Raw genomic sequence first — 45,686 nt, forward strand, 5'->3', positions numbered from 1 at the left:
ACCGCGATCTTGAGACGCTTCGGGAGTTCGCCAAGGGCTGCGATGTGGTCACTTTCGACCACGAACACGTCCCGACCGAGCATCTGCGGGCGCTGGAGGCCGAGGGCGTCGTCATCCGGCCGGGGCCCGAGGCACTGTTGCGCGCCCAGGACAAGGGGGCGATGCGGGACGCGCTGACCGCGATCGGGGTGCCGTGCCCGCGGCACCGGATCGTCGCCGACCCGGCGGACGTGGCGGCCTTCGCCGCCGAGACCGGTGCCGCGGCGCGTAGCGCCTCGGATGAGGATGGTGGCGGGCGACGGGCGGGCGGCTTCCCCGTCGTGTTGAAGACCGTGCGCGGTGGATATGACGGCAAGGGGGTTTGGGTCGTCCACGACACCGAAGAGGCGGGTGAGCCCTTCAAGGCCGGTGTGCCGGTGCTCGCCGAGGAGAAGGTCGACTTCGTGCGGGAGCTCGCCGCCAACGTCGTCCGCTCCCCGCACGGCCAGGCCGTCGCCTACCCGGTGGTGGAGTCGATCCAGGTCGACGGCGTCTGCGACACCGTGATCGCGCCCGCGCCGGAACTGTCCGCCGAACTGTCCGCGCGGGCCCAGCAGCTCGCGCTGACCATCGCCAGGGAACTGGGCGTCGTCGGCCATCTCGCGGTCGAACTGTTCGAGACCCGGGACGGCCGGATCCTGGTCAACGAGTTGGCGATGCGTCCGCACAACAGCGGCCACTGGACCCAGGACGGCGCCGTCACCTCGCAGTTCGCCAACCATCTGCGGGCCGTGCTCGACCTGCCGCTGGGCGACCCGCGCCCGCGCGCCCGGTGGACCGTGATGGCCAACGTGCTCGGCGGCGACTACCCCGACATGTACCACGCGTACCTGCACTGCATGGCCCGGGACCCCGGCCTCAAGATCCACATGTATGGCAAGGACGTGAAGCCGGGCCGTAAGGTCGGCCACGTCAACACCTACGGCGACGACCTGGCCGACGTGCGCGAGCGCGCCCGCCACGCCGCCGACTACCTGCGAGGAACGATCACCGAATGAACTCCCCCCTCGTCGGCATCGTCATGGGGTCCGACTCCGACTGGCCCGTAATGGAAGCCGCCGCCAAGGCGCTCGAAGAGTTCGAGATCTCCTACGAGGTCGACGTGGTCTCGGCGCACCGCATGCCGCGCGAGATGGTCGGGTACGGGGAGCGGGCGGCCGGACGCGGCCTGAAGGCGATCATCGCGGGAGCGGGCGGCGCCGCCCATCTGCCCGGCATGCTCGCCTCGGTCACCCCGCTCCCGGTGATCGGCGTGCCCGTGCCGCTTAAGTACCTGGACGGCATGGACTCGCTGCTGTCCATCGTGCAGATGCCCGCCGGGGTGCCGGTGGCCACCGTCTCCGTCGGCGGGGCGCGCAACGCGGGGCTGCTCGCGGTGCGGATGCTGGCCGCGCACGACGAGGAACTCCTGGAGCGGATGCGGCACTTCCAGGAGGACCTCAACCACCAGGCCACCGAGAAGGGCAAGCGGCTGCGCGCCAAGGTCGGCACCCAGGGCTCCTTCGGGTTCGGGAAGTGAGCGGCGCGATGGACGACCTCGCCCGCGCACGTGAACTCCTCGCCGCGCACCCGGTGGTTGACGGCCACAACGACCTGCCGTGGGCGCTGCGCGAACAGGTCCGCTACGACCTCGACCGGCTCGACATCGCCACCGACCAGCGCGCCTCGCTGCACACGGACATACCCCGGCTGCGCGCCGGCGGCGTCGGCGCCCAGTTCTGGTCGGTCTACGTACGCGCCGACCTCACCGGCGACGACGCGGTCAGCGCGACCCTCGAACAGATCGACGTCGTACGGCAGTTGACCGAGCGCTACCCGGCGGACCTGCGGCTGGCCACCACCGCGGACGACATGGAGGCGGCGCGGGCCGAAGGGCGGATCGCCTCGTTGATGGGCGCCGAGGGCGGCCACTCCATCAACAACTCCCTTGCCACGCTGCGGGCGTTCCACGCGCTCGGGGTGCGCTACATGACGCTGACCCACAACAGCAACGTGCCGTGGGCGGACTCCGCCACCGATGAGCCGCGGGCGAACGGGCTCACCCGCTTCGGCGAGGAGGTGGTACGGGAGATGAACCGCTGCGGCATGCTGGTCGACCTCAGCCATGTCTCGGCCGACACCATGCGCGACGCGCTGCGGGCGACCTCGGCGCCGGTGGTCTTCTCGCACTCCTCGTCCCGTGCGGTCTGCGACCACCCCCGCAACATCCCGGACGACGTACTGGAGTTGCTGCCCGGCAACGGCGGGGTGGCGATGGCCACGTTCGTGCCGAAGTTCATCCTCACCGAGGCCATCGAGTGGACCCTGGGCGCCGACGAGAACATGCGCGCCAACGGTCTGCACCCGCTGGACTCCACGCCCAGGGGCATGGAGGTGCAGCGGGCCTACGAGGAGCGCAACCCGCGCCCGATCGCCACCGCGGCCACCGTCGCCGACCACCTTGACCACATGCGGGAGGTCGCGGGCGTCGACCACATCGGCGTCGGCGGTGACTTCGACGGCACCGCCTTCGTGCCGAAGGGCCTGGACGACGTCGCGGGCTACCCCAACCTGGTCGCCGAACTGCTGCGCCGCGGCTGGTCGGACGCCGACCTGGCCAAGCTGACCTGGCACAACGCGGTACGGGTGCTGCGCGACGCGGAGGCGGTCGGCCGCGACGAGCGGGCCAGGCGCGGCCCGTCCAACGCGACCATCGAACAGCTGGACGGAATGCGCTAGTTGTCGGGTGTGGCCGCGTAAGGGGCGTGTCAATCCGCGCGGCCACACCGCCAAGGGCGCATCAAGAGCATCCGGGCGCGCTGCCCGGAACCGATTGGCTGGATGGCACCGGTGCCCACCGGTGCCCGCGCCGGGGCGGTCAGCCGCGGGGCGGAGTTTCCCCTCGTCACCGTAGCGATGGATTCCGCCATGTCCTTTCTGGCGCCTGAGAAGGTCGTTGTCTCCGATGCCCACCAGCCCACCAGGCACTCCGCGGCCGGCTCGCTGCGGGTCTCCGCGGGGCTGATCGATTCCAGACAGCTGGTCGCCGCGCTGCCCGAGGCGCTGCGCAAGCTGCATCCACGGCGCATGATCAGGACGCCGGTGCTGTTCGTGGTCGAGGTGGGGGCCACGCTCACCGCGCTGTCCGCGGTGCTGTCGCCCACCGTGTTCGCCTGTGTGATCACCGTCTGGCTGTGGTTGACGGTGGTCTTCGCCAACCTCGCGGAGGCGGTGGCCGAGGGCCGCGGCAAGGCGCAGGCCGAGTCGCTGCGCAGGACGCGCATGCAGACCACGGCGCGCCGGCTGCACCGCTGGCGGGTGGGTCTGGACGACTGCCCCGAAGAGGTCGTCGCGTCAACGGAGTTGAAGCCGCAGGACTTCGTGGTGGTGGAGGCCGGGGAGGTCATCCCCGGTGACGGCGAGGTGATCCACGGCATCGCCTCGGTCGACGAGTCCGCCATCACCGGTGAGTCCGCGCCGGTCATCCGGGAGGCGGGCGGGGACCGCTCGTCGGTCACCGGCGGCACCAAGGTGCTCTCCGACCGCATCATCATGCGCATCACCTCCAAGCCCGGCGGAACGTTCATCGACCGGATGATCGCGCTGGTCGAGGGCGCGGAGCGGCAGAAGACACCGAACGAGATAGCCCTGAACATCCTGTTGGCGTCGCTGACCATCGTCTTCATCCTGGTCGTCGTCACCCTGCAGCCGATGGGGCGGTACGCCGGCTCCGAGCAGTCCACGGTCGTGCTGGTCGCGCTGCTGGTGACGCTGATCCCCACCACCATCGGCGCGCTGCTGTCGGCGATCGGCATCGCGGGCATGGACCGGCTGGTGCAGCGCAACGTCCTGGCCATGTCCGGCAGGGCGGTCGAGGCCGCGGGTGATGTGTCCACGTTGCTGCTGGACAAGACCGGCACCATCACGCTGGGCAACCGGCACGCGGCGGAGTTCCTGCCGCTGGACGGCATCGAGGACTGGCAGCTCGCGGACATCGCCCAACTGTCCTCACTGGCCGACGAGACGCCTGAGGGCCGTTCGGTGGTGGTGCTGGCCAAGGAGCGGTACGGGCTGCGGGAGCGGCAGCAGGGGGAGCTGCCGGGGGCGCTGTTCGTGCCCTTCACGGCGCAGACCCGGATGAGCGGGGTGGACCTCGCCGACGGGCGGATGATCCGCAAGGGGGCGGCGGCGGCCGTCGCCGGCTGGGTCGTGCAGCGCGGCGGTCGGGTGCCGGACGGACTCGGCCGGATGGTGGAGGACGTCTCCTCCTCCGGCGGCACCCCGCTGCTGGTCGCGGTCGAGGACGCCTACGGGGCAAGGGCGTTGGGCGTCATCCACCTCAAGGACGTGGTCAAGGACGGCATCCGGGAGCGGTTCGCGCAACTGCGCAGGATGGGCATCAAGACCGTCATGGTCACCGGCGACAACCCGCTGACCGCCCGCGCCATCGCGCAGGAGGCGGGCGTGGACGAGTTCCTGGCCGAGGCGACACCCGAGCAGAAGCTGGCGCTGATCAAGCGGGAGCAGGCGGGCGGCAACCTGGTCGCGATGACCGGCGACGGCACCAACGACGCGCCCGCGCTGGCCCAGGCGGACGTCGGTGTGGCGATGAACACCGGCACCTCGGCCGCCAAGGAGGCCGGGAACATGGTGGACCTGGACTCCAACCCGACCAAACTGATCGACATCGTCCAGGTCGGCAAGCAACTCCTCATCACCCGCGGTGCGTTGACGACCTTCTCGATCACCAATGATGTGGCGAAGTACTTCGCGATCATCCCCGCGATGTTCGCCGGCGTCTATCCGGGCCTGGACAAGCTCAACATCATGGGTCTGCACAGCCCGCAGTCCGCGATCACCTCGGCGATCATCTTCAACGCCCTGATCATCGTCGCCCTGATCCCGCTGGCCCTGCGCGGCGTCCGCTACACCCCCACCTCGGCCCACGACCTCCTCCGCCGCAACCTGGCCGTCTACGGCCTCGGCGGCCTGATCCTCCCGTTCCTCGGCATCAAGGCGATCGACATGGCCATCCGGTTCGTGCCGGGTCTGGGGTGAGTCAGCGGGGACTGCGTGTCCGCCGGGAGCTTCGGGGGGCGAACGCGAAGGGCGCGCCCCAGGGGGCCTCCGCCCTCTCGGCGTACGGGGTGATGCGGCGGCATCCGTACTGGCTGGCGATCGGCTGACGGTGCACGACGATGGCCGCGCGGGGGGCGATGACGTGGAGGGGATGTCGGCGCGGGCTCGCCGAATCGGCCAGCCAGAAGCCAACCCTCACGCCAGCGGGCGCCCCATCGCGCGGAAGACCCACCCGGCGCCGCGCCACAGCGCCGGGTCCAGCGCGTTGCGGCCGTCCAGGATGCGGCGTTCGGCGGCGGCCTCGCCGAGGGCGGCCGGGTCCAGGTCGCGGAACTCGCGCCACTCGGTGAGGTGCAGCACGACGTGGGCGCCGCGGACCGCGTCCAGGGCGGTGGGGGCGTAGCCCAGGGTGGGGAACAGCTTGGCGGCGTTGTCCATGCCCTTGGGGTCGTAGACGGTGACCTGGCCGCCCTGCAGGTGTATCTGGCCCGCCACATTGAGCGCGGGCGAGTCGCGCACGTCGTCGGAGTCGGGCTTGAACGAGGCGCCCAGCACCGCGATCCGCTTGCCCAGGAAGCCGCCGCCGCACGCCTCGCGGGCCAGCTCCACCATGTGGCCGCGGCGCCGCATGTTGATCGAGTCGACCTCGCGCAGGAAGGTCAGCGCCTGGTCGGCGCCGAGTTCTCCGGCCCTGGCCATGAAGGCGCGGATGTCCTTGGGCAGGCAGCCGCCGCCGAAGCCGATTCCGGCGCGCAGGAACTTGTGGCCGATCCGCTCGTCATGGCCGATCGCCTCGGCGAGCTTGACCACGTCGCCGCCCGCCGCCTCGCAGACCTCGGCCATCGCGTTGATGAACGAGATCTTGGTGGACAGGAACGAGTTCGCCGCGTTCTTCACCAGCTCCGCGGTCGCGTAGTCGGCGACGACGAACGGCGTGCCTGCTGTGACGGGCGTCGCGTAAACCTCGCGCAGCAGCTTCTCCGCCCGCTCGGAGCGCACGCCGACCACGATCCGGTCCGGGTGCAGGGTGTCCTCGACCGCGAACCCCTCGCGCAGGAACTCCGGGTTCCAGGCCAGCTCAGCGGCCTGCCCGGCCGGGGCCAGCTCGGCGATCCGGTCCGCCAGCCGGGCCGCGCTGCCCACCGGCACGGTGGACTTGCCGACCACCAGGGCGGGCCGCGTCAGATGGGGGGCGAGGGACTCGATCGCGGCGTCCACATAGGACATGTCGCAGGCGTACTCGCCGTGCTTCTGCGGGGTGTTGACACACACGAAGTGCACATCGCCGAACTCGGCCACCTCCTGCCAGGAGGTGGTGAACCGCAGCCGCCCGGTGGCGCCCTCGATCCCCGCGACGTGCCGGGCCAGCAACTCGTCAAGACCCGGCTCGTACATCGGCACCCGGCCCGCCGACAGCGCCTCGATCTTCGCCGGATCGATGTCCAGCCCCAGCACCTCGAAGCCCAGCTCCGCCATGGCGGCGGCGTGGGTGGCGCCCAGGTAGCCGGTGCCGATCACGGTGAGCTTCAGCGTCACGGGGTCTGCCTTTCGGGGTCCGCCTGGGTGCCGCGCCTGGGGCGCCGCTGGGTGCGTCAGCCGAGCATAGTCGGGCATTGCGCTGGGCATATCCGCCGCTGTCGGCAACCTCACGTATCCGTGGTACGCCCTACCGCTCTAGAATTAGGTTACTTAACGGTAGTTAGCAGGCGCTCAGCGGATCTTGGGAGTGAGACACCTTGGCGGGTTCGACCGATTTCGATCTCTACCAGCTGTCCGAGGAGCACCAGATGCTCCGGGACACGGTGCGCTCGCTCGCCGAGGCGAAGATCGCCCCGTTCGCGGCCGAGGTGGACGAGCAGGCGCGCTTCCCGCAGGAGGCGCTCGACGCGTTGGCCGGCGCCGACCTGCACGCGGTCCACGTGCCCGAGGAGTACGGCGGCGCCGGGGCCGACGCACTGGCCACCGTCCTGGTCATCGAGGAGGTCGCCCGGGTCTGCGCCTCCTCCTCGCTGATCCCCGCCGTCAACAAGCTCGGCTCGCTGCCGGTCATACTCTCCGGCTCCGAGGACCTGAAGAAGAAGTACCTGGGCCCGCTCGCCAAGGGCGACGCGATGTTCTCGTACTGCCTGTCCGAGCCGGACGCCGGTTCCGACGCCGCGGGCATGAAGACCAAGGCGGTGCGCGACGGCGACCACTACGTACTCAACGGTGTCAAGCGCTGGATCACCAACGCGGGCGTGTCCGAGTACTACACGGTGATGGCCGTCACCGACCCGGAGCAGCGCTCCAAGGGCATCAGCGCCTTCGTGGTCGAGAAGTCCGACGAGGGCGTCTCCTTCGGCGCCCCCGAGAAGAAGCTCGGCATCAAGGGCTCGCCGACCCGCGAGGTCTACCTCGACAACGTGCGCATCCCCGCCGACCGCATGATCGGCGCGGAGGGCACCGGCTTCGCCACGGCGATGAAGACCCTCGACCACACCCGCATCACCATCGCCGCCCAGGCCCTCGGCATCGCCCAGGGCGCCCTGGACTACGCCAAGGGCTACGTCAAGGAGCGCAAGCAGTTCGGCAAGGCGATCGCCGACTTCCAGGGGATCCAGTTCATGCTCGCCGACATGGCGATGAAGCTGGAGGCCGCCCGTCAGCTCACCTACGCGGCCGCGGCCAAGTCCGAGCGGGTCGACGCCGACCTGACGTTCTTCGGCGCCGCCGCCAAGTGCTACGCCTCCGACGTCGCGATGGAGATCACCACCGACGCTGTCCAACTCCTCGGCGGCTACGGCTACACCCGTGACTACCCGGTCGAGCGCATGATGCGCGACGCCAAGATCACCCAGATCTACGAAGGCACGAACCAGGTCCAGCGGATCGTGATGGCGCGCAATCTGCCGTAAGGCGGCACGCTATGTCACGGTGCCCCCGCCTCGGCGGGGGCACCGCCGTCTTCACCGGATGGTGTTCCGTGGCTCGTCCAGCCACACCTGCTGCCCCTGTGCGCCCACCGTCAGTCCGAACCGGGAGCGCTCCGGGCGGCCCAGCGCCTTCCAACGCCGGTGGGCCGCCGACAGCTCGTCCCATAGGTTTCGGGGGCCGAACTGTTCCGTGCCGTAGGCCGGTTGGCCCGGTGCGTACTCGATCGTGGCCCATGACCGCTTGTCGTTCGCCAGCAGCCACAAGGTGGCCTCATCGCTACCGTCGTCGGCGTTGCACCACACGAGCGAGGCATGGGGGAGATGCAGGCTGGCGAAGAACAGGGCGTCGTCCTGAACAAGTTCGCGCGGATCCGCGTCCGAGCTGTCCGTCCGCCCCTTCTCACCGTGGTACACGTCCTCGATGGCGTGGCGCACGTCCCGGTGCTGGCGGGCGAACATGAACGCCGGATTCCCCGAGAACGCCCCCTGCGCCGTGCCCTTCGCGACGTCCAGGGTCGCGAAGGAGCCGGAGAAGAAGCTGTTGCCCCACGGCGCGACGATCTTGGCCCCCGGTTCGGCCTGCTCGACCCAGGCGTACGGGATCTCGCGCACGGTGCAGGCGGCCAGGATGCCGCCGCTGTATGGCGCTTGGTCCCGGCAGCCGTTGAGCCCGTCTCCGATCACCACGTGCGGGGTGAAGCCCGCCGCGGCCAGGTTCTTGATCGCCTGCCTGGCCACGGCCTCGTCGTACTCGACGGTCGTCACCCGCTCGTCACCGAGCCGGTGGCACAGCCACGCCGCGTTGTAGCCGGTGCCCGTGCCGATCTCCAGCACGCTGCGGTTCGCATCGACCTTCAGCAGGTCGAGCATCTCCAGCATGATCGACGGCTTCGAACTGGACGAGGTGGGGAGCGCGTTCCCTTCCCAGTCCTGTGTTCCGTCGTTGACCTGCGTGACGATCGGCAGGTCACCGTAGACGATGCGGCGCCACCGCTGCGGGTCCGTGGACTTGTCCACGTTCCCGAAGACCTCGGGAATGAACAGCCCCCGGTCCACGGAGGCCACGGCGTCCCGCCACTCCGGGGGCAGCGCACCTTTGTTGTGCAGCATCTCCACGAGCCGCTGAGGCGTGCTCACCGTCACCTCACTTCTGGTCGGGCTTGGGAAGATTCGTCGGGGGCCGCTCACGGTGCCCGTCCTGCGGCGCGGTGTCGGGCTTGCCGGAGTGCTTGCCGCCTTTGTCGTCGCCCATGTCTCAATGCCCCTTTGCGGTGTGTCGTTTGGTGGGGATCGGCTGAGGGTCTGGTCCGGGCCGGGGGCCGGTGGGGGTGGCCATGGCGATTGCCCCCTTGTAGGTCGGCATCTCAACCATTGCGGGACACCTCCAGCCGGTGGGCGTCATCGCGGTGCCTGCGGGTCAGGACGCGGACATCGGTCTCCTGGCTCTTGTCCTTCGCCGCCTTGGCCGCCATCAGCCGCATCGCCAGTGTTCGGCGCTCCGGGCAAGTTGGGTTTTCCATGCGGCCATGCTGTGGTTTTCGCGTGGCGAAGGGCTAGCCCGTTTCCTGTTCCCGCAACAATTCATCGCGGATGCCTGCGACCATCGCCCGCACGTCCTGGCCCGCAACGGCCATTTGTTCGAAGCCTTCGAACTTCTTCACATACAGGGCTATGTCGCGTGGGTCGGTGACGACGACCTCTGCGTGCACGGTCTCCACCGTTACCAAACGGTTGTCCCTGATGACGAAGGAATGCGCCGGGAAGTCATTTTGTGGCGTAGACAACGGCACGACACGGATGTCGATGTTGGAGAGGCGGGAGACCGCGATGAGCCGGTCAAGTTGCAGTGCCAGCACGGCTGGAGGGACGATGCGCCATCGCAGAACGGGTTCAGTGATGATGAACCGGAACGTCTTGGACGTGTCATAGAGGACGCTCTGGCGTGCAAGGCGTGCGCCAATGACGCGAGATAGTTGGTCCTTTTCGAGGCCTTTGCGGTTCCAGACCGCCCGAACGTACTCAGGCGTCTGGAGAAGTCCCGGGACCAGGGAAGGCTGAAACAGCCTCAGCAGGCTTGTCCTTGATTCGAGTGCCTGGATCTGCTGCTGCTTGCGGTGGAACCCCAGACGACGGTAGAGACGCCATGCCACCGCCTCGGTGGCTGCCGCCCGGGCCGCGGCCATGTACTCGGACCTGACGGATTCCGACACTCCCAGGGCCGTGAGGATCTGCTCGACGTCAACCACGCTGGGCGCCATGTTGCCGGTCTCGATCTTGCTGAGCTTGGACCTGGACATGGCCGCGCTGCGGGCGACGGTCTTGGCCTCCAGGCCGGAGGCCTCCCGCAACGTCCGCAGCGCGGTGCCCAGTTCGGATCGGTTCACTCGCCGTGCTTCGACCACCACTGCGGGAATGGTTCGGCGTGCGCCAGCGCCGTGTCCCGGTACGTCTTGAAATCGGTGAGCCTGTCGGCTCCCAGGAATTCGGCGCCCAGGAACTTACCGTTTCCGTCGTAGTTCATGGCACTGATCACTTGGTTGTCGAACAGCCAGAAGTCGGGAGCTTCGGGGATGGGATTCTCCTGTTCGGTGATGTCGAGGATGAAGAACTCCTCGCCCACCGCCATGTTGCGTTGGTAACCCCAACCGAATTCAAACCGCAGGTAGTCCGTGAGCGGCCGGGACACGATGTGTACCCGGTACACCCGCCTTCCGGCCCGCGTGGCGTTGCGTACCGTCGTCACCCAGTCCGACGACTTGAACTCCTCCGGTTGCTCCTGGCCAGCGAGGAAGGCGTGGTAGGCGTCGACGCTGCCTGACCGGCTGTAGTCGTCGAGGGTTTCCAGTCGGAACGCCTCCTGCTCGAACTCCGAGAACGACTTGCTCAGAGTCCTAGATGAGGTCATCGCGGGCGGCCTTTCGGATGAGGTCGACAGGAATTTCGACCAGCGTCTCGTGCGGCGAAACAATCAGACCGTGGTCGGCTATCCGTTCTCCCTGGATGGCGAGCGTTCCCCGGTCGGTGCGGTAAATGGTGGGGCAGTCGCCCTCTTCGCACTCACCTACGAGTCGTGTCAGCTTCACGGCCACTTCGTTGCCCTCCGGGCGTCAGTCAGTCGTGTCCCATGCATCGTCCCGAGCTGTTAGGGCGCAGGGCAAGGGGGTCCGGTTTCTGGAACTGGAAACCGGCGACGGCCCCCGGCGCAGTGCCGGGGGCCGTCGCATTGAGTGGGCGCGTCGAGTGGCGTCAGCTGCCTACGCGTTCGTCGTTCTGGAGCTTGTCGAAGAGGATCTTGGCCTCGGTCTTGTTCCACAGCAGCGCGTCGCCGTCCGCCGTCGGGTAGTTGGGGTTGGCGACGGGAACCACCGTCGACGTGCCCTGGCCACCCGAGACGTCCTTCATGGCCAGCGCCATCTGCGCCAGGTCGTACAGGCTCATGCCCTTGTCCACGGTCAGCGTCTCAAGGCCCGCGCCCAGCACCGGGTACAGCTTGAACGGGTTCAGCAACGTCCCCGGCGTGGCCGTCTGCTGGGCGACCGCGTGCAGGAACTGCTGCTGGTGCTGCTCACGGCCGAGGTCCTGATTGGCCTCCTGGTGACGCTCCCGTACGTACGCCAGCGACTGCGCGCCGTTGAACGTCTGGCAGCCCGCCTTGAAGTCCGCGCCCGAGTCCTTGTCCTTCAGCGGCTTGTCGAGGCACATGTTCACGCCGCCCAGCGCGTTGACCAGGTTCACGAAGCCGCCGAAGCCGATCTCCGCGTAGTGGTCGATGTGCAGGCCCGTGTTGTACTCGACCGTCTGCGCCAGCAACTGGCCGCCGCCCCACGAGAACGCCACGTTCAGCTTGTGCTTCGACGCCGGATACTGCTTGCCCGACGTCCCGGTGAACGCAGGGATCGTCACATAGCTGTCCCGCGGCAGGCTGATCAGCGTGTCCCCGTTCGAGCCCACGTGCAGGACCATCATCGTGTCGCTGTTGCCGAACTGCCCCTCGTTGTCGCTGCCGACGTGCAGGTCCTGCTGTTGCTGAGCCGAGAGGTTGCTGCGGTTGTCGGACCCCGCGATCAGGTAGTTCGTGCCCTTGTCCTGCGGCGGACGGTTCTGCAGCGCGCTGAGGTCGATCTTCCGGGACAGCTTGCCGTCCGCCCAGAAGTACGTGCCCACCGATGTGACCAGCAACACCACGACCAGCGTCAGCACGCCGTACGTGATCCGCTTGCGCCAGTTCTTCGGGCGGCCCGCCCGCGCCCGGCCCGAACGGTACGTACCGTTGCCGTTACCGCCCGCTTGCTGCGGCACCCCGCCGCGTGCCGCCGCCCTGCGCGGCGACAGCTCCGGCGGCAACGGCGGCTCGGCGCCCGACCCCTGCGGCTGGGGCGGGGGAGAGTACGACGGCGGTCCGTAGCCGCCCTGCCGCCTGTGCACATGCGGCATCACGCGAGCGCCTTCCGGCTCGCCGTCCTCGGTCCAACCCTCGGGCCATCCGTTCATGCTTTGCAGTGTGCCTGCTGGACCCACGAGACGCTGTGTCCGGAACCATTCTGTAGCCGGACTGATGGATTGGTCACAGGACTGCCATGATCGCGGACTTTCCGTGATCATGGAACCGCCCGACTACGCGCCGTGAGTGTCTTCCGGGAACGCGTTCAGCACGAACCACACCTCCTTACCGCCCTCCTTCACCTCGAACCCCCACGCGGTCGCGGTCTCGCTCAACAGGAACAGCCCGCGCCCCCGCTCCGACATGTGGTCCGGCTCCCGCATCACCGGTGGGGACGGCTCGGTGTCGCGCACCGAAACCCGAATGCCCTGCGCTATACGGCGCAGCTCCAGCGCGCATTCCGGGTTCGCCGTGTGCTTGTGGACGTTGCTCAGCAACTCCGTCACGCACATCGCCGCCGCGGGCCGCAGGTCCTCCAGGCCCCACTCGCGCAGCCGCGCACCGACGAAACGCCGCACAGCGGCCAACACGTGCGGCTCCGCACGCAGCATCAACTGGCATCCCGCACCGCTTACTTGAGCGGGGACCGCGATCGGGGGAACTTCCGGCTTCATGACCTCAACGATTCTCGCCTGGGACTACCGTGACCAGCCCGACAGACGGTACGGCTAGTTAGTGCGGTTACCCGCTGGGGCGGGGCGGAGGAGGGGCGGTGCGGGATGGACGAACATGACGGCACGCCGATGGGGTTGCTGATCTTCGGCTGCCAGCAGCGGGCGCTGCGGGAGCGGGCGGGGCTCACCCAGGCGGAGTTGGCCAGCAGGGTCAACTACTCGGAATCGCATGTGCGGTCGGTTGAGAGTGGGCGACGGCGCCCAAAGCCCGAGTATGTTCGGGCCGTTGACGAGGCGCTGGGCGCCCAGGGCCTGTTGAAGGCTGCGGCTGAGCCGATTGTGCAGTTGAAGTATCCGGCCTGGTTCATCCGGTACGTGGAGGCCGAGGCCGAGGCGGTCAAGCTGTATACGTACGACAACAACTTGGTGAACGGGCTGCTCCAGACGGACGACTACGCCTACGCGGTCTTCCGTGCGCAAGTCCCGGCTCTGGACGACGACGAGATTGAAGCGGGCGTTCAGGCCCGACTGGAGCGTCAGGTGCTACTCACCCGGAAGCCCGCCCCCACGTTGGGCTTCGTGATCGAGGAATGGGTGCTGCGCCGGAAGATCGGTGGACGGGAGGTCCTCAAGGCACAGCTGGACAGGCTGCTGGAAGTTGGAGAGATGCGGAACGTCTCGATCCAGGTGATGCCGATGGGCTGCGAGACGCATGCTGCTCTGGAGGGCCCGTTGACCTTGCTGGAAACGCTGGAGGGGCGCAATCTGGCGTATGTCGAAGGGCAGTTCGGGAGCGCGTTCGTCACTGAACCGAAGGACTACAGCGTGCTGGAGCAGCGGTACGGCGTTCTGCGAGCCCAGGCCCTTAGCCCAGAAGACTCCGCGACTTTCATCGAGCGCCTAGCAGGGGAGCTATGAGCACCGCCAACCTCGTGTGGTTCAAATCCAGTTACAGCGCTGGCAACGGCGGCCAGTGCATTGAGGTCGCCACCTGCCCCACCGCCGTCCACGTCCGGGATTCCAAGGACCCCGAGGGTCCGGCCCTCGCCTTCACCCTCACCGAGTGGTCCGCCTTCCTCCGGCTTGCCGTCTCCGGGGGGAACTCGTAACGAAACCCGCCACGGCGCCCCCGCTCGGGGGCGCCGTATGGTGGCGGCATGGCAAATCTCGTCACCAATAGCCCGGAGGGTGATCTTCCGGGTAAGCCGACCTCTGTGTCCCGCACCACGCTGTCGCACATCATGACGGCGTCCGACACGAACCTGCTGGGTACCGTGCACGGTGGCGTGATCATGAAACTGGTCGATGACGCGGCGGGCGCGGTGGCCGGTCGGCACTCCGGCGGCCCCGCCGTCACCGCGTCGATGGACGAGATGGCGTTCCTGGAGCCTGTTCATGTGGGCGACCTGGTCCATGTTCAGGCCCAGTGCAACTGGACCGGTCGCAGCTCGATGGAGATCGGTGTGCGGGTGCTCGCGGAGCGGTGGAACGAGTCCACGCCCGCGACGCACGTCGGCAGCGCCTACCTGGTATTCGCCGCGGTGGACGGGGAGGGCAAGCCGCGTGCGGTGCCGCCCGTACTGCCGGAGACGGAGAAGGACCGCCGCCGCTTCGAGGAGGCCCAGATCCGCCGCACCCACCGACTGGCCCGCCGTCGCGCGATCAAGGACCTACGCGAGCGCCGCGTCGCCGAGGGGATCGACGACTAGGCGGTCTCGTTCGGAACACCTTGCGGGCCAGAGGAAGACGCCGCGGCGGCAACGGCTCGATCCGCGCCCGCCGCGCATGGTCACCACGGCGCACAGACCTCAAGAAGCGGCCTACCCCGCAACGACCGCCCGCAGGTCGGCGAGCGACTCGTCCATGAGCCGCCGCAGGGCCTCTGGGTCGTCCTGCCGCACCCAGCGCCCGAACGCGCTGTGGAAGATGGTGACGCCGGTCTGCGCGGCCAGCTCGGCGGCCGGGTCGGCGACCCCGCGCGCCCGCAGCGCCGCCGCCAGCGCGTCCGCCAGCTTCGCCAGCTTGATCAGCTCGCGCTCGTGCAGCTCCGGGTTGGCGGCGATGATCCTGGCCCGGATGCGGGCGAGGGGGTGACGCTCGCGGAACAGCTCCGCCACGGCGTCCAGCCCGACCTTGACCGCGTCGATCGCGCCGACGTCCGGCGGCGCGTTCCTCACCGCGGTGGCCCAGTGGTCCTGCAACTGGGCGGAGCCCATGAACAGCACCTCGCGCTTGTCCGCGAAGTAGCGGAAGAAGGTGCGCTTGGTCAGGCCCGCCGACTCGGCGATCTCCGCGACGGTCGTCGCCTCGTAGCCACGCTCGTCAAACAGCGTCATTGCCGCCTTGACCAGGCGGCCGGCGGCATCCGGTTTCCAGCGGGACATGGGCTTGAGCGTAACTGATGTCATCAGGTGACATGGCAGTGCTATGGTGATGTCACCAAGTGACATGCCGCGCGGTGCGGCCGTCACATGCACCGGAGGGTTTCCGCATGCGTGTCTTCGTCACCGGCGCCTCAGGCCACATCGCCTCCGCCGTCATCCCGGAACTTCTGTCCAACGGCCACCAGGTCGTCGGCCTGGCCCGCTCCGACGCCTCGGCCGCTGCCGTCGAGGCGCTCGGCGCCGAGGTGCGCCGCGGTGACATGGCCGATCAGGGCGGGCTGGCCGCGGCCGCCCGCGAGGCGGACGGCGTCATCCACCTGGCCTTCGACCACGGCATGATGCGCTCCGGCCAACTGGCGGAGGCCGCCCAGGGCGAGCTGGCCGCGGTCAAGGTCTTCGGCCAGGTGCTGGCTGGGACCGGCAAGCCACTGGTCACCACCTCGGGCACGCTGATGCTGGCGATGTCCGGTATCAAGGACCGCGCCGGTACCGAGGAGGACGTCGTCCCCGGCGGTCCGCGCGTGGACAGTGAGAACCACGTGATCGGTCTGGCGGAGCAGGGTGTGCGCTCCTCCGTGGTCCGCCTGGCGCCGATGGTCCACTCGGACCTCGACAAGCACGGCTTCACCACCGCGCTGATCGGTTTCGCCCGTGAGCACGGCACCGCCGCCTACGTGGGCGATGGTGCCAACCGCTGGCCGGCCGCCGACACGCGTGACATCGGTGTGCTCTACCGCCTGGCGCTGGAGAAGGCCCCGGCCGGAACCCGCCTGCACGGCGTGGGGGACGAGGGCATCCCGTTCAAGACGGTGGCGGAGACGATCGCCTCGCAGCTGGGCGTGGAGGCCAGGAGCGTGACGCCGGAGGAGGCCCCGCAGTACCTGGGGTTCCTGGCGGCCTTCGCGCAGATGGACGGGTTGGTGTCCAACACCCGCACGCGCGAGCTGCTGGGCTGGGAGCCCACCCGGCCGGGCTGGGTGGAGGACGTGAAGTCAGGCCACTACTTCGCCTGAGGCCACGCTCCGGGCGGACGTGCTCTGGCTGACAAGGCGTGGTCGTCCCGCGCCGTCCGCGGGTACCCACGCGGACGCCGCAGCCCAGGTGCGTGATCGCGGGCAGGTGTTCGGGATGCGGCCGGGTGCGACGGGCGGACGCGACCGTCCGTACCTTCCGGGACCCTGCCCGCCCTTCATCCGTTGCCCTGCCGTTCGCCGATCTTCGCCGGGATCGGGCGGTCCTGGCGGATCGCGCGAAAGAGGACGGAGGCCTTGGTGTCGTCCCACTTCACCGTCGAACCGACGCCGGGAACCTGGTAGTTGACGTCGGCGGCCGGGACCGGGGCGAACTCGGTCCTGGTGGGGCGGAGGTCACGTACCGCGTCGGCGGGGGTCAGTGGGGTGTCGGTGCGGACCGAGTGCCGGATGGCGTCGATGGCGCGCTTCAGGGCGGTGGGGTCGCTGGAGCGCGCGCGGTCCAGCACGCCCGCCGCGAACTCGCGCTGCCGCCGCATTCGGCCGATGTCCGCGCTGGGATCGGCGTAGCGCACGTACCGCAGGGCCCGGTCGCCGTTGAGCAGGCTCTCGCCCGCGGGCAGGTCGAGGCCGGAGGCGGGGTCGTGCAGCGGATGCCGGACGTGGACGGGGACGCCACCGAGCGCGTCCACGGTGCTGACCAGGGCGGCATGGTCCAGCTGCGCGTAGTGGTCGATGTGGACGCGGGTCATCCGCTCGACCGTGCGGATGGTCAGCGGCAGGCCGCCGAGCGCGTACGCCGCGTTGATCCGCCCTGGCCGAATCGTTTCGCCGAACCGGTCCCTGCGCGGCGGTAGTTCGGAGAACGGCACGTAGGAGTCGCGGGGGATGCTGACCACCGAGATCCGCGACCGGTCCTGGGACAGATGCACCAGCATGATCGTTTCCGCGCACTGGCACGCCCGGTCCGTGCCGACCAGCAGGGTGTTCACTCCCGGGCCGGGCTTCGGCGGACGGCTGCCGAAGCCGCCGAAGGCGTGGACGCCGTACCCGAGGCCGCTGGTGGCCAGCACCGCCAGCGAGACGGCCGAGGCGATGCGCAGCAGCCGGCGGTCGCGGAGCCAGGGGCGGTACGGATGAGGGCGCGGCGGGCGCCATGGGACTGAGGCGGGCATGGGTGGCGGGACCTCCCCGGGTACGGCCTGCGGAACCCTTCACGCTAGGTGCGGGGCGGCCGTGGCCGGGCCGCCCACGCCGCCGTACCGGCGGGGGCCACCCGGGCGGCGCGCGCCGGGTTCCGCCGTTAGCGGTAACGTGTCGGCCGATGAACGCCGTGAACACCTCCCCGCCCGCCGTCTCCGTGATCATGCCGGTGCTCAACGAGGAGCGCCATCTGCGCGAGTCCGTGCGGCACATCCTGGCCCAGGACTATCCGGGCGAACTGGAGGTGGTGATCGCGCTCGGGCCGTCCACCGACCGTACCGACGAGATCGCGGCGGAGCTGGTCGCGGAGGACCCGCGGGTGCACACGGTGCCGAACCCGACGGGTCGTACGCCCGCCGCGCTCAACGCGGCGATCAAGGCGTCGCGGCATCCGATCGTGGTCCGGGTGGACGGGCACGGGATGCTCTCGGCGAACTACATCGCCACCGCCGTGCGGCTGCTGGAGGAGACCGGGGCCGACAACGTCGGCGGGATCATGCACGCCGAGGGCGAGAACGCCTGGGAGCGGGCGGTCGCCGCGGCGATGACCTCCAAGATCGGCGTGGGGAACGCCGCGTTCCACACCGGTGGGCAGGCGGGTCCGGCCGAGACCGTCTATCTGGGCGTCTTCCGGCGTGAGGTGCTGGAGCGGCAGGGCGGCTACAACGAGGAGTTCGTCCGCGCGCAGGACTGGGAGCTGAACTTCCGGATCCGTGAGGCGGGCGGGCTGATCTGGTTCTCGCCGGAGCTGAGGGTCTCCTACCGGCCCCGGCCGAACGTGCGGGAGCTGGCCAAGCAGTACCGAAACTACGGGCGGTGGCGGCATGTGGTCGCCCGGTACCACTCGGGGTCGATCAACCTGCGGTACCTCGCGCCGCCCGCGGCGGTGCTGGGGATCGCGGCGGGGGCGGTCGTCGGTGCGCTGGTGCATCCCGTGGGCTGGGTGGTGCCCGGTGCCTATGTGGCGGGGATCGCCCTGGGGTCGGTTCCCGCGGGGAAGGGGCTCGACGCCGCGGCCCGGGTTCGGATTCCCGTCGCGCTGGCGACCATGCACATGTCGTGGGGCTGGGGGTTCCTGACCAGCCCGAAGTCGCTCGCGCGACGCGTCATCGCCAGCCGCCGCTAGGCCGCTCCCGCCCGGGTGGGGCGCTGGGTTGTGCCCTGTTTCCTGCGGGCCGTGCCCCGGCGCCCCCAACCCGGCCGCGCGCAATGTCCTCAAGCGCCGGACGGGCTCAACTCACTTGGCGCAGATGTCCTCGTCGGCCTGGACGTGTTGGACGTCCGTGGGGGCCGTCGTCGGGGCGGGCGGGGGGCTCAGCGGCTTGCCGGGGGTGGTGAAGTCCTTGCCGAGGGTGAGGGTCATGGGGGCGCGCGGTGCGGCGTTCGTCGTCCCCTGCTTCAGGGCCGCGGCGGACAGGCCCATCATCGCTGCCAGGCGGCGGGCCTGGTCGGCCTGGTTGGGGGCGTAGACCAGCGTCGTCTTGTCGATGGTGCCGGGCGCGTTGCCGCCGTTGCTGGACCGGGTGACGCCCTCGGTGTTCTGCAGCCAGTCGAGGGTCGCCTGGGCGGCGCCGAACGTACCGCTGCCGTTGAGGACGTTGACCCGTACGTTGATCGGCGCGGCCTTCGGGCCGTCCAACGGGCTGGGCGCGTGGGACGCGGACGCCTTGGTCCTGACCGACGTCAGCGAGTTGTCCGCCTGCACCATCTCGAACAGCTCCTTCGCGGAAGGGTTGTTGAGCACCACGCTCGTGTGCACCTTCTCCGCGGGGTTGTCCACCACCGGCACCGTCGCGAAGGTGATGTTCTTCGGCGGCACCGAACTCAGGTCCTGCGCCAGCTCGCTGAGCTTCTTCACCGAACCGATCCCGGTGTCGACGGTGAGCGCCTTGGTCGCCACGTCCGCCAGCGACCACAGCTTCTGCGGATCGGTGAGGGTGCCGCTGGACTTCATCTTGCGGATCAGCGAACTCAGGAACTGCTGCTGGAGCTTGATGCGGTCGAGGTCGCCGCCGAATCCCACCGAGTGCCTCGTGCGGACGAACGCCAGCGCCTGCTCACCCTCCACGACATGGTGGCCCTTGCTCAGCCTGAGACCGGAACCGCCCTTGTCGTCGATGTCCTTGGCCAGGCAGACGTCAACCCCGCCGACCGCCGTCGAAAGGTCCTTGACCGCGTTGAAGTTGGCCATCATGAAGTGGTCGATCTTCAGTCCGGTGAGCGCCTCCGCGGTGCGCATGGTGCAGCCGGGGTCGCGGCCCTCCTGGCCGAGGCTGGTGTTGAAGCGCACGTTGTGCTCGCCGGGGATGACCTTGGTCGAGCCGTCCTTCTGCCTGGTCGGGCAGTCCGGGATGTCGGTGATCAGGTCGCGCGGAATGCTCAACGCGGTGGCGTTGCTGCGGTCCTTGGAGACGTGGAACAGGATCGTGGTGTCGGCATGGCCGACGCTGCCCGCGTCCCCGTACTGGTGGCCGAGGCCCACCCGGCTGTCGGTGCCGATCACCAGGATGTTCATCGGGCCGTCGGTCGTGGCGTTCCGGCTGCCCGCGTCGCCCACGTCCACGGTGTTGATGTTGTTGTTGAAGTGCTGGTAGACGAGGTAGCCGCCGATGCTCACCGCGACGAGCGCGAACCCGACGCCGCCCGCGGTCCACACCAGCGCCCTGCGCTTCCTCGACGCTTTGGGCTTGGCCTTGCGGCGGCCGTTCGCCCTACGGGAAGCGCGCGGGGCGTTCCCGGTGGGCGCGGCGGTGTCCTGAACAGGCGCCGGTTCGCCGGGAGTCGGCGTGCTGACGTCCGGCTGCCCGGGGGCGTCCAGCCGCAGTTGGTACGTTCCGGTCTGCGGATCGAGCACCCACTGGTCGGCGGGGTCGGTCTCCCCACGGCGTTGCGCGTCCACGGTCGCCGAGCCCTCCGTCGCTGCGAGGCGTTCACACTTAGCGGCCAAGTTCAGCGTCTTAACCGCTCTCGTGACAAATCAGCGATCGGATTGTTGTCTTATTTGGCGCTTTTTGGCTAATGGTGCTTTTGGTCGCACCCGTCATGGGCCGCGGTGGTACCGAGGTACGTGGGCATCGTGCTGGGCGACGGTGGCGGCGCCTTGCCGTCGTCCGCTCCGGGCGGCGCCTGATCGCCGCCGGCCCGGTCCTGCGGGGGCTGGTCCGCGGTGCTGGTCGGGGCGGGCGGCCGTACCGCCACCAGCTGGTCCGCGCGCAGCGCGGCGAACAGCTGGTCGGCCTGCGGGTGCATCAACTGGTCCCGGTTGTAGTCGTCGACGTACGGCTCGCGCGGCACGGTGAGGAAGCGGATCTGGTCGGTCGGCGTCTTCTGCAGGCCGCGGATCACGTCGTACAGCTTGGTCAGCGAGTTCAGCCCGGGGTCGGCGGTGATGGACGAGGTCGCGGCGTCCAGCACCGGGTACAGCTTGGCGGGGTTGTAGAGCACGCCGTTGCTCTGCATCTTGCGCACCAGCGAGGCCAGGAAGCCCTGTTGCCGGTCCATCCGCTCGGTGTCGCTGCCGTCGCCGAAGCCGTGCCGGGAGCGTACGTAGCCCAACGCTTGCTCGCCGTGCAGCAGTTGGCGGCCCGCGGCGAGGTCCAGCTTGGCGTCGCGGTCGTGCACCCGGTAGGGGACGCAGACCTCGACGCCGTTGACGGCGTCCACCATCCGCTTGAAGCCGGTGAAGTCCAGCTGCACGTGGTGGTCGACGCGGATGCCGGTCAGCTGCTCCACGGTACGGATCGTGCAGGCCGCGCCGCCCCAGGCGAAGGACCAGTTGAACTGGGCGAACTGCGCGGTCGTCTGGTGCCCGTCCGGCTTGCGGCAGCTCGGCACGTTCACCATCAGGTCGCGCGGGATGCTGACCGCGGTCGCGCTGCCCCGCCCGGCCGCCAGGTGCAGCAGGATCACGGTGTCGGAGCGGGCGGTGCCGCTGTCCGCGCCGTACGCGCCGTTGGCGCCGCCGCGGCTGTCGGTACCGATGATCAGCACGTTGTCGGTGCCGTTGGCGCCGGGCGGCGGGCGCTCGGCCATGTGGCGGCGCAGCTCGGCCTCCGCGCCGGTGTCGGTGCGGATGTTGTCCTCAAGGTGCTCGTAGAGCAGCCAGATCACCCCGGCGCCGACCACCAGCAGCAGCGCCGAGGCCAGCGCGACGCAGCGCAGCCAGCGCTGGCGGCGAAGGGGCCGTCTGCGGGGATCGCCCGGCGGGCGCGCGGGTAGGTACCGGCGTGCCCACCGGGCGGGCGGCCCTTCCCTGTCGGACACGGCGGCCCCCAACGCTCGGCGGTACGGATCCGTCGATCGTCCCCCGGATCGGCCGGTGCGGCCCGCGGGTGGGGGCCGAACGGGTGACGCCGCGGCCGTCAGAGCGCCGCGTGGGTGACGCCGCGGCGGTCAGAGCGCCGCGTGGGTGACGCGCTCGGCCTCCCGGCGGCGCTGGAGGGCGTCCTCGTCGAGCCGGTCCAGATGGCGGCAGAGCACCACCGAGCCACCCGCCGCCAGCGGCGCCAGCAGCCCGGCGGCCAGCCCCTGCCAGTCGTCGTAGTCGGCCGCCGACAGCAGCCGGGAGCCGGGGGTCAGCCCCAGTTCCTCGGCGCCGCGCCGGGCCCGCTCCACGACCTGCGCCCCGGTCAGCTCCTCGCCGCCGGGCAGCACCAGGGCGGGCGCGTCGGGGTCGACGGGGGAGTACGGGGCGAAGCGGTCGCCCTGGCTGGGTACCTCGACGGCGTAGTCCAGGAAGCCCTCCGGCGGCTGGGGGAAGCGGGCACCCAGCGGCCGCAGCGACAGCGCCACCCGCTCGCCGCGGCAGGCCCGGGCGGCCTCCAGGGTGTCCGGGCCGCTGACCACCAGGTCGGCGGCGGCCGGATCGCCGCCCGGTTCCGCGACCACGCCGGTGGAGAAGCAGGCGAGCAGCCAGGCGGCGGTCTGCCAGTGGGCGGGCAGCAGCAGCGCGACCCGGTCGCCGGGCTCGGCGGCCAGGTCGTCCTGGAGCAGGTTGGCGGTCTTGGCCACCCAGTTCGCGAAGGTGGCCACCGACAGCTCCACACGCTCGCCGGTGGCGTCGTCGTAGAAGGTCAGCAGCGGACGGGCGGGGTCCGCGGCGAGCGCGGAGCGCAGGAGGTCGGCCGGGGTGCGGGCGGTGTCGTTCACGCGGTCAGCGTACGTGGCCCCGGCCGGAGGCGGGGCGGGGTTTCGCACGGCTCGGCCGCTGGTCAGACGCCGGTGTTCGAGTGGCTGGGCGGTGGCCTGACGGCTCCTCGGCTGACGGCGTGACATATAACGAGTCGCCATATTTGCCCGTTATGTCACTATTTAGGTCATGCGTGCATTCCTTGCTTCCGCGATCGGTGCCACCTGTGCGTGCACGGCCGCGCTCCTCGTACCCGCGTCCGTGCCCAGCGCGGCCTCCGCCTCCGTCCTGGGCAAGGCCCCCGCCACCAGCAAGGCCGCCGCCAGGGCGGCGTTGGGTGGCACCCACACCCTGCCCCTGACCCGTCTTCCGGCCGAACGCGGCCTCGCCCCGGGTGCAATGGGGCTGACCGCACGGGACGTCAAACCGTTCTCGATGCTCGGCATCACCTGGAACAGCGCGACCACCGGGCTCCAGGCCACCGTCCAGGTGCGCAGCCGGTCGGTGCGCACCGGCGCGTGGTCGCCCTGGCGGTCGGTGGAGGCCGAGAACGACGACGTGCCCGACCTCGACTCGCCCGACCGCGCCACCGGCCGGGCGCGCGGCGGCACCGCGCCGCTGTGGGTCGGCGACTCCAACGGCATCCAGGTCCGGGTCGTACCGCGGCCCAGCGGCCGTAGCGGGGGCAGTCCCGAACTGCCCGACGGGCTGCGGCTCGACATGGTCGACCCGGGCGCGCCCGACTCCGAGTCCGACGAGTCCGCGGAGTCGTCCGAGTCCGACGAGTCCGGTGACTCGGACGTCCTCGCCGCCGAGCCCACGGAGCGGCAGGAGCCCAACAGGCACCTCGCGCCACGCCCGCGCATCGTGGTCCGGGCGGGCTGGCACGCCAACGAGCACCTGCGGTCCGGCGGGTTCCTCTACACCCGCACCGTGCGGGCGATCTTCGTCCACCACACCGCGACCGGCAACGGCTACCGGTGCTCCGACGTGCCCAGGATCATCCGCGGCATCTACCGCTACCACATCAGGAGCCGGGGCTGGCGGGACATCGGCTACAACTTCCTGGTCGACAAGTGCGGCACCATCTACGAGGGCCGCGCCGGTGGGGTGGGACGGGCGGTGATGGGCGCGCACACCCTCGGCTTCAACAAGAACACCGCCGGGGTCGCCGTGATCGGCACCTTCAACCACCACCGTCCCAGCGCGGCGGCGCTGCGGGGGCTCGCCCAGATCTCCGCGTGGAAGCTGGGGCTCTACGGACGGAACCCGGTCGGCCACATCCGGTTGCTGTCCGGCGGCAGCAACCGCTACCGGCGCGGTGTGACGGCTCGGTTCAACGTCATCTCCGGGCACCGGGACGGGTTCACCACGGACTGCCCGGGCAAGAAGCTGTACGCGCGGCTGGCGGCGGTACGGGAGAGGGCGGCACGCCTACAGGGCCGCTAGCCGCTTCGGCGTCCGACCCCTTCCCGCCCACCCGTCCACCGTCGGTCTTCCGCCTGCCGACGCGCACCGCCCCGACCCGAAGGCGGCGGAGCGCCACGGCGGGCGAAGGCCGACGGCAAGCGGGTGGGCGGGTCGGCTAGATCAGGCTGATGTCGTTGGGCGAGAAGCGCGGCGCGCGCCGCGGCGGCCGCTGACCTGCCAGCAGGATCAGACGCGCGGCGCGATGCCGCTGGCCCGCGTACGGCGCCAGCAACTCCAACATCGCCGCGTCGTCCGTGCGTTGCGCGCCGGTCAGCGCGTAGCCGATCACGTTCGGCAGATGCAGGTCGCCCACGGTGATCGCGTCCGGCGCGCCGTGCGTGCGTTGCAGGGTCTCCGCCGCGGTCCACGGGCCGATGCCCGGTATCGCCTGTAGCCGCTCGGCCGCCTGCGCCGGAGTCATCAACACCGTCTCCTCCACCCTGCGGGCCGCCCGGGCGGCCCGCAGGATCGCGGCGGAGCGCTTGCCGTCGACGCCGGCGCGGTGCCACTCCCAGGACGGGATCAGCGCCCACGTCCTGGGTTCCGGCATGATGCGCAGGCCGGGCATGGGGCCGGGGGCCGGTTCGCCGTACCGGCGCAGCAGCAGGCGCCAGGCGCGGTACGCCTCGTCGGAGGTGACCCGCTGCTCCAGGATCGACGGGATCAACGATTCCAGCACCAGGCCGGTGCGGGCCAGGCGCAACCCGGGGTTGCGCCGGTTCATCTCGTGGACCAGGCGGTGCCGGGGAGTCAACAGGGCTGGGTCGTCCCGCGACCCGAGCAGTTCCGGGAGCCGGTCGAGCAGCCATTCGCCGCCTGGCCCCCAGGCGGCGGCATCGACCTCGCCGTGGCACATCGTGACGCGGAGCGTGCCCGGACCCTCGGGTGTGCGGGAGGTACGCCACACCGACCCGTCATCGGCCACCCGGAAGGCGGGGTCGCCGGGGCCCCGGCCCAGCGGGCCGAGGGTGAGGCCGAGGTCGAGTGGACCGTCAGGCAGCCATCGTCGCGTCCGTGCGTCCTGAAACATCACCCTGAGCCTAAGCCCACCCATCCGCCCACCCGACCGCCCTCGGCCTTCGCTCGCCGTCGCGCACGGTTCGTTGTGGGTCGGTGGCGCGGGCGGACGGGCGAGGGCCTGCGTCGTGCCGCTGACCGGACCCGCGCGGCGGTGCGCTCCGCCAAGCGCCGGCCGAACGGCAACCCGGGCGGGCGAGGAAGGACCCGAACCCCGGCGGGAGCGAACCGCTACAGGACGACGGTGAAGTCTTCCACCTCACGCTCGCCCCGGGCGCCCGGCGCCACAGCGGGGCGGCCGATCGCGACCGCGCCCATCGGGTCCCACTCGGCCGGGAGGCCGAGAACCTCCCGGACCACGTCCCGGCAGAACATCGTCGACGACACCCACGCGGAGCCGAGCTGCTCGCCCGCCAGGGCGACCAGAAGGTTCTGCACGGCCGCCCCCGCCGCCACCACGAACATCTCCCGCTCGGCTGCGGCCCGCCGGGCGTCGGGGTAGTCGTGCGAACCGTCCATCACCAGGCACGGCACCACCAGGTACGGCGCCCGCCGCAGCACGTCCCCGCGGCGCAGGCGCCGCTCGATCCGCTCGGGCGAGAAGCCGTCCCGCTCAAGGTCCGCGGCCCAGGCGTCCCGCATCGCGTCGAGCAACCGGGTCCGCGCCTGCGCGGATTCCAGCAGTACGAACCGCCACGGAGTGGTGTGGTGCGGCGCCGGCGCGGTGAGCGCCGCCGCGACCGCGCGCCGCACGGCGCCGCCGTCGACCGGCTCGTCGGTGAACTCCCGTACCGTACGCCGCAGCGTGACCGCCTGCCGTAGGGCCTCGGAGGTGCCCAGGCGGAACATGTCGTCGGCCGCGCCGCGCGCCAACTCCCGTGCGCCCGGCCCGTCTTCACCGTCCGGGAGCACCTGCGCCAGCCCCCGTACCACCGCGACCGGCACTCCGGTGGCCTTGCCCTTGACCAGGTCCCCGGCCGCCGCCAGTTCGTCGGCGGTGGCGACGACCGTCGCGTTCAGCTCGTTGCCGTGCGCGTCGGTGCCACCGCGCATGTCGTCCAGCACCCGCAGTCCGGCCGCGCCGATGGCGACGTCGGTGAGGCCGTTGCGCCAGGGCCGTCCGAAGGTGTCGGTGAGCACGACGGCGACGTTGACGCCGAGCAGTTCGCGCAGTCCGGCGCGGATCCGCCGAGCCGACGCGTCCGGGTCCTCGGGCAGCAACAGCACTGTTCCGGCAGGGGTGTTGGAGGCGTCCACCCCGGCCGCCGCCATCACCAGGCCCTGCCGGTTCTCCACGATCCGCAGCGGACCGCGCCGGGCCACCAGCCGTACCGTCTCGGCGTCTATGGCCGCCTCGCGGTCGTCGGCGGTGACGATCCGGCCCTCGGCCTTGCTGACGATCTTCGAGGTGACCAGCAGCACGTCACCGTCCCGAAGCTCGGTGCCGGAGCCCGCGACCAGCTTGGCGAGGTCGTCGCCGGGCCGTACCTCGGGGATCCCGGGCACCGCCCGTACCTCGTAGGACGCCGCGCTCATGCCGCCACCTGCCGCGCCAACTCCAGTGCCGCCCGGGCCATTTGGGCCGTCGCGTCGACATCGGTCATCAGCAGCGGCACCGCCCGGCAGCGGATCCCGGCGGACTCGACCTCCGGCACCGCCGCGGCGTCCACCGTGTCGACCAGCCAGCCGTCCAGCAGCCCGGAGCCATAGTGCTCGGCGACCGCCGCCGCCGTGGCCTCGACGCCCACCGCGGCCAGCACCTTGTCGGCCATGCCGCGCACCGGTGCGTCGCCGACGATGGGGGACAGGCCCACCACCGGAACGCCGGCTTCCGCGATCGCCTCGCGGATCCCCGGTACGGCGAGGATCGTGCCGATGCTGACGACCGGGTTGGACGGCGGGAAGAGGATGACGTCGGCCTCGCCGATGGCCTCCAGCACACCGGGCGCGGGCTTGGCCTGGTCCGCGCCGACCGGCAGGATCGCGTGTGCGGGTACCGAGGCGTGCAGCCGTACCCAGTACTCCTGGAAGTGCACCGCCTTGCGTCCGCCGTCGTCGGGCGCGTCGACGACGACGTGCGTCTCGACACGGTCGTCGGTCATCGGGATCAGCCGCACGCCCGGTTGCCAGCGCGCGCACAGCGCCTCGGTGACGGCGCTGAGCGGATAGCCGGCGCCGATCATCTGGGTGCGGACGATGTGGGTGGCGAAGTCCCGGTCGCCGAGCCCGAACCACTCCGGGCCGACGCCGTAGGCGGCCAACTCCTCCTTGACCACGAAGGTTTCGCCGGACCGGCCCCACCCCTGTTCCTCGTGGATGCCGCCGCCCAGGGTGTACATGACGGTGTCGAGGTCCGGGCAGACCTTGAGTCCGAACAGATGGATGTCGTCGCCGGTGTTACCGATGACGGTGATGTCCGCGTCAGGTGCCGCTGCCTTCAGACCCCGCAGGAAACGGGCGCCCCCGATACCTCCGGCCAAAACCACGATGCGCATGGGGACAGTCTGTCAGTCGAGGGCTGACCGCTCCGGGGGTGGTGGCCCGGCGGTGGGTGGGGGTTTCACATGTGGACGAGTGCCGGTCGTCAACCCAGCGAAGGCCCGGCACCAGCCTGTTCCGTATCGGTCCGCGCCCTGCACGCCGCATACGAGGTCATTTCGGTCAGACCCGGGAAGTAAACGTGCAGGCTGACCGCTGGCTCCAGTGCGTCGTTGACCACCTCGTGCACATATCCGGTGGAGAACACCCTTTGCCCGCCTGTGCGCAGCGTGCGCCGTGCCTCGCCGGAGCCGGTGAGCGCGCGCTCGGTCAACTCGCCCTCCAGGACGGTCACCACGCCCGAGGAGCGGCCGTGGTCGTGCAGCCCGCTGCCCTGCCCGGGAACCCAGCTCAGCAGCCACACCTCGTACCCGGGACCGGTCTCCAGGCGTGCGTACCAGCGAGTGGTGGCGTCGTACCGCACCAGCGGCCGCCAACGGCCCTGATCGGCGGCGATGGTGCGGGCCAGGCGGGCGAACTCGGCGACGGTGGTCGGGTGTCTGCGCACCGGCGGCAGCAGGTGCGGCAGGGCGAGCGGGTCACCGGCGATGGAGATGTCGGAGAGCTGGGGAGCCGGTTCGGCGGGATTGGCGCGGTACACGGGTGGTCCTAGCGGGGAGGAGCAGACGGTGGAGTGCGCTTGGGCTGCGCTGCGGTGCTTCGGCTGGCCGCGGGGTGAGCTCGGAGGGCTCGGCTGGCGCTGAGTACGGGGAAGCCTCGCGGAATCGCGGGTTCCGTCCCGATGGACTCAGCGACGGATCAGCGGCAACAGCTGTGGTGGCAGCGACAGGAGAAAGAACCGTGGACCGGCACAACGCGGTGGAGCTCGCGGCGGCGAGCTCGGGCGGGCGTGTGGGTCACGAACGACATGGACTCAAGAAGACCGGTTGGCCGGCCCGTCTGTCAACTTGATGTCGGTTTTGCCGCCAATGTTTCACCTGAACCGGTTGGTCGGCCTGGCGAAAGGTTTGTGCAACGCGGCCTGGGGATACGCGCAGCGACAACCGACCGTGGGCTGCCGTTGCGCATCCGTGATCGGACCGTGATCCACCCCGGTCCGTCTAACGGGTGGAACGGTGCGGCGATCTGTCGCGTCTCAGTCGACATATGCGGGAGGTGGATCGAAGCGCCGAGCGGGCTGTGTCGGGTATTGGGCCGATTTGAACACTTTCTGCATGGCCTTGGTTCCTCGGAGTGAATAAGGGCCTCAATAGCAGATCTCGGCTTGACTGCCCCGGATCGCACGCTTGTAATTTCACTCGTGTCGTTAGGCCTCAATCGGTAACGACAGCATCACGGGGAAGCGACGACGGACGAGGGGCGCGCATGACCGAGCAGTTCCAGCTACTGCTGTCCGAGGAGGCGGAAGAGGAGCTCGGGTGGCAGGAACGCGCACTGTGCGCGCAGACCGACCCCGAATCGTTCTTTCCGGAGAAAGGCGGCTCCACCCGAGAGGCCAAGAAGGTCTGTCTCGCGTGTGAGGTGCGTTCCGAGTGCCTTGAATACGCACTCGCCAATGACGAGCGCTTCGGAATCTGGGGCGGACTGTCCGAGCGGGAGCGCCGCCGCCTGAAGAAGGCGGCCATCTGAGGGGCGCCGCATTCCGGGGGTCAAGCCCCCCGGACACCCCATGGGTTGCCGGTGAGCCGTTAGTGTGGGTGGCCGTCCGAGACACGTCAGGCCCGCAAGGCGCCGTACGCGTCCACCGCAGTCCAGCGAACCGGGGCCCGTACCTCGATGTCCGTGCACAGCCAACAGGGGGCGTACCCCGCCCGCACTCCTGAACCTGAGTTCCCGCGTCACATCGTCACCGCGGTGCTCGTCGCCCACGACGGCGCCCGTTGGCTGCCCGACGCGCTCGCCGGTCTGCTGGGCCAGACCCGACCGGCGCAGAGCGTCATCGCCTGCGACACCGGCAGCGCCGACGACACCGACCGGCTGCTCACCGAGGCGATCGGCGCCGACCGCGTGCTGCACCTCGCCCGCCGCACCGGCTTCGGTGCCGCGGTCGCCGAGGCCGTACAGACCTTCGGCCCGGTACCGCCGGAGGAGCTGCCGTACCTCCAACCGCCCAGCGCCTGGGACCCGGTGACCCGCACCTGGAACGACGACGCCTTCGAGCAGCGGGAGCAGCAGCCGCCGGAAACGGTGCAGTGGCTGTGGCTGCTGCACGACGACTGCGAGCCGGCGCCCGACGCCCTCGCCGAACTCCTGCGCGTCGCCGACTCCTCGCCGTCCGCCGCCGTGATCGGCCCCAAGGTGCGCAGCTGGTACGACCGCCGCGCGCTGCTCGAAGTGGGCGTCAGCATCGCCCGCAGCGGCCGCCGTTGGACCGGTCTGGAGCGCCGCGAACAGGACCAGGGGCAGCACGACCAGGTCCGCCAGGTGCTCTCGGTCTCCTCCGCGGGCATGCTGGTCCGCCGCGACATATGGGATGAACTCGGCGGATTCGACCGGCGGTTGCCGCTGATGCGCGACGACGTCGACTTCTGCTGGCGTGCCCAGAGCGCAGGGCACACCGTGCTCGTCGCCCCCGAAGCCGTACTGCGGCACGCCGAGGCCGCCTCCCGGGAACGCCGCACCGTCGACTGCGCCGGACGCTCCTCGGTCAACCCGCACCGGGTCGACAAGGCGGGCGCGGTCTACACCCTGCTGGCCAACGCCCGTGGCGTACTGCTGCCCTACGTGCTGCTGCGCGTCGTGCTCAGCACCCTGCTGCGCACCCTCGGCTTCCTGGTCGGCAAGGTCCCCGGGCAGGCGCTGGACGAGGTCGCCGGCCTGATCAGGGTGCTGCTGCGGCCCGGAAGGATCCTGGGCGCCCGCAAACGCAGGGGCCGCCCGGTGGTGGCCGCGGCCGAACTCAGACCGCTGTTCCCACCACCCGGCGCCACGCTGCGGGCCAGCGTCGAACAGGCCTACAGCAACCTCTCGGGCCGCTCCGAGCCCGACTCCTCCTCGGCCGGACGGCACGGCGGCGCCGTCGAGTCCGGGCCGGGCGACGAGGACGCCGACTACCTGGACGTGGAGCAGTTCGCCCGGCTGCGGCGGATCGCCCGCAAGCCCGCGCCCATGCTGTTCGCGGTTCTGCTACTGGTCGCGCTGGTCGCCTGCCGCTCGCTGCTCGGCAGCGGCGCACTGACCGGCGGCGCCCTGCTGCCCGCCCCCGGCGGCGCCTCCGACCTGTGGGGCGCCTACGCGGGGGCATGGCATGCCGTGGGCACCGGCGACACCCAGGCCGCGCCGCCGTACCTGGCCCTGGTGGCGCTGCTGTCCACCGCGCTGCTGGGCAGCACCGGGCTGGCACTGACGCTGCTGCTGGTGTGCTCGGTCCCGCTCGCCGGGCTCACCGCCTACTTCGCCTCCCGGCCACTGGTCGAGTCCCGGCTGCTGCGCGCCTGGGGCGCGATCGCCTACGCCTTCCTGCCTGCCGCCACCGGTGCGCTCGCCGCGGGCCGGCTGGGTACCGCGGTGCTGGCGGTCCTGCTGCCGCTGATGGCCCGGGCCGCCGTGGCGGCCGGCGGACTGCAACTCGGCGGGTCCGCCATCTCCCGTGGCACCAGGCCCAGTTGGCGGGCCACCTGGGCGTACGCGCTGCTGCTCACCGTCACCACCGCCTTCACCCCGGTGGTGTGGCCGGTCGCCGTGGCACTCGCCGTCGCCGTCCTGGTGCTGCGCGTGGTACGCGGGCAGACCGGGCTGCTGCTGCCGCAGGGGCTGCGCTTCCTCGCCGTACTGGCCACCCCGCTGGGGCTGTTGGCGCCGTGGTCGATGACGCTTCTGTCGCACCCGTCGTTCTTCCTGCGCGAGGCGGGACTGCCGTACCGCGACGGCGCCGCCTCCGCGCTCGACCTCGTCATGCTCAGCCCCGGCGGCCCCAAGGCCGCCACCGGCTTCCTGCTGGTCGGACTGGTGCTCGCCGGACTCGCGGCGCTGCTGCGCGACGGGCGGCGGTTCGCCGTCCTCACGGCCTGGGCGGTCGCCCTCACCGGTCTGCTGGCCGCCGCGGTGCAGAACGGCTACCGGTGGCCCGGCCCCACCACCCTGCTGTACGGCTTGGGGCTGATCGCCGCCGCGGTGGTCGGCGCGGAGGACGCCAAGGCCCGTATCTCCGCGGCCGGTTTCGGCTGGCGGCAGCCGGTCGCCGGGCTCATCGCGCTGGCCGCCGCGGCGGCGCCGCTGATCGCCGCGGTCGGCTGGATGGCGGACGGCGCGGCCGGCCCGCTCCAGCGGCGCGACGCGGTACAGGTCCCGGCGTTCGTCGCCGAGGAGAGCTCCACCGCGGACCAGGCCCGCACGCTGGTGATCGCCGGTGACCCGGGCCATGTCCGGTACGTGCTGGTGCGCGGCTCCGGGGCGCGCATGGGCGACGGCGAGATCGCCGCCGAGGCCGGGCACGACCCGGGGCTCGACGGCGTCGTCGCCAACCTGGTGGCCGGTTCCGGCGGCGACCAGACCAGCCAACTCGGCGGCTACGCGGTGCGCTACGTGCTGCTCCAGCCGGGCGCGCCCGCCGAGATGGGCCGGGTGCTGGACAGCACGCCGGGTCTCACCAGGCTCAGCCAGAACGGCGGTACGGCGCTGTGGCGGCTGAACGACAACGTCTCGCGGATCACCATCGTCGCCCCCAAGGGCGCCGGCGGCACCGCGGCGGCGCCGGTCTCGGTGGCCGCGGGCAAGGTCGAGGCGCACACCACGATCCCGTCCGGTCCCGCGGGCCGTACGCTGCGCGTCGCGGACACGGCCGACTCCGGCTGGCAGGCCACGCTGGACGGCAAGCCGCTGACCGCGACCACGGTCGACGGATGGGCGCAGGGCTTCCAACTCCCGGCGAACGGCGGCCGGTTGGACCTCACCTTCGCCGACCCCGTGACGCACACCGCATGGCTGTGGGCGCAGGGCTTCCTGGCGCTCGTGGTGGTCGTGCTGGCACTGCCGGGCCGCCGCCGTGACGTGGACGACGACCTGCCGGAGGACCTGGCCACCGCGACCGCGTCGATCCCGGCGCAGTCCACCGGCGGCGAGGGGCGCAGGGCCCGCCGCCTGCGCGCGGAGGCGGAGCGGGCCGCGCAGCCCGCCGAGCCGGTGGAGGACGTCGAGCCCGTCGCGGCCGTGGCCCCGGAGCCTTCGGAGCCCGACCCGTACGCCGCCGTCCCGCACCAGGCCACCGCCCCGGAACAGGACCCGTACGGCGCGGTACCGCAGGTTCCGCACCAGCAGCAGGGCTATCAGGAGTGGAACGGGTACGCCTACCCGGCCGCCCAGCCCGGCGAGTACGACCCGTACGCGGGTGACCAGTACCAGCAGCAACCCCCTTACCCGGGCGCCGAGTACGGCGAGTACGGCCAGAGCGGCGAGTACGGCACGTACGAGGACGGCGCGTACCAGGGCGGCGAGTACGTCGACCCGTACGGCTACCAGCAGCCGGCCCCGCCCTACGATCCGGCGTACGGCGCCGGTGAGTTCGGCCACCGCCGCGACGGGAGCGAACAGCAGTGAACCGCACCACCGTGTCCCTGATCGGCGTCGTGGCGGCGCTCGCCGCCGTCACCGGAGTGGCCACCGCCCTCGCGCCCGCCTCGAACGCGGGCAAGACGGCGCCAACGGCGGCCGTGCGCAAGCCCGTTGAGCGCTCCGCGCTGCTCTGCCCGGCCCCGGCGGGGGTCGACGCGGCGTCCACCACGTACACCTCGTTCACCCCGGTGGGCAGCGGCGCGAGCGGTGGGGGGAGCGCGGTGCTGCAGCCGGGGCAGGCCGCGGACAGCTCCGGAAGCTCCGGCGGCGGTTCCAACGGCAGGCCGGTGGCGCCGCTCACCGATCCCGGCAAGCCCGCCACCGCCACCACCAACAAGACCACCGGTCCACTGATCGGCACCGCCGACGGGCGGTTCGCGCCCGGCTGGACGGTGCAGGAGACCACCACCATCGACGCCGGGCCCGGCCGCGGCATGCTCGGCACGTCGTGCACCGCGCCCGGCGCCGACTTCTGGTTTCCCGCCGCCAGCACCTCGGGCGACCGGCAGGACTACGTCCACCTCACCAACCCGGACGACACCGCCGCCGTCGTGGACATCGAGCTGTACGACAGCAACGGGCTGGTCAAGACCGGCAACGGCGAGGGCATCACCGTCCCCGGCGGGTCCAGCGTGCCGGTGCTGCTGTCCACCCTCACCTCCGCGCAGACCGCGGACCTGACCGTGCACGTCGCGGTGCGCACCGGTCGGGTGGCCGCCGCGGTCCAGGCGATGGACAGCAAGAACGGCAGCGACTGGCTGCCCGCCTCGGCGCCTCCGGCCACCAGCGCGGTACTGCCGGGCATCCCGGCCGACGCGACCTCGGTGCACCTGGTGGCGTACGCCACGGGCACCAACGACGCCGATCTGAAGGTGCAGTTGCTCACCCCGAGCGGTTCGATCGTTCCGGCCGGGCACGAGACACTGCACATCAAGAGCGGCATGACGACCGCCACCGATCTGCCGGGGCTGACCCAGGGACAGGTCGGTTCGCTGCGGCTCACCCCGACGGACTCCGGCAGCGCCGCGCCGTTCGTCGCCGCAGTGCGGGTCACCCGGGGCAAGGGCGCCTCCCAGGAGATGGCGTTCGTGCCCGGTGCGGGCGCCGTGGGACAGCGCGCCTCGGTGGCCGAGAACCACGCGAAGGGAACCACGCTCTCGCTGGCCGCGCCCAGCGCGGACGCCACCGTCAAGATCACCAGCTCGGCCACGACCGACGGCGGCTCTCCGGCCAGCAAGACGGTCACCCTCAAGGCCGGTACGACCACCGCCATGGCCCCGCCCGACCCGGGCGGCAAGGGCACCTTCGCGGTGACCGTCGAACCGGTCTCCGGTGGCCCGGTCTACGCCTCCCGCATGCTCGCCGCGGACAACAACGGCGTCCCGGACTTCACCATCCAGCCGATGCCGGACGACGGCGGCACGGTGGCGGTGCCCAGCGCGGGGGAGGACCTCCAGGTACTGGAGCGGTAGCGGCCGGGGCCGAGCCGCCGGATCACTCCTCGCCGTAGCGCGGGTCCACGTTCTCCGGTGAGAGCCCGAGCAACTCCGCGACCTGCTCGACCACGACCTCGTGGACCAGCAGCGCCCGCTCGTCGCGGCCCTTGGCCCGGATCTCCACCGGCCGCCGGTAGACCACGATGCGGTTGCGCGGGCCCTTGCCCGAGGCGCCCGCGGTGATCAGCTGGCCGAGCGGGACGACGTCGGTGTCGGCCAGGTCCGGGGTGGGCGGCGGTACGTCCTGTACCGCGAACTCGACCTCCGCCAGCTGCGGCCAGCGGCGCTCCAGGCGTTCCGCGGCGTCCCGCACCAGGTCGTCGAAGGCGTCGGAACGGCTCACCGACAGCGGCACCTGCGGCGGCGCGAGTGGTCCGCGCATACCGCGCCCATGGCGGTCGCGCCGACGGGCCGCCCGCTCAGTGGGGGGCGGAACAGGGGTGTCCATCATGTCGAAGCGTAGCCGTCACCGTGCGGGGCATGGTGACGGCACGGTATTGGATCTCCCTACGGGCGCGGGACGTGGCGCCGGGAGCGGGTGGGGCTTCGCCCAGGCGGCTTACAACCGGTGTTATGTCGGGCAATGTGCGTTCGGGGTGCAAACGAGACCGCACGTATCCGCATCGCTGATCGTGCGACATACCACAATTGGCGCGATTTGCTCCGCCCGTTGACCGCCTCCGAAAGCGGCTCTGGCCATTGCTTGGGCCTGCCGTGCAGGTAGGACCGTACGTCACAAGATCGGGCGATCCCGGTGAACCGGGACGACACGAGCGGGTGAGGTCGTGGAGAGTCGTCGCGGCCCGCTCAAGAGTGCGGTACCGTCCAACGTCGTGAGCCCTGTACGTCGTTGTTCGCGCACCGCGTGCGGTCGTCCCGCCGTCGCGACGCTGACGTACGTCTACGCGGACTCGACGGCCGTCCTCGGCCCGCTCGCCACCTACGCCGAGCCGCACTGCTATGACCTGTGCTCCGAGCACTCCGCCCGGCTGACCGCCCCCCGCGGCTGGGAGGTCGTCCGGCTCGCCGTCGACTCCGGGCCCACCCGCCCCACCGGCGACGACCTCGAAGCATTGGCCAACGCCGTGCGGGAGGCGGCCCGCCCCCAGGACCGGCCGCGGGCCACCCGTGAGGGGGACCCCGTGGAGGTCGCCCGGCGCGGCCATCTGCGGGTGCTGCGCTCGCCCGAACCGTAGGCCAGCGGCACCCCGCCCCCACCGTTGGGGTGGGCGCCGCCCCCGGTTCACCGGACGTACGCCAAGGGCACTCAGTTTCGCCGGGTAGGTTGGGGGGCCAGTTGTCCACCCCCGTGCCGCGTCGCCCGGCGCTGTTGAACCTGGAGCCGCTGTGCCCGACCTGAGTCAGATCGTGAAGGCGTACGACGTCCGCGGTGTCGTCCCGGACCAGTGGGACGAGGAGCTCGCCGAGCTGTTCGGCGCGGCCTTCGCCACAGTGACGGGCGCCGACGCGATCGTCGTCGGCCACGACATGCGCCCGTCCTCCCCGGGCATGGCCCGCGCCTTCGCCGAGGGCGCCGCCTCCCGTGGCGCCGACGTCACCGAGATCGGGCTGTGCTCGACCGACCAGCTGTACTTCGCCTCCGGCGAGCTCGACCTGCCCGGCGCGATGTTCACCGCCAGCCACAACCCGGCCCAGTACAACGGCATCAAGATGTGCAAGGCGGGCGCCGCCCCCGTGGGCCAGGACACCGGCCTCGCCGAGATCCGCGAGCTGGCCGAGCAGTGGTTGGAGACCGGCCTGCCCGCCACCGACGCCACCCCGGGCACCATCACCCAGCGCGACGTGCTCGCCGACTACGCCGGATACCTGCGCCAGCTGGTCGACCTCAGCGGCATCCGCCGGCTGAAGGTCGCGGTCGACGCCGGAAACGGCATGGGCGGCCACACCGTGCCCACCGTCTTCGACGGCCTGCCCATCGACCTCACCCCGATGTACTTCGAGCTCGACGGCACCTTCCCCAACCACGAGGCCAACCCCCTCGACCCCAAGAACCTGGTCGACCTCCAGCACAAGGTCCGCGAGGTCGGCGCCGACATCGGCCTGGCCTTCGACGGCGACGCCGACCGCTGCTTCGTCATCGACGAGCGCGGCGAGCCGGTCTCCCCGTCCGCGATCACCGCCCTGGTCGCCGCCCGCGAACTGGCCAAGCACCCCGGCGAGACGATCATCCACAACCTGATCACCTCCTGGTCGGTGCCCGAGGTCGTCAAGGAGCACGGCGGCCAGGTGGTGCGCACCCGCGTCGGCCACTCCTTCATCAAGCAGGAGATGGCCCGCACCGGCGCGATCTTCGGCGGCGAGCACTCCGCGCACTACTACTTCCGGGACTTCTGGAAGGCCGACACCGGCATGCTCGCCGCGCTGCACGTCCTCGCCGCGCTCGGCGGCCAGCAGCGCCCGCTGTCCGAACTGGTCGCCGAGTACGACCGGTACGCCGCCTCCGGTGAGATCAACTCCACCGTCGCCGACCAGGCCGAGCGCACCGCCGCGGTGCGCGCCGCGTTCGACGGCCGCGAGGGGGTCTCCTTCGACGAACTGGACGGCCTGACCGTCACCGGCGGCGACTGGTGGTTCAACCTGCGCCCCTCCAACACCGAGCCGCTCCTCCGGCTCAACGTCGAGGCCCGGGACACCGCCACCGTCGAGCGGCTGCGCGACGAGGTCCTGGCGATCGTCCGCGCCTGAACCACCCGCTTGGCGGGGGTCCGGAGATCCCTCCCCGGACCCCCGCCGGACCCCTCCCGGCGGTACGCTGACCACGCCGTACCGACAACGGCGCGACCACCCCACGACCCGGCGGCCCGGTCGCCGCACCGGCCCGAACCGCCCTACCACCCATCACCCGCCGAAGAGGACACGCCCCCCATGCCGCTCGAAGCCAGCCTCCTGGAGATCCTCGCCTGCCCGGCCTGCCACGCCCCGCTCCGCCAGAGCGCCGCCGACGCCGCCGAGCCCGAGCTGATCTGCACCGGCGAGACCTGCGGCCTGGCCTACCCGGTACGGGACGACATCCCGGTGCTCCTCATCGACGAGGCCCGTCGCCCGGCATAACCGGACGCGACGGCACCAGGCCGGAGGACACGATGCTCGACGAGGCCCTGCTCGACAGTCCCGACGCCCTAGCCCGTGCGGACACCGGCGGGCTGCTGCCCAGCGTGGCCGCGGCAGGCGCCCGGGTGAGAACCGCCGCCCGGGCCGCGGCAGAGGCCGGGCTCGGCGAACTCAAGCCCGACGGCCGCCCGCGCACCCTCCTCATCGCCGGTCCCGGCTCGGCCCCCGGCCAGCTCGCCGACCTGCTCGGCGGCCTCGCCGCCTGCCCCGTCCTACCCCTCGCCCCCACCGGCAGCGCCCCCACCGCACAGGAACTGCGCTGGACGCTGCCCGGCTGGGCCGGACCGCTCGACCTGCTGCTGCTCACCACCGCCGACGGCACCGAACCGGGCCTGACCGGCCTCGTGGAGCAGGCCTACCGGCGCGGCTGCACGGTCGCCGGAGTCTCCCCGTCCGGGACCCCGCTGACCGGCGCGCTCCAGCAGGCGCACGGCCTGGCGCTGCCCTTCGCACCGCCGCCGTACCGCCCGACCGCCACCGAGGCCTACGACGCCGCCCACGGCACCGAACCGGACGTTCCACCGGATCCGGGAGCGTTCTGGGCGCTGCTCACCCCGCTGCTCTCGCTCGCCGACCGGATGGGGCTGCTGTCCGCCCCGCCGGACGTCGTGGCGGCCGTCGCCGACCGGCTCGACGCCGCCGCGGAACGCTTCGGCCCGGCCGCCGAGACCTACCGCAACCCGGCCAAGGCCCTCGCCGTCGAACTCGCCCACTCCCTACCGCTGGTGTGGAGCGAGGGCGCCACCGTCGCCCCGGCCGCCCGCCGCTTCGCCGCCGTCCTGACCTCACTGGCGGGCCGCCCGGCACTCGCGGCGGCACTGCCCGAGGCCATCGCCGAACACCGCGCGCTGCTCGACGGCACCCTGACCCCCGCCGGTGACGACCTCGACGACTTCTTCCGCGACCGCGTCGAGGAACCCGACGGACTACGGCTGCGGATCGTGCTGCTGCGCGAACCGGAGACCGAGCCCGCCACCGCGGCCGTCGAAGCGGCCAACGCCCACGGCACACCGCTCAGCGAGATCGACGCGGCCGACGGCAGCCCCGCCGAAACCCTCGCCGAACTTCTCGCCCTCACCGATTTCGCCGCCGTCTACCTGGCGCTCACCCCGGCTGAGGGATCATCGGCATGACGCCGCCGTGCGCCCGAAGGACGCACCCGACACGCACCGAATAGGAACACCTGACCGCATGGACCGCCTCGTCAACACCGTGCGCCCCTACGCCTGGGGCTCCACGACCGCCATCCCCGAACTGCTGGGCACCGAACCCACCGGTGAACCGCAGGCCGAACTGTGGATGGGCGCTCACCCCGGCGCGCCCTCACGACTCGACCGCGGCACCGGCCTGGCGCCGCTCAACGAGATCATCGACGCGGACCCGTACGGCGAACTCGGCAAGCCCGCCGTCGAACGCTTCGGCCCCCGGCTGCCGTTCCTCCTCAAGGTGCTGGCGGCCGGAGCCCCGCTGTCCGTCCAGGTGCACCCGGACCTTGAGCAGGCCAAGGCCGGATTCGCCGACGAGGAGGACCGCGGCGTCCCCATCGACGCACCGCACCGCAACTACAAGGACGCCAACCACAAGCCGGAGATGATCTGCGCGCTGACGCCCTTCGACGGGCTGTGCGGCTTCCGGCACCCCGCCGAGGCCGCCGAACTCCTCGAAGGCCTGGGCGTCAACTCCCTCAAGCCGTACGTGGACATCCTGCGCGCCCGCCCCGAGGACGAGGCACTGCGCGAGGTCCTCGCCGCCGTACTGGGCGCCGACCGCGAGGAGATGGCCGGGACCGTCGAGGAGGCCACCGAGGCCGCGGCCCGACTCGCCACCGAGGACGGCAGGTTCGCGGACGACTACGCCGCCTACGCGTCCGCCGCCGACCACTTCCCGGGCGACCCCGGCGTCATCGCCGCCATGCTGCTCAACCACGTACGCCTGCAGCCCGGCGAGGCGCTCTACCTCGGCGCCGGAGTGCCGCACGCCTACCTGGGCGGACTCGGTGTGGAGATCATGGCCAACTCCGACAACGTGCTGCGCTGCGGGCTCACCCCCAAGCACATCGACGTCCCCGAACTGATGCGCATCGTCCGCTTCGAGTCCGGCGACGCGGGCGTGCTGCGCCCGGAGGACAGCGGTGACGGCGAAGAGGTCTACGACACCCCGACCGACGAGTTCCGGCTCTCCCGCTACACCCTCGCCCCCGGCGGCCGCCCCCGCTCCCTCGGCGACCGCACCCCGCAGATCCTGCTGTGCACCGCGGGCGAGGTGACGCTGCACGGACCCGGCGACGCCCAACTCACCCTGGCACGCGGTGAGTCGGCGTTCGTCCCGGCCGACGAGCGGGTCACGCTCGACGGCGCGGGCACGGTCTTCCGCGCGACCGTCGTCGCCTGACGCCGGGTACGCCCCCGGCAGCTCTGGCGAGCAGCCGGGGGCGTCGCGCTACCGCACCTCCGACAGCACCCGCATGATCTCGGCACGGGTCGGCGCGGTCGCCAACCGCTCGCGGAAACCGGCGTCCATCAGCTTGCGGGACAGCAGCGCCAGTATTCGCAGATGCTCGTCCCCGGCCGCCGCCTCCGGCACCGAGATCATGAAGACGAGTTTCGCCTTCGTCCCGTCCAGGGCGCCCCACTCGATCCCCTCGCCGGACCGCGCGAACCCGACCACCGGCGCGGTCACCGCATCCGTCTTGGCATGCGGTATCGCGATCTCCTCGCCGAGACCCGTGGTCCCCTGCGCCTCCCGGGCCAGCGCGGCGGCCACCAGCGCGTCGACATCGGCGACCTTCCCGGTCTCCGCCAACAACCCGGCCATCTCCCGTATCGCGGACTCCTTGTCGCTCGCGGTCAGTTCCTCGCGCACGGTCCGCTCGGTCAGGTAGCCGGACAGTACCTCTGCCTCGGGCGGCGCGGCGACAGCCGTTGCGGCGGCGGGCGGTTCCTCGGCCAGGGAATCGGCAGGGCCCGGTGCGGTTGCCGGGGGCACGCTCGGTTCGGCGGTAGCCGGGGGCACGGCCACGGCGGTGGCCGCGCCCGGTTCTGCGGTGGTCGGGCCCTCGGCCACGGCGATGGGAGCCGCGCTGGTGGCGACGGGTTCAGCGGCGGGGGACTTCACCGTGGCGTCGACGGCCGTGGCCGTCGCGGTGACCGCGCCCGGGGCGACCGGCCCGGTGCCGGCCGGCGTGGACGCCGAACTCCCGGCACCGGCCAGGGCGGGCTCCGGGACCGCCACCGGCAGCGGATCGGTGGACGGCGCGGCGTCCCCGTGCTCCTCAAGCGAGACCAGGGACACCGTCGTCAACGCGGTCACCACCGTGCCGATCGCCACGGCGACGAAGAAGACCGGCACACCGCCGACCGCGCCGAGTACCGCCACGATCGGCCCGCCGTGCGGCACCGCGTCCTTCACACCGGCCATCCCCGCGACGGCACCGGCCACCGCGCCACCGAGCATGTTCGCCGGAATGACCTTCGCGGGCCGCGCGGCGGCGAACGGAATCGCACCCTCGGAGATGCCGAAGCAGCCCATGAACAGGGCGGCGATACCGGTCTCGCGCTCCTGGGCGGTGTACAGACGGCGCCGCACCAGCGTCGCCAGGCCCTGACCGAGCGGCATCACCGGGATCGCCGCCGCGCACATGCCCATGACCGTCTGGTTGCCGGAGGCGATCAGCCCGGCGCCGAACAGGAACGCCGTCTTGTTGACCGGGCCGCCCATGTCGAAGGCGATCATCAGGCCCAGGATCGCGCCCAGCACGATCGCACTGGACCCCGTCATCCCGCTGAGCCAGCTCGTCAGATGAGCGAACACCCACGAGATCGGCCTGCCGATGACATAGATGAAGAACAGACCCAGCGCGGTCGTGGCCACGATCGGGATCACGATGATCGGCATGATCGGCTGCACGAACTTCGGGACCCTGACCTTCTTGATCCACACCACCAGATAGCCGGCGAGGAACCCGGTGACAATCGCCCCGATGAAGCCGGCACCCGCCTTGGAGTCGTACAGCGCACCAGTGTTGGCTATCCAGCCGCCGATCATGCCCGGCACCAGCGCGGGCCGGTCACCGATCGCATAGGCGATGTAGCCGGACAGGATCGGCACCATCAACGTGAAGCCGATCGTGCCGACGTCGTTCACATGCGCCCAGAAGCTGCCCTTCGGGATGACCAGACCGCCCGACGGGTCCGGATGGCCGCCCAACGCCAACGAGACCGCCAACAGCAGACCGCCGACCACCACGAACGGGATCATGTAACTGACGCCGTTCATCAGCGCCTTGTACGTGACGCCGCGTTCCCCGCCGCGGCGGTCACCACCGGACGGCGCGCCGCCGTCGCCCGCGTGGACCGGCGCGCTGCGCACCCGTTCGATCAGCCGCTCCGGATGGCTGATGCCCTCGGAGACCCCGACACTGAGCACCCGCTTGCCGACGAAGCGACTGAGGTCGACGTCCTTGTCCGCCGCGACGATGATCCCGTCGGCGTGCCTGACATCGTTGTCAGTCAACACGTTCTCGGCGCCGATCGAACCCTGTGTCTCGACCTTCATCTCGACCCCGAGCGCCTCCGCGGCCTGCTGCAACTTCTCCGCGGCCATATAGGTGTGCGCGATGCCGGTGGGACAGGCGGTTATCGCGAGCAGCCTCAGCCCCTCGCGGGTCCCCGCGTCCTTGGGGGGATCGGCGGGCCTCGTCACGTCGTATCTCCTTCAGCCGTCCGTACGCGAGTGCCAAGAGTGTTCTCGCGTCGATCGCATCCTGCAACACGCTGGGAACAAAGCGAAAGTTGGCGAACGCCCTCGATATCACCAAGGACGAGCGTCGACCGAGACCGTGAACGCGCCCCGGACTTCCTCGACGGACTGGGGCCCGCTGGGCCGTTCGGTGTAGATTCGTCAGCGAAGCCAGACGTCGCTGCTGATGGCGGTCGGGCGGTCCCGAACGCGCGGACCGACCGAGGGAGAGAGGGCCTCCGACGGGCTGGGCTGCGGTACGAGGACCGGCACCCCCGGTCCTTTTCGGCGCGTCCGCCCGGACCCGCCGCACGGCCGCAGCGGACAGACCGATGCCCACCCTCGACCCGATCCGCGAGGAGCACACCGCATGACGTCGACCTCCACCAGCCCCGACTTCAAGGTTGCCGACCTTTCCCTGGCATCCTTCGGCCGCAAGGAGATCACGCTCGCCGAGCACGAGATGCCCGGCCTCATGGCGATCCGCAAGGAGTACGCCGAAGCCCAGCCGCTCGCCGGCGCCCGCATCACCGGCTCGCTGCACATGACCGTGCAGACCGCCGTCCTCATCGAGACCCTGGTCGCGCTGGGCGCCGAGGTCCGCTGGGCCTCCTGCAACATCTTCTCCACCCAGGACCACGCCGCCGCGGCCATCGCCGTCGGCCCCAACGGCACGCCGGACAACCCCCAGGGCGTCCCGGTCTTCGCGTGGAAGGGCGAGACCCTGGAGGAGTACTGGTGGTGCACGGAACAGGCCCTGACCTGGCCGAACAGCCCCACCGGCGGCCCCAACATGATCCTGGACGACGGCGGTGACGCCACCCTGCTCGTCCACAAGGGCGTCGAGTTCGAGAAGGCCGGATCGGCCCCCGACCCGTCCACCGCGGACAACGACGAGTACCGCATCATCCTGCAGCTGCTCAACCGCACCCTCGCCGAGAACCCCAACAAGTGGACCCGGCTCGCCTCGGAGATCCGCGGCGTCACCGAGGAGACCACAACCGGCGTCCACCGCCTCTACGAGATGCAGCAGGCGGGCTCGCTGCTCTTCCCGGCGATCAACGTCAACGACGCGGTCACCAAGTCCAAGTTCGACAACAAGTACGGCTGCCGCCACTCCCTGATCGACGGCATCAACCGTGCCACCGACGTCCTCATCGGGGGCAAGGTAGCCGTCGTCTGCGGCTACGGCGATGTCGGCAAGGGCTGCGCCGAGTCGCTGCGCGGCCAGGGCGCCCGCGTCATCATCACCGAGATCGACCCGATCTGCGCCCTGCAGGCCGCCATGGACGGCTACCAGGTCACCACCCTGGACGAGGTCGTCGAGATCGCCGACATCTTCGTCACCACCACCGGCAACCGGGACATCATCATGGCCAGTGACATGGCCAAGATGAAGCACCAGGCCATCGTCGGAAACATCGGCCACTTCGACAACGAGATCGACATGGCGGGGCTCGCCAACATCCCCGGCATCGTCAAGACCGAGGTCAAGCCCCAGGTCCACACCTGGACCTTCCCCGACGGCAAGACCCTGATCGTGCTGTCCGAAGGCCGCCTGCTCAACCTGGGCAACGCCACCGGTCACCCCTCGTTCGTGATGTCCAACAGCTTCGCGAACCAGACCATCGCCCAGATCGAGCTGTTCACCAAGCCCCAGGCCTACCCCACCGGCGTCTACGTGCTCCCCAAGCACCTGGACGAGAAGGTGGCCCGCCTCCACCTCGACGCCCTCGGCGTCAAGCTCACCACCCTGCGCCCCGAGCAGGCCGCCTACATCGGCGTCCCGGTCGAGGGCCCGTACAAGCCGGACCACTACCGCTACTGATCCGGCCAACGCCGCCCGGACCAGCCGGCCGCGGATCCAGCGCACCAATGATCCGCAGGCCGACCACCCGGTCAGCACCGATGCACCGAGCGCGGGCCCCCGTCGGTACTCCCGGCGGGGGCCTCGCCCTTCGGAGAACCGAAAGCCCCCACCATGCCCCGCGGTCGCTACTCGTTCTACGACACGCACGATCACACCCCCCTCGGCGAAGAGGACTTCCACTGCGCCACCGGTACCTCCGGCTGGCGCTACACCGCCCGCACCACCACGCCGAACGGCCAGGAAGCGGGATCCGTCGACCTCACGATCGACGACCTCGGCCGACCCATCCGGCTCGAACTCCATGCGGGCGGATGGCAGGTACGCGGCGCCGCACTGGACGGCGTGACCTGGGTCCGTACCGACCCAACCGGCGAACACGCCCAGGAGGGAAACGCCGCCGCCCACGCCTTCACCGGGGCGTCCCCTGCCTTCCTGGTCGCCACCGCGCGGCTACTGCGCCTCTCCCTGGGCGCCCCCGCGACCCGCGTCCGGCTCGTCGCACTCACCTCCCCCGTCCTCGCGCCCCGGACCCTCGACCAGTCCTGGGCCTTGAAGGACAGGACAGCACACGCCACTGACAACGGCCCGCTGGTCGTGGAGGAGTACCAGGTCAGCGACCTGCAGACCGGCGAGCAGAGCACGGTCCACCTCGCGGGGGACGTCGTGCTCGCCGCCCCCGGCATCGAGCTGGAGAACCTGGAGAGCCCGCCTTCCACGTTCGGGTGACGGTCGCGCTGCCGGGCGATGGCCGGCCGGTGGCCGCACGATGTGCAAACAGCCCGGCTGACCTGCTAGTCTTCAGCACGCCTCGCAAAACCCGTTGACACGGGTGGAGGGGGGAGGTAGAGTCTAACGGTTGTCACGAAGTAGACATACGAGTGGCGGTCCGGGTAGTCTCTACCCCGCTTCAAGGAATTGGATCCGAGAAGCACCGCAACACCCCTTCCGAATTACTAACGGAAATGCGAACGCCGATTGGCTCGGCGGAAAGCGGATCTGGTAGTGTCGGAGACACCGGAAAGCGAAAGCCAGAAGGTGAATCCCGCCAGCGGGAATCGGGTCCGAAAAGATCTGATAAGCTGGAGAAACCGAAGGGAAAGCCCGGAGGGACCGGTGAGACGGTCTCGAAGGAAGCTTCCGTTCCTTGAGAACTCAACAGCGTGCC

At 70.9% G+C, this 45,686-nt stretch carries 40 protein-coding genes (1 of these 40 running past the window's edge); 21 read left to right on the forward strand and 19 right to left on the reverse strand.

All coding sequences use genetic code 11. The annotated features are described in order from the left end of the window. The 4 genes from P3G67_RS31925 to kdpB form a co-directional block, all read left to right on the forward strand. Positions 1-1,037: the 3' portion of a 5-(carboxyamino)imidazole ribonucleotide synthase gene (locus P3G67_RS31925; RefSeq protein WP_391858393.1), read on the forward strand. Its footprint begins 133 nt before the window's first position; only the last 1,037 of its 1,170 coding nucleotides appear in the window; its start codon lies beyond the left edge, outside the window; its stop codon occupies positions 1,035-1,037. Continuing rightward, positions 1,034-1,558: a 5-(carboxyamino)imidazole ribonucleotide mutase gene (purE, locus tag P3G67_RS31930; RefSeq protein ID WP_269855788.1), complete on the forward strand. Its 525-nt coding sequence runs from the start codon at positions 1,034-1,036 to the stop codon at positions 1,556-1,558. The genes P3G67_RS31925 and purE overlap by 4 nt, the downstream gene beginning before the upstream one ends. 8 nt (positions 1,559-1,566) lie before the next feature. Continuing rightward, complete coding sequence (locus P3G67_RS31935; RefSeq protein WP_276096611.1) at positions 1,567-2,757, forward strand: dipeptidase; 1,191 nt, start codon at positions 1,567-1,569, stop codon at positions 2,755-2,757. A gap of 189 nt (positions 2,758-2,946) precedes the next feature. Next, on the forward strand, positions 2,947-5,076 hold the full coding sequence (gene kdpB, locus P3G67_RS31940) for a potassium-transporting ATPase subunit KdpB (RefSeq protein WP_276096612.1): 2,130 nt from the start codon (positions 2,947-2,949) through the stop codon (positions 5,074-5,076). Between the two features lie 216 nt (positions 5,077-5,292). On the opposite strand, the gene P3G67_RS31945 is transcribed toward kdpB, so the two are convergent. Next, positions 5,293-6,633 (reverse strand): UDP-glucose dehydrogenase family protein, encoded by a 1,341-nt coding sequence (locus tag P3G67_RS31945; RefSeq protein WP_276096613.1) that lies wholly within the window; start codon positions 6,631-6,633, stop codon positions 5,293-5,295. A gap of 200 nt (positions 6,634-6,833) precedes the next feature. On the opposite strand from P3G67_RS31945, the gene P3G67_RS31950 reads away from it, so the two are divergent. After that, positions 6,834-7,991, forward strand: a complete 1,158-nt coding sequence (locus P3G67_RS31950; RefSeq protein WP_269855791.1) for an acyl-CoA dehydrogenase — start codon at positions 6,834-6,836, stop codon at positions 7,989-7,991. Between the two features lie 51 nt (positions 7,992-8,042). Here P3G67_RS31950 and P3G67_RS31955 read toward each other — a convergent pair whose 3' ends face one another. From P3G67_RS31955 to P3G67_RS31985, 7 genes are all read right to left on the reverse strand, one after another. Continuing rightward, the gene (locus P3G67_RS31955) at positions 8,043-9,146 is read right to left on the reverse strand and encodes a methyltransferase domain-containing protein (RefSeq protein WP_276096614.1); all 1,104 of its coding nucleotides are present in this window, start codon (positions 9,144-9,146) and stop codon (positions 8,043-8,045) included. 227 nt (positions 9,147-9,373) lie between these two features. After that, positions 9,374-9,529, reverse strand: a complete 156-nt coding sequence (locus P3G67_RS31960) for a hypothetical protein (protein ID WP_276096615.1) — start codon at positions 9,527-9,529, stop codon at positions 9,374-9,376. Positions 9,530-9,562: 33 nt separating this feature from the next. Beyond that, positions 9,563-10,414, reverse strand: coding sequence for a helix-turn-helix domain-containing protein (locus P3G67_RS31965; protein WP_276096616.1), 852 nt, complete (start codon positions 10,412-10,414; stop codon positions 9,563-9,565). Further along, on the reverse strand, positions 10,390-10,914 hold the full coding sequence (locus tag P3G67_RS31970; protein WP_269855794.1) for a DUF6879 family protein: 525 nt from the start codon (positions 10,912-10,914) through the stop codon (positions 10,390-10,392). Before P3G67_RS31970 ends, P3G67_RS31965 begins: the two co-directional genes overlap by 25 nt. After that, entirely contained in the window at positions 10,901-11,092 is a 192-nt protein-coding gene (locus tag P3G67_RS31975) for a hypothetical protein (RefSeq protein ID WP_269855849.1), read from the reverse strand. Before P3G67_RS31975 ends, P3G67_RS31970 begins: the two co-directional genes overlap by 14 nt. A 163-nt stretch (positions 11,093-11,255) precedes the next feature. Beyond that, positions 11,256-12,500 carry an LCP family protein gene (locus tag P3G67_RS31980; protein ID WP_276096617.1) on the reverse strand — a complete coding sequence of 415 codons (1,245 nt, stop codon included), beginning with the start codon at positions 12,498-12,500 and terminating at the stop codon, positions 11,256-11,258. Positions 12,501-12,623: 123 nt separating this feature from the next. After that, on the reverse strand, positions 12,624-13,064 hold the full coding sequence (locus P3G67_RS31985) for an ATP-binding protein (protein WP_276096618.1): 441 nt from the start codon (positions 13,062-13,064) through the stop codon (positions 12,624-12,626). 105 nt (positions 13,065-13,169) lie between these two features. On the opposite strand from P3G67_RS31985, the gene P3G67_RS31990 reads away from it, so the two are divergent. Genes P3G67_RS31990 through P3G67_RS32000 form a run of 3 tightly spaced genes read left to right on the forward strand, consistent with a single transcriptional unit; the run spans position 13,170 to position 14,773 of the window. Further along, positions 13,170-13,982 carry a helix-turn-helix domain-containing protein gene (locus tag P3G67_RS31990; RefSeq protein ID WP_276096619.1) on the forward strand — a complete coding sequence of 271 codons (813 nt, stop codon included), beginning with the start codon at positions 13,170-13,172 and terminating at the stop codon, positions 13,980-13,982. Further along, positions 13,979-14,173 carry a DUF397 domain-containing protein gene (locus tag P3G67_RS31995; RefSeq protein WP_276096620.1) on the forward strand — a complete coding sequence of 65 codons (195 nt, stop codon included), beginning with the start codon at positions 13,979-13,981 and terminating at the stop codon, positions 14,171-14,173. The genes P3G67_RS31990 and P3G67_RS31995 overlap by 4 nt, the downstream gene beginning before the upstream one ends. A gap of 48 nt (positions 14,174-14,221) precedes the next feature. Next, positions 14,222-14,773: an acyl-CoA thioesterase gene (locus tag P3G67_RS32000; RefSeq protein WP_269855799.1), complete on the forward strand. Its 552-nt coding sequence runs from the start codon at positions 14,222-14,224 to the stop codon at positions 14,771-14,773. A 111-nt stretch (positions 14,774-14,884) separates the two neighbouring features. On the opposite strand, the gene P3G67_RS32005 is transcribed toward P3G67_RS32000, so the two are convergent. Beyond that, complete coding sequence (locus P3G67_RS32005; RefSeq protein WP_276096621.1) at positions 14,885-15,448, reverse strand: TetR/AcrR family transcriptional regulator; 564 nt, start codon at positions 15,446-15,448, stop codon at positions 14,885-14,887. Between the two features lie 107 nt (positions 15,449-15,555). Between P3G67_RS32005 and P3G67_RS32010 the strand changes: the two genes are divergently transcribed. Beyond that, complete coding sequence (locus tag P3G67_RS32010; protein ID WP_276096622.1) at positions 15,556-16,461, forward strand: SDR family oxidoreductase; 906 nt, start codon at positions 15,556-15,558, stop codon at positions 16,459-16,461. Between the two features lie 176 nt (positions 16,462-16,637). Here the strand turns inward: P3G67_RS32010 and P3G67_RS32015 are convergent, their stop codons facing one another. After that, a complete protein-coding gene (locus tag P3G67_RS32015) occupies positions 16,638-17,594 on the reverse strand; it encodes an LCP family protein (RefSeq protein WP_276096623.1) in 957 nt (318 codons plus the stop codon). Between the two features lie 149 nt (positions 17,595-17,743). Here P3G67_RS32015 and P3G67_RS32020 point away from each other — a divergent pair, with 149 nt between their 5' ends. Beyond that, positions 17,744-18,748: a glycosyltransferase family 2 protein gene (locus P3G67_RS32020; protein WP_276096624.1), complete on the forward strand. Its 1,005-nt coding sequence runs from the start codon at positions 17,744-17,746 to the stop codon at positions 18,746-18,748. Between the two features lie 111 nt (positions 18,749-18,859). Here the strand turns inward: P3G67_RS32020 and P3G67_RS32025 are convergent, their stop codons facing one another. The 3 genes from P3G67_RS32025 to P3G67_RS32035 form a co-directional block, all read right to left on the reverse strand. Then, on the reverse strand, positions 18,860-20,521 hold the full coding sequence (locus P3G67_RS32025) for an LCP family protein (protein WP_276096625.1): 1,662 nt from the start codon (positions 20,519-20,521) through the stop codon (positions 18,860-18,862). Positions 20,522-20,637: 116 nt separating this feature from the next. Further along, on the reverse strand, positions 20,638-21,885 hold the full coding sequence (locus P3G67_RS32030; RefSeq protein ID WP_276096626.1) for an LCP family protein: 1,248 nt from the start codon (positions 21,883-21,885) through the stop codon (positions 20,638-20,640). Between the two features lie 129 nt (positions 21,886-22,014). Continuing rightward, positions 22,015-22,770 (reverse strand): TIGR03089 family protein, encoded by a 756-nt coding sequence (locus tag P3G67_RS32035; RefSeq protein ID WP_276096627.1) that lies wholly within the window; start codon positions 22,768-22,770, stop codon positions 22,015-22,017. A gap of 169 nt (positions 22,771-22,939) precedes the next feature. Here P3G67_RS32035 and P3G67_RS32040 point away from each other — a divergent pair, with 169 nt between their 5' ends. After that, positions 22,940-24,199 (forward strand): peptidoglycan recognition protein family protein, encoded by a 1,260-nt coding sequence (locus P3G67_RS32040; protein WP_276096628.1) that lies wholly within the window; start codon positions 22,940-22,942, stop codon positions 24,197-24,199. Between the two features lie 136 nt (positions 24,200-24,335). Here the strand turns inward: P3G67_RS32040 and P3G67_RS32045 are convergent, their stop codons facing one another. From P3G67_RS32045 to P3G67_RS32060, 4 genes are all read right to left on the reverse strand, one after another. Then, positions 24,336-25,250 carry a DNA-3-methyladenine glycosylase family protein gene (locus tag P3G67_RS32045; RefSeq protein ID WP_276096629.1) on the reverse strand — a complete coding sequence of 305 codons (915 nt, stop codon included), beginning with the start codon at positions 25,248-25,250 and terminating at the stop codon, positions 24,336-24,338. A 218-nt stretch (positions 25,251-25,468) separates the two neighbouring features. Further along, positions 25,469-26,773, reverse strand: a complete 1,305-nt coding sequence (locus P3G67_RS32050) for a coenzyme F420-0:L-glutamate ligase (RefSeq protein ID WP_276096630.1) — start codon at positions 26,771-26,773, stop codon at positions 25,469-25,471. Further along, positions 26,770-27,732 (reverse strand): 2-phospho-L-lactate transferase, encoded by a 963-nt coding sequence (cofD, locus tag P3G67_RS32055; protein ID WP_276096631.1) that lies wholly within the window; start codon positions 27,730-27,732, stop codon positions 26,770-26,772. The genes P3G67_RS32050 and cofD overlap by 4 nt, the downstream gene beginning before the upstream one ends. Before the next feature lie 89 nt (positions 27,733-27,821). Next, complete coding sequence (locus P3G67_RS32060) at positions 27,822-28,376, reverse strand: cysteine dioxygenase (protein WP_269855811.1); 555 nt, start codon at positions 28,374-28,376, stop codon at positions 27,822-27,824. A gap of 725 nt (positions 28,377-29,101) precedes the next feature. On the opposite strand from P3G67_RS32060, the gene P3G67_RS32065 reads away from it, so the two are divergent. The 3 genes from P3G67_RS32065 (at position 29,102) to P3G67_RS32075 (ending at position 34,758) form a co-directional block, all read left to right on the forward strand. After that, positions 29,102-29,365, forward strand: coding sequence for a WhiB family transcriptional regulator (locus P3G67_RS32065; protein WP_255932689.1), 264 nt, complete (start codon positions 29,102-29,104; stop codon positions 29,363-29,365). Between the two features lie 147 nt (positions 29,366-29,512). Continuing rightward, positions 29,513-33,271: a glycosyltransferase family 2 protein gene (locus P3G67_RS32070; protein ID WP_276096632.1), complete on the forward strand. Its 3,759-nt coding sequence runs from the start codon at positions 29,513-29,515 to the stop codon at positions 33,269-33,271. Continuing rightward, entirely contained in the window at positions 33,268-34,758 is a 1,491-nt protein-coding gene (locus P3G67_RS32075; protein ID WP_276096633.1) for a DUF5719 family protein, read from the forward strand. Before P3G67_RS32070 ends, P3G67_RS32075 begins: the two co-directional genes overlap by 4 nt. Before the next feature lie 22 nt (positions 34,759-34,780). Here the strand turns inward: P3G67_RS32075 and P3G67_RS32080 are convergent, their stop codons facing one another. After that, positions 34,781-35,230: a metallopeptidase family protein gene (locus P3G67_RS32080; protein WP_276096644.1), complete on the reverse strand. Its 450-nt coding sequence runs from the start codon at positions 35,228-35,230 to the stop codon at positions 34,781-34,783. A 337-nt stretch (positions 35,231-35,567) separates the two neighbouring features. Between P3G67_RS32080 and P3G67_RS32085 the strand changes: the two genes are divergently transcribed. From P3G67_RS32085 to manA, 5 genes are all read left to right on the forward strand, one after another. Next, positions 35,568-35,978: a DUF3499 domain-containing protein gene (locus P3G67_RS32085; protein ID WP_276096634.1), complete on the forward strand. Its 411-nt coding sequence runs from the start codon at positions 35,568-35,570 to the stop codon at positions 35,976-35,978. Positions 35,979-36,129: 151 nt separating this feature from the next. After that, positions 36,130-37,488, forward strand: coding sequence for a phosphomannomutase/phosphoglucomutase (locus P3G67_RS32090; protein ID WP_269855815.1), 1,359 nt, complete (start codon positions 36,130-36,132; stop codon positions 37,486-37,488). Between the two features lie 180 nt (positions 37,489-37,668). Then, the gene (locus P3G67_RS32095) at positions 37,669-37,854 is read left to right on the forward strand and encodes a Trm112 family protein (RefSeq protein ID WP_269855816.1); all 186 of its coding nucleotides are present in this window, start codon (positions 37,669-37,671) and stop codon (positions 37,852-37,854) included. Between the two features lie 32 nt (positions 37,855-37,886). Beyond that, the gene (locus P3G67_RS32100) at positions 37,887-39,047 is read left to right on the forward strand and encodes an SIS domain-containing protein (protein WP_276096635.1); all 1,161 of its coding nucleotides are present in this window, start codon (positions 37,887-37,889) and stop codon (positions 39,045-39,047) included. Positions 39,048-39,105: 58 nt separating this feature from the next. Continuing rightward, positions 39,106-40,305 (forward strand): mannose-6-phosphate isomerase, class I, encoded by a 1,200-nt coding sequence (gene manA, locus P3G67_RS32105; protein WP_276096636.1) that lies wholly within the window; start codon positions 39,106-39,108, stop codon positions 40,303-40,305. A gap of 48 nt (positions 40,306-40,353) precedes the next feature. Here manA and P3G67_RS32110 read toward each other — a convergent pair whose 3' ends face one another. After that, entirely contained in the window at positions 40,354-42,615 is a 2,262-nt protein-coding gene (locus P3G67_RS32110; protein ID WP_276096637.1) for a fructose-specific PTS transporter subunit EIIC, read from the reverse strand. A gap of 406 nt (positions 42,616-43,021) precedes the next feature. On the opposite strand from P3G67_RS32110, the gene ahcY reads away from it, so the two are divergent. Beyond that, positions 43,022-44,479: an adenosylhomocysteinase gene (ahcY, locus tag P3G67_RS32115; RefSeq protein ID WP_269855820.1), complete on the forward strand. Its 1,458-nt coding sequence runs from the start codon at positions 43,022-43,024 to the stop codon at positions 44,477-44,479. A 153-nt stretch (positions 44,480-44,632) separates the two neighbouring features. Beyond that, complete coding sequence (locus P3G67_RS32120) at positions 44,633-45,247, forward strand: hypothetical protein (RefSeq protein WP_276096638.1); 615 nt, start codon at positions 44,633-44,635, stop codon at positions 45,245-45,247. Positions 45,248-45,686: the final 439 nt, after the last annotated feature.

The sequence above is a fragment of the Streptomyces silvisoli genome, assembly GCF_029269905.1.
GTDB classification, from domain to species: Bacteria; Actinomycetota; Actinomycetes; order Streptomycetales; family Streptomycetaceae; genus Streptantibioticus_A; species Streptantibioticus_A silvisoli_A.

Excerpts from the sequence above, each read along its gene's own strand:
- purE (WP_269855788.1), top strand. The coding sequence starts at position 1,034 with ATGAACTCCCCCCTCGTCGGCATCGTCATGGGGTCCGACTCCGACTGG.
- P3G67_RS31935 (WP_276096611.1), top strand. The coding sequence starts at position 1,567 with ATGGACGACCTCGCCCGCGCACGTGAACTCCTCGCCGCGCACCCGGTG.
- kdpB (WP_276096612.1), top strand. The coding sequence starts at position 2,947 with ATGTCCTTTCTGGCGCCTGAGAAGGTCGTTGTCTCCGATGCCCACCAG.
- P3G67_RS31960 (WP_276096615.1), bottom strand. The coding sequence starts at position 9,529 with ATGGAAAACCCAACTTGCCCGGAGCGCCGAACACTGGCGATGCGGCTG.
- P3G67_RS31970 (WP_269855794.1), bottom strand. The coding sequence starts at position 10,914 with ATGACCTCATCTAGGACTCTGAGCAAGTCGTTCTCGGAGTTCGAGCAG.
- P3G67_RS31980 (WP_276096617.1), bottom strand. The coding sequence starts at position 12,500 with ATGAACGGATGGCCCGAGGGTTGGACCGAGGACGGCGAGCCGGAAGGC.
- P3G67_RS31985 (WP_276096618.1), bottom strand. The coding sequence starts at position 13,064 with ATGAAGCCGGAAGTTCCCCCGATCGCGGTCCCCGCTCAAGTAAGCGGT.
- P3G67_RS31990 (WP_276096619.1), top strand. The coding sequence starts at position 13,170 with ATGGACGAACATGACGGCACGCCGATGGGGTTGCTGATCTTCGGCTGC.
- P3G67_RS31995 (WP_276096620.1), top strand. The coding sequence starts at position 13,979 with ATGAGCACCGCCAACCTCGTGTGGTTCAAATCCAGTTACAGCGCTGGC.
- P3G67_RS32000 (WP_269855799.1), top strand. The coding sequence starts at position 14,222 with ATGGCAAATCTCGTCACCAATAGCCCGGAGGGTGATCTTCCGGGTAAG.
- P3G67_RS32005 (WP_276096621.1), bottom strand. The coding sequence starts at position 15,448 with ATGTCCCGCTGGAAACCGGATGCCGCCGGCCGCCTGGTCAAGGCGGCA.
- P3G67_RS32010 (WP_276096622.1), top strand. The coding sequence starts at position 15,556 with ATGCGTGTCTTCGTCACCGGCGCCTCAGGCCACATCGCCTCCGCCGTC.
- P3G67_RS32015 (WP_276096623.1), bottom strand. The coding sequence starts at position 17,594 with ATGCCCGCCTCAGTCCCATGGCGCCCGCCGCGCCCTCATCCGTACCGC.
- P3G67_RS32020 (WP_276096624.1), top strand. The coding sequence starts at position 17,744 with ATGAACGCCGTGAACACCTCCCCGCCCGCCGTCTCCGTGATCATGCCG.
- P3G67_RS32040 (WP_276096628.1), top strand. The coding sequence starts at position 22,940 with ATGCGTGCATTCCTTGCTTCCGCGATCGGTGCCACCTGTGCGTGCACG.
- P3G67_RS32045 (WP_276096629.1), bottom strand. The coding sequence starts at position 25,250 with ATGTTTCAGGACGCACGGACGCGACGATGGCTGCCTGACGGTCCACTC.
- P3G67_RS32050 (WP_276096630.1), bottom strand. The coding sequence starts at position 26,773 with ATGAGCGCGGCGTCCTACGAGGTACGGGCGGTGCCCGGGATCCCCGAG.
- cofD (WP_276096631.1), bottom strand. The coding sequence starts at position 27,732 with ATGCGCATCGTGGTTTTGGCCGGAGGTATCGGGGGCGCCCGTTTCCTG.
- P3G67_RS32065 (WP_255932689.1), top strand. The coding sequence starts at position 29,102 with ATGACCGAGCAGTTCCAGCTACTGCTGTCCGAGGAGGCGGAAGAGGAG.
- P3G67_RS32070 (WP_276096632.1), top strand. The coding sequence starts at position 29,513 with ATGTCCGTGCACAGCCAACAGGGGGCGTACCCCGCCCGCACTCCTGAA.
- P3G67_RS32080 (WP_276096644.1), bottom strand. The coding sequence starts at position 35,230 with ATGGACACCCCTGTTCCGCCCCCCACTGAGCGGGCGGCCCGTCGGCGC.
- P3G67_RS32095 (WP_269855816.1), top strand. The coding sequence starts at position 37,669 with ATGCCGCTCGAAGCCAGCCTCCTGGAGATCCTCGCCTGCCCGGCCTGC.
- P3G67_RS32100 (WP_276096635.1), top strand. The coding sequence starts at position 37,887 with ATGCTCGACGAGGCCCTGCTCGACAGTCCCGACGCCCTAGCCCGTGCG.
- manA (WP_276096636.1), top strand. The coding sequence starts at position 39,106 with ATGGACCGCCTCGTCAACACCGTGCGCCCCTACGCCTGGGGCTCCACG.
- ahcY (WP_269855820.1), top strand. The coding sequence starts at position 43,022 with ATGACGTCGACCTCCACCAGCCCCGACTTCAAGGTTGCCGACCTTTCC.
- P3G67_RS32120 (WP_276096638.1), top strand. The coding sequence starts at position 44,633 with ATGCCCCGCGGTCGCTACTCGTTCTACGACACGCACGATCACACCCCC.